Annotated in this window: 40 protein-coding genes, 2 tRNA genes and 1 pseudogene (1 of these 43 cut by a window edge); 22 read left to right on the top strand and 21 right to left on the bottom strand. The window is 59.6% G+C overall.

Annotated features, from left to right (window positions below; translation table 11 throughout):
• The 4 genes and pseudogenes from ABID12_RS10180 to ABID12_RS10165 form a co-directional block, all read left to right on the top strand.
• Positions 1 to 283 (top strand): annotated as a pseudogene (locus ABID12_RS10180) (glycoside hydrolase family protein); the annotation flags it as partial.
• Entirely contained in the window at positions 280 to 690 is a 411-nt protein-coding gene (locus tag ABID12_RS10175; protein WP_354434113.1) for a hypothetical protein, read from the top strand. The pseudogene ABID12_RS10180 and the gene ABID12_RS10175, both read left to right, overlap by 4 nt.
• 40 nt (positions 691 to 730) lie before the next feature.
• Positions 731 to 1,054: a hypothetical protein gene (locus ABID12_RS10170; protein ID WP_354434112.1), complete on the top strand. Its 324-nt coding sequence runs from the start codon at positions 731 to 733 to the stop codon at positions 1,052 to 1,054.
• A gap of 692 nt (positions 1,055 to 1,746) precedes the next feature.
• A tRNA-Cys gene (locus ABID12_RS10165) sits at positions 1,747 to 1,820 on the top strand.
• 114 nt (positions 1,821 to 1,934) lie between these two features.
• Here ABID12_RS10165 and ABID12_RS10160 read toward each other — a convergent pair.
• Entirely contained in the window at positions 1,935 to 2,666 is a 732-nt protein-coding gene (locus tag ABID12_RS10160) for a DUF4396 domain-containing protein (RefSeq protein ID WP_354434111.1), read from the bottom strand.
• A gap of 467 nt (positions 2,667 to 3,133) precedes the next feature.
• On the opposite strand from ABID12_RS10160, the gene ABID12_RS10155 reads away from it, so the two are divergent.
• Positions 3,134 to 4,435 carry a Gfo/Idh/MocA family protein gene (locus ABID12_RS10155; RefSeq protein WP_354434110.1) on the top strand — a complete coding sequence of 434 codons (1,302 nt, stop codon included), beginning with the start codon at positions 3,134 to 3,136 and terminating at the stop codon, positions 4,433 to 4,435.
• A 230-nt stretch (positions 4,436 to 4,665) separates the two neighbouring features.
• Here the strand turns inward: ABID12_RS10155 and ABID12_RS10150 are convergent, their stop codons facing one another.
• The gene (locus ABID12_RS10150) at positions 4,666 to 7,965 is read right to left on the bottom strand and encodes a PAS domain-containing protein (RefSeq protein ID WP_354434109.1); all 3,300 of its coding nucleotides are present in this window, start codon (positions 7,963 to 7,965) and stop codon (positions 4,666 to 4,668) included.
• Between the two features lie 258 nt (positions 7,966 to 8,223).
• Positions 8,224 to 9,210, bottom strand: a complete 987-nt coding sequence (gene murB / locus ABID12_RS10145; protein WP_354434108.1) for a UDP-N-acetylmuramate dehydrogenase — start codon at positions 9,208 to 9,210, stop codon at positions 8,224 to 8,226.
• Between the two features lie 814 nt (positions 9,211 to 10,024).
• Here murB and pflB point away from each other — a divergent pair.
• The 4 genes from pflB to metF all read left to right on the top strand — a co-directional run bounded on the left by pflB (position 10,025) and on the right by metF (position 15,440).
• Positions 10,025 to 12,295, top strand: a complete 2,271-nt coding sequence (pflB, locus tag ABID12_RS10140) for a formate C-acetyltransferase (RefSeq protein ID WP_354434107.1) — start codon at positions 10,025 to 10,027, stop codon at positions 12,293 to 12,295.
• Positions 12,296 to 12,309: 14 nt separating this feature from the next.
• Complete coding sequence (gene pflA / locus ABID12_RS10135) at positions 12,310 to 13,092, top strand: pyruvate formate-lyase-activating protein (RefSeq protein ID WP_106305556.1); 783 nt, start codon at positions 12,310 to 12,312, stop codon at positions 13,090 to 13,092.
• A gap of 419 nt (positions 13,093 to 13,511) precedes the next feature.
• The gene (locus ABID12_RS10130; RefSeq protein WP_106305553.1) at positions 13,512 to 14,516 is read left to right on the top strand and encodes an ArsR/SmtB family transcription factor; all 1,005 of its coding nucleotides are present in this window, start codon (positions 13,512 to 13,514) and stop codon (positions 14,514 to 14,516) included.
• Between the two features lie 3 nt (positions 14,517 to 14,519).
• Positions 14,520 to 15,440, top strand: coding sequence for a methylenetetrahydrofolate reductase [NAD(P)H] (gene metF / locus ABID12_RS10125; RefSeq protein ID WP_354434106.1), 921 nt, complete (start codon positions 14,520 to 14,522; stop codon positions 15,438 to 15,440).
• Between the two features lie 54 nt (positions 15,441 to 15,494).
• Here the strand turns inward: metF and ABID12_RS10120 are convergent, their stop codons facing one another.
• On the bottom strand, positions 15,495 to 17,381 hold the full coding sequence (locus tag ABID12_RS10120) for an ABC-F family ATP-binding cassette domain-containing protein (protein ID WP_354434105.1): 1,887 nt from the start codon (positions 17,379 to 17,381) through the stop codon (positions 15,495 to 15,497).
• Positions 17,382 to 17,630: 249 nt separating this feature from the next.
• Between ABID12_RS10120 and ABID12_RS10115 the strand changes: the two genes are divergently transcribed.
• Entirely contained in the window at positions 17,631 to 18,383 is a 753-nt protein-coding gene (locus ABID12_RS10115; protein WP_354434104.1) for an SDR family NAD(P)-dependent oxidoreductase, read from the top strand.
• A gap of 150 nt (positions 18,384 to 18,533) precedes the next feature.
• Complete coding sequence (locus tag ABID12_RS10110; RefSeq protein WP_354434103.1) at positions 18,534 to 19,595, top strand: MBL fold metallo-hydrolase; 1,062 nt, start codon at positions 18,534 to 18,536, stop codon at positions 19,593 to 19,595.
• Between the two features lie 16 nt (positions 19,596 to 19,611).
• Here the strand turns inward: ABID12_RS10110 and ABID12_RS10105 are convergent, their stop codons facing one another.
• From ABID12_RS10105 to ABID12_RS10095, 3 genes are all read right to left on the bottom strand, one after another.
• Positions 19,612 to 20,124: a DinB family protein gene (locus ABID12_RS10105; RefSeq protein WP_354434102.1), complete on the bottom strand. Its 513-nt coding sequence runs from the start codon at positions 20,122 to 20,124 to the stop codon at positions 19,612 to 19,614.
• A 100-nt stretch (positions 20,125 to 20,224) separates the two neighbouring features.
• Positions 20,225 to 20,578 (bottom strand): ribbon-helix-helix domain-containing protein, encoded by a 354-nt coding sequence (locus ABID12_RS10100; protein WP_354434101.1) that lies wholly within the window; start codon positions 20,576 to 20,578, stop codon positions 20,225 to 20,227.
• Between the two features lie 78 nt (positions 20,579 to 20,656).
• Positions 20,657 to 21,226: a DJ-1/PfpI family protein gene (locus tag ABID12_RS10095; RefSeq protein ID WP_354434100.1), complete on the bottom strand. Its 570-nt coding sequence runs from the start codon at positions 21,224 to 21,226 to the stop codon at positions 20,657 to 20,659.
• A 162-nt stretch (positions 21,227 to 21,388) separates the two neighbouring features.
• Here ABID12_RS10095 and ABID12_RS10090 point away from each other — a divergent pair, with 162 nt between their 5' ends.
• The gene (locus ABID12_RS10090; protein WP_354434099.1) at positions 21,389 to 22,057 is read left to right on the top strand and encodes a glutathione S-transferase family protein; all 669 of its coding nucleotides are present in this window, start codon (positions 21,389 to 21,391) and stop codon (positions 22,055 to 22,057) included.
• Between the two features lie 113 nt (positions 22,058 to 22,170).
• Positions 22,171 to 22,593, top strand: coding sequence for a nucleoside-diphosphate kinase (ndk, locus tag ABID12_RS10085; RefSeq protein ID WP_106305535.1), 423 nt, complete (start codon positions 22,171 to 22,173; stop codon positions 22,591 to 22,593).
• A gap of 232 nt (positions 22,594 to 22,825) precedes the next feature.
• Here the strand turns inward: ndk and ABID12_RS10080 are convergent, their stop codons facing one another.
• The 6 genes from ABID12_RS10080 to ABID12_RS10055 form a co-directional block, all read right to left on the bottom strand.
• Positions 22,826 to 23,536, bottom strand: a complete 711-nt coding sequence (locus ABID12_RS10080) for a DJ-1/PfpI family protein (RefSeq protein WP_106305532.1) — start codon at positions 23,534 to 23,536, stop codon at positions 22,826 to 22,828.
• A 113-nt stretch (positions 23,537 to 23,649) separates the two neighbouring features.
• A complete protein-coding gene (locus tag ABID12_RS10075; RefSeq protein ID WP_354434098.1) occupies positions 23,650 to 24,111 on the bottom strand; it encodes a molybdenum cofactor biosynthesis protein MoaE in 462 nt (153 codons plus the stop codon).
• A 5-nt stretch (positions 24,112 to 24,116) separates the two neighbouring features.
• The gene (moaD, locus tag ABID12_RS10070) at positions 24,117 to 24,371 is read right to left on the bottom strand and encodes a molybdopterin converting factor subunit 1 (RefSeq protein WP_354434097.1); all 255 of its coding nucleotides are present in this window, start codon (positions 24,369 to 24,371) and stop codon (positions 24,117 to 24,119) included.
• Entirely contained in the window at positions 24,368 to 24,964 is a 597-nt protein-coding gene (gene pgsA, locus ABID12_RS10065) for a CDP-diacylglycerol--glycerol-3-phosphate 3-phosphatidyltransferase (protein WP_106305523.1), read from the bottom strand. Before pgsA ends, moaD begins: the two co-directional genes overlap by 4 nt.
• 140 nt (positions 24,965 to 25,104) lie before the next feature.
• Positions 25,105 to 27,129 carry an excinuclease ABC subunit UvrC gene (uvrC, locus tag ABID12_RS10060; RefSeq protein ID WP_354434096.1) on the bottom strand — a complete coding sequence of 675 codons (2,025 nt, stop codon included), beginning with the start codon at positions 27,127 to 27,129 and terminating at the stop codon, positions 25,105 to 25,107.
• The gene (locus ABID12_RS10055) at positions 27,126 to 27,896 is read right to left on the bottom strand and encodes an SDR family oxidoreductase (protein ID WP_354434095.1); all 771 of its coding nucleotides are present in this window, start codon (positions 27,894 to 27,896) and stop codon (positions 27,126 to 27,128) included. Before ABID12_RS10055 ends, uvrC begins: the two co-directional genes overlap by 4 nt.
• Before the next feature lie 339 nt (positions 27,897 to 28,235).
• Here ABID12_RS10055 and ABID12_RS10050 point away from each other — a divergent pair, with 339 nt between their 5' ends.
• The gene (locus tag ABID12_RS10050) at positions 28,236 to 28,871 is read left to right on the top strand and encodes an outer membrane protein (RefSeq protein ID WP_319520092.1); all 636 of its coding nucleotides are present in this window, start codon (positions 28,236 to 28,238) and stop codon (positions 28,869 to 28,871) included.
• A gap of 89 nt (positions 28,872 to 28,960) precedes the next feature.
• Here ABID12_RS10050 and ABID12_RS10045 read toward each other — a convergent pair whose 3' ends face one another.
• On the bottom strand, positions 28,961 to 29,560 hold the full coding sequence (locus ABID12_RS10045) for a glutathione S-transferase family protein (RefSeq protein ID WP_354434094.1): 600 nt from the start codon (positions 29,558 to 29,560) through the stop codon (positions 28,961 to 28,963).
• 16 nt (positions 29,561 to 29,576) lie between these two features.
• Entirely contained in the window at positions 29,577 to 30,440 is an 864-nt protein-coding gene (locus tag ABID12_RS10040; RefSeq protein ID WP_354434093.1) for a 23S rRNA (adenine(2030)-N(6))-methyltransferase RlmJ, read from the bottom strand.
• 104 nt (positions 30,441 to 30,544) lie between these two features.
• Here ABID12_RS10040 and ABID12_RS10035 point away from each other — a divergent pair, with 104 nt between their 5' ends.
• Entirely contained in the window at positions 30,545 to 31,147 is a 603-nt protein-coding gene (locus ABID12_RS10035) for an NUDIX domain-containing protein (protein WP_354434092.1), read from the top strand.
• On the opposite strand, the gene ABID12_RS10030 is transcribed toward ABID12_RS10035, so the two are convergent.
• A complete protein-coding gene (locus ABID12_RS10030; protein WP_319520088.1) occupies positions 31,144 to 31,917 on the bottom strand; it encodes an NAD kinase in 774 nt (257 codons plus the stop codon). The two genes, ABID12_RS10035 and ABID12_RS10030, sit on opposite strands and share 4 nt — an antisense overlap.
• Before the next feature lie 173 nt (positions 31,918 to 32,090).
• Between ABID12_RS10030 and ABID12_RS10025 the strand changes: the two genes are divergently transcribed.
• Together ABID12_RS10025 and tig are read left to right on the top strand one after the other, a co-directional pair.
• Positions 32,091 to 32,166 (top strand) — tRNA-Thr (locus tag ABID12_RS10025).
• 200 nt (positions 32,167 to 32,366) lie between these two features.
• A complete protein-coding gene (gene tig / locus ABID12_RS10020) occupies positions 32,367 to 33,956 on the top strand; it encodes a trigger factor (protein ID WP_354434091.1) in 1,590 nt (529 codons plus the stop codon).
• A gap of 60 nt (positions 33,957 to 34,016) precedes the next feature.
• On the opposite strand, the gene ABID12_RS10015 is transcribed toward tig, so the two are convergent.
• The 5 genes from ABID12_RS10015 to sfsA all read right to left on the bottom strand — a co-directional run bounded on the left by ABID12_RS10015 (position 34,017) and on the right by sfsA (position 38,929).
• The gene (locus tag ABID12_RS10015) at positions 34,017 to 34,895 is read right to left on the bottom strand and encodes an aminoglycoside phosphotransferase family protein (protein WP_354434090.1); all 879 of its coding nucleotides are present in this window, start codon (positions 34,893 to 34,895) and stop codon (positions 34,017 to 34,019) included.
• On the bottom strand, positions 34,896 to 36,308 hold the full coding sequence (gene sthA / locus ABID12_RS10010) for a Si-specific NAD(P)(+) transhydrogenase (protein ID WP_106305494.1): 1,413 nt from the start codon (positions 36,306 to 36,308) through the stop codon (positions 34,896 to 34,898). It abuts the gene before it with no gap.
• 213 nt (positions 36,309 to 36,521) lie between these two features.
• Positions 36,522 to 37,343 (bottom strand): RadC family protein, encoded by an 822-nt coding sequence (gene radC, locus ABID12_RS10005; protein ID WP_354434089.1) that lies wholly within the window; start codon positions 37,341 to 37,343, stop codon positions 36,522 to 36,524.
• Between the two features lie 10 nt (positions 37,344 to 37,353).
• On the bottom strand, positions 37,354 to 38,190 hold the full coding sequence (gene map / locus ABID12_RS10000; protein ID WP_354434088.1) for a type I methionyl aminopeptidase: 837 nt from the start codon (positions 38,188 to 38,190) through the stop codon (positions 37,354 to 37,356).
• A gap of 34 nt (positions 38,191 to 38,224) precedes the next feature.
• The gene (gene sfsA / locus ABID12_RS09995) at positions 38,225 to 38,929 is read right to left on the bottom strand and encodes a DNA/RNA nuclease SfsA (RefSeq protein ID WP_354434087.1); all 705 of its coding nucleotides are present in this window, start codon (positions 38,927 to 38,929) and stop codon (positions 38,225 to 38,227) included.
• A gap of 179 nt (positions 38,930 to 39,108) precedes the next feature.
• On the opposite strand from sfsA, the gene ABID12_RS09990 reads away from it, so the two are divergent.
• From ABID12_RS09990 to recJ, 5 genes are all read left to right on the top strand, one after another.
• Positions 39,109 to 39,306, top strand: a complete 198-nt coding sequence (locus tag ABID12_RS09990; protein ID WP_146132268.1) for a hypothetical protein — start codon at positions 39,109 to 39,111, stop codon at positions 39,304 to 39,306.
• Between the two features lie 206 nt (positions 39,307 to 39,512).
• Positions 39,513 to 40,733, top strand: a complete 1,221-nt coding sequence (locus ABID12_RS09985; protein ID WP_106305486.1) for an LL-diaminopimelate aminotransferase — start codon at positions 39,513 to 39,515, stop codon at positions 40,731 to 40,733.
• 142 nt (positions 40,734 to 40,875) lie between these two features.
• Positions 40,876 to 42,189, top strand: coding sequence for a homoserine dehydrogenase (locus ABID12_RS09980; protein ID WP_319520082.1), 1,314 nt, complete (start codon positions 40,876 to 40,878; stop codon positions 42,187 to 42,189).
• A 1-nt stretch (position 42,190) separates the two neighbouring features.
• Positions 42,191 to 42,508: a hypothetical protein gene (locus tag ABID12_RS09975; protein WP_354434086.1), complete on the top strand. Its 318-nt coding sequence runs from the start codon at positions 42,191 to 42,193 to the stop codon at positions 42,506 to 42,508.
• Positions 42,509 to 42,633: 125 nt separating this feature from the next.
• Positions 42,634 to 43,159, top strand: partial view of a single-stranded-DNA-specific exonuclease RecJ gene (gene recJ, locus ABID12_RS09970; RefSeq protein WP_354434085.1) — the 5' portion only. The gene runs 1,289 nt beyond the window's last position; the window shows 526 of its 1,815 coding nt (coding positions 1-526); its start codon is at positions 42,634 to 42,636; its stop codon lies off the right edge, out of view.

Raw genomic sequence — 43,159 nt, 5'->3', positions numbered from 1 at the left:
TCTGTCTTACCAGATGGCCCACCCGCATCTGGTCAATGACGGCATTATCGGCCCGGCCACCATCGCCCAGCTGCGTCGGGACATGAAGGCGCTGAGGGATGCCGCGCAGAAGTCCGGCGCATCGGCCGCCGCCTCCGGTGCCATCGCATGGGCTTCCGGCCTGCCGGTCGGCTGGATCGTCACCGGTGTCGTCATCATCGCGATTGGCTGGTTTGCCTGGCGTTACCGCGATGTGATCGCACGCCGGATCAACACACTGACGGGCCATGAGGTGGAGGTATGATCCCGACCTTCATCACATGGCTGGTCAAACTTGGCGCGGGCGGCATTGTCGAACGCGCCATCACGCTCATCGACAAGCGGGCGGAACGTGAAAACGACCGTGAGAAGATCCGTGCCGAACTGACGGCGGAATATCTGCGGCAGGTGGTCGAGGAAACCCGCATCATGGCGGATTACAACAAGGCCAAGCTGTCGTTTCCGTGGTTCTGGCTGTTCGCCAGCCTGTTTCTGTTTCCTTTGGCGCTTTGGTGGGCTGCTGTCATCCTCGACAGCGTCTTTAGCTTCCCTTGGTCTGTGGCGGACCTGCCAACGTCCCAGATGCAGACATGGGCGGGCAACATGATCCAGTGGGTTTTCTATGTCGGTTCCGGTGTGGCGGGGCTGAAAGCAGTTGTAGGGCGGCGGTAAAGCCGCCCTTTGAGCAAAATGCGTGCGCAGGGGCGGCGGCATGAACATATGGGAAATGCTGGCGACAGAGAAAGGTCAGCTGGCACTGGCAGGGCTCGCCGGAGCGACGGTCAGTTCGATAATGGAGTGGCGTGGCGCGCTGCCGACGCTGCGCAAGATATTCGTCGGGGCAACGACGGCTTATTTCCTTGGGCCCATCGGCGTGCCGTTGTTCCAGTGGGCCGGCGGGCTTGCCGACATTCCGCTGGAACCTTCGGCCAGTGTCGGCGGTTTCGTCATGGGTATCGGCGGGATGACGATCGTCGAATTCATCGTCAAGGTCTGGCACTTTCGCCTGCGCGAGGTGGAGCATGACAAGGAATGACAAGCGAATTGACAAGCGTTGCGTCAAACGCGCGTGGTCCGAGCAATGGCGCGAGGTGCGGCCGGCGATGTTCTTGCTATGCGCCTGCCTGCTGGTGCTGATATTGGTCTACCAGTGATGACGAAGCCGCTCCGGGAAACCGGGGCGGCTTTTTTTGTCGGTCTCTACCCGTTGCTATTGTCGCCCTCACGCGGATGCATCGACCGTGTGCATTTCGGGATAACGGTCCACTCTCCATGCTTGCCGCAGAATTTGCATTTGGGTTTAAGTTTGGTCACGATCTTGTCGGGTCGGACATGGCTCAAATCCACTGGCACCGAAAGGCGTTGGCATCGCCAGCACGTGGCGGAATAGTCCAGGTGTTCGCGGGCGGCGCCCACCGTGGAATAGTCAAGTTCAGACGGCATTTTACCTCGCATATATTTGGTTCAGTTTGCCGCCGTTGTTCTATTTATGTTCCATTTCGGAATGTCGTCAAGATGCGAATCGCAACGCGCCCATGAATGTCCGAGATACGGGTCGGAAAAACGACAATCATCAATGCCGCAATCAGGCTTCGCCGCCTTTGCAAAGGGAACAATTGGAAAACAGGCGTTCAGAATAAAAAAAGGAGTTCGTTCAGAATAGAACTGTTGCAAACAGGAAAGATAACAGCTAAATGCCCGCCAACGCTTGCTTTCCAGCGAGCTAGGGGCCTCGTGGCGGAGTGGTTACGCAGAGGACTGCAAATCCTTGCACGCCGGTTCGATTCCGGCCGAGGCCTCCATTTCGGCTTATCAGCCTGATAATCATCTGAAATCATTTAATCTTTTTTCTGGCTTGGCGCAGAACTGTTCTGTCTTGGCCGAAGCCGGGATTTTTTTTACCCTTAAAGCGCCGCCTACATCTTTTCCTTGACGCCCTTGGCGATCAGCCACCAGTTCACCGGATAGGATGTTGCAAAGCCGGCCCACATGGCGATTTGCATCATGAACCAGAATTCGACTGTCGGCACTTCCAGTTTCATGCCGAGAAGGTGGCGAAAGAGGTAGAACTGGGCGAACGCCATGAAACCGTACATTCCGACCTGCCAGGCTGTGAGAGACAGAAAATCCGCCTTCACGGCCTGGATGAGGCCCTGATACGGCGACAGGCCGCGCATCGGTTTGATGGTGAAATACTGAAAGATGACACCGAAGGAAAAGGCAAAGACGAAGTCGAGGATCCACACCGCGAACATCTTTTCGGCAAAGATTGTCTGCCAGCCGAACCAGACGGCAACCGCCGGCACGAGAAAGGCCAGCCATTCCGCGACGAGATCGCCGAGTGCGCAGCCGCTGCCGCAATGGGCAACTCCCTTGCCGACCATTACCGCAAACGGCGTTTCGGTCATGTTCGGCGGTTTCTCGTCATTGTGCATCGCCTGGTGATGGGCTTTCCGGGTCGCCAGGCGTCCATAGCGAAAATAGGCCCACAACGCCGCAAATGAGCCGAACAGCGCGACCAGCGGCCAGACCGCGTTCATGATCCACATATGTTGCGGATGCCTGAAGATATCGAAAGCGATAATCAATGCGGCGATTGCGCCGGCGAGAAGCGAAAGGATGGCGAGCAAGTGGAGCCAATCGGGCATGTCTCATCTCCTTGTCTTCCGGAAATCAGCACGGGAAAGCGCCCTGATTTTCAAAACATGTCTCTTGGCCAAGTCATCCGGCGGTTGAATTGTTCCATGTGGTCGGCAGACGGGACTGCTGCTGTGTCCATTCGATGCTGACGTCAACAGCAAGTCCGTGATGCGGAGGCATCTCGTCCGCAGCGTTCAGTCTCGAAAATGACGGCGTGACGCATGCCTGCAGATTGATTCTGATCTGCTAGTCTGGCAGTATCGAAACCTCGGTATCGCGACTTTCCCGACACCCCCGGATCATGCTGACCTTACGGGCTTTTGCATGGATCAATGATGGCATTGGCTTCGGACGGCGTTCGAAGGGATGCTTTTCTTGGGCGGGGCTGCTTGCGAGATCGGATGAGGGAGGCCCCGAAAGGGGCGGGAGCATAACGGCCGGCGCGGACGCGTTTGCCGGGCACAAGGGCAGGATCATGAAATACGCCATCGTTGGAACGGGATCGCGGCACAAGATGTTTCGCAGCGCGGTCGCCGAAACCTATGCCGACCGCAATGCCTTGGTCGGGCTATGCGATATCAACGAAAAGCGGCTGGCGCTTTCGGCCAATGCCGTGCCTGTCACCGGCAACGGAATTGCGACCTATCGCGCGGCGGAATTTCCGCAAATGCTGACCGAGCAGAAGCCGGACACGGTAATCGTTACCGTGCCCGATTACCTGCATCATGACTATATCGTCGATGCCATGCGGGCCGGTTGCGATGTGATGACCGAAAAGCCGATGACCATCGATCTGGAAAAGCTGAAGGCGATCCTCGACGCCCAGAAGCAGACCGGCCGCAAGGTCACCGTCACCTTCAACTACCGTTACACGCCGGCGCGCACGCAATTGAAGGATCTGCTGATGTCGGGCGTGATCGGCGATGTGACCGCCGTCAGCTTCCGCTGGTATCTCGACCGCGTTCATGGCGCCGATTATTTCCGTCGCTGGCATCGCTACAAGAACCAGTCGGGCGGCCTGCTGGTCCACAAATCGACTCATCATTTCGACCTCGTCAACTGGTGGCTCGGGTCTTCGCCGGTCTCGGTGACGGCGCACGGAAGCCGCTCCTTCTATAATGCCGAGACAGCCGAGGAGCTTGGCCTGCATCGACGCGGTCCGCGCTGTTACAGCTGTCCGAGCGCCGGGAATTGCGATTTCCGGCTGGACCTCGAAGCCGATCAGGCATTGCGCGCTCTCTATCTCGATGCGGAAGACGATGACGGCTATCTGCGCGACCGCTGTGTTTTCGACGATGACATTACCATCGAGGACACGATGCAGGTGCAGGCCGTCTATGGCACGGGCGCCAGCCTCAATTATACGCTCTGCGCCTACAGCCCGTGGGAAGGACTTGAGGTCAAGTTTTACGGCACCAAGGGCGAGCTGTCGCACCGCCATGTCGAGGTTCACGGCGTCTTTGGCGGCAAGCGGGACAAATCGGAAGGTTCGGAATCGATGACCACGACGCTGCATCTGGCCGGCCAGCAACCGCAAGACCTCGATGTCTGGGAAGGTGAGGGCGATCACGGCGGCGCCGACCCGGTGATGCTCGGTTATCTTTTCGATCCCGAGAGCGGTGAAGACCGCTACGGGCGGTCATCGTCCCATATCGACGGGGCCTGGTCCATTCTCACGGGGATCGCCGCCAACCGCTCGATTGAAACCGGTGAAACCGTGCATATCGGACAATTTCTCGCCGAGCACGGGATCGACCTGCCGCACAAGAAATGGTGACCGGCTGACCCCTTGGGTCAGCTCAGTTTGTTGACAACTCCTGTGAGCAATCACAGCTGTGCCCCCGCCGTCATTCCGGCCTTGAGCCGGAATCCAGTCAGCGCAAGTCCTTGCGCGCAAAGACTCTTTCTGGAGGCGCATAACAAGCGGCCCTGGATACCGGCTCAAGGCCGGTATGACGAAAGAAACGCAAGACGAGCTTTGTCAGCAGTCTGGGCTGACCCCTTGGGTCAGCTGGCCGAGTCCGTATCGTCTGCAGCGATCTTTCCGAGAAGGTCGCCGAGCGGTTCCGGTTCATGAATGTAGAACCCCTGGGCGAAGTCGACTCCGAATGTCTTCAGCTTCGCGCAGGTTTCTTCATCGCCGACAAACTCGGCAATCGTTTCAAGGCCCAGAACCCGGGCGACCTCGACGAAACATTTGACCGTCGCCTCGTTGAGCGGATCCTTCAGCAACTCACTGACGAACTGACCATCGATCTTGAGATAGTCGAGCGGAAAGTATTTGAGGTAACCGAAGGACGACGAGCCGGCGCCGAAGTCATCAAGCGCGACCGAAATGCCTCGCAGGCGCAGTTCGGTGATGAAGGTCGCCGCTTCGGCCATGTTGGTGATGATCGCGGTCTCGGTAATCTCGATACACAGAGAATGGCAGACGTCTCTGCCGGCCTCGTCCAGCATGTCGAGCGCGGTCTTGTGGAAGCTCCTGTCGCCGAATGACTGGCCGGACAGGTTGATGCAGATGCGGTGGGCGCTGTCTGTCATCCGGGCGGCGGCAACCTGCCTCAGCGCTTCGCCGAGGACCCAGTGATCGATATGGGGCATGAGGTTGAAACGTTCGGCCGCCGGCAGGAAACGGCCGGGCAGGATGACTTCACCATCCTCTCCGATCATGCGCAGAAGAAGCTCGATATGGCGTCCGGTTTCGTTGGCGCCGATCGGCGCGATCGACTGGGCGTAGAGCACAAAGGAGCCCTGCTGCAAAGCCTGTTCAATGCGGGATGCCCAGCGGGTTTCGCCCGACCTGATCTTGAGATTCTCGTCGCTTTCCTCCCAGACATGAACGCGGTTTCGCCCGCTTTCCTTGGCGACATAGCATGAGGTGTCGGCCGCCTGCAGAATCGCCGAAACGCTGGTCGAATGCTGGTTGAACGGCACCAGACCGATACTTGCGCCAACCCTGAAATGCTTGTTGTCGTGGACGAAGCGGAATTCCGCCATGCGGTCGCAGATCTTCTGCGCGACCCGCAGGCCGTCTTCAGGGCTGCAATGTTCCAGAAGTACGGCGAATTCGTCACCGCCGAGCCGGGCCAGCGTATCGCGTTTGCGCAGGCAGTCCTGCATCAGCTGGCTGACCTTCTTGAGCAGCGCATCGCCGACGGTATGCCCACATGTGTCGTTGACGATCTTGAACTGATCGAGATCGATATAAAGGAGCACATTGCGGGTGTCGTCCTTCTGCACCGTCTCGAAGGTGCGCTGCAAGCGACGGTCGAATTCCGACCGGTTGAGAAGGCCGGTCAGCGGGTCGTGGCTGGCGCGATAGGTCATTTCGCGCGACAGGCGTCTTTGCTCGCTGACATCGTGGAACACCAGAACCGCGCCCAGAATTTCGCCGTCGGCACTGAGGATCGGAGCGGCCGAATCCTCGATGCTGTATTCAAGGCTGTGACGCCCGACCAGAAGCGTGTTTTCCGCCAGCCCCACAACCTGCTCCTGTTCCAGACAGGCGGCGATCGGGTCCGGTGCCTTTTCGCGGGTTTCTTCATTGATGATGTAAAAAACGCTGTCCGAGGGCTGGTCTTCCGCATCTTCGACGGTCCAGCCGGTCATCCGCTGGGCAACGGGATTGAGCCAGCGGACCCTGCCTTGCGCATCGGTGGTGATCACGGCGTCACCGATGGAGTTGAGCGTCACCCGCATCAGCTCATGCTGCTCGGCAAGTTCGAGGGTCATCTGGCGGCGCGCGGTGATATCCCAGGCAGCGCCGACGATGCGTTGCGGGGTGTCGTTGTCGTCGTGGACAATGTTGGCAGCGATATGCAGGTGCCTGAGCCCACCGTCCGGCAGAACAACGCGGTATTCCTCGTCGAGATGCTCACCGGTTTCGATGGCATGCTGGACCGCCGCTTCGACCCGCGCGCGGTCTTCCTGATACACGGCCCGATGCCAGACTTCGCCGATGTCTTCGCGCCCCGCTTCGTCGAGGCCGTAGAGGCGATACATCCAGGCATCCCAGTGGGCGACCCTGCGGGCGATCTCCAGCTCCCATATGCCGATCCCGCCGCTGTCGGTGGCAATCGCCATGCGTTCGCTCATCAGCGCCCGTTCTTCCTCGGCGTGTTTGCGGGCGGTGATATCGGTATGGGTGCCGATCATGCGTAACGGGTTGTTGTTCTCATCCCGCTGAACGACCCGGCCCCGGTCGAGTATCCAGATCCAGCGCCCGTCCTTGTGGCGCATGCGGAACTCTTCCTCGAAATAAGGAGCGTCCCCGCGGATATGGGCGACGTCGGCATTCAGGGCTCTTTCGGCATCGTCGGGATGAAGGAATTTCAGCCATTCATCGCCGTCACTGGATATCTCGTCAGGGCGATAGCCGATGAGCGCGCACCAGATGTCGGAATAATGCGTCTTGCCGGTGACAAGATTGGCGTCCCATACTCCGATTCTGCCGTTTTCACTGGCGATCACCATTCGCTCGTTGAGTTTTTCGAGTTCGAGACGCTGAAGCGTCTGTTCGGTCACATCCTGAAATGCGCCGACCAGCCGAACCGGATCTTGCCCGCCGTCGAACTGGGCGGAGCCTGCGGCGCGAACCCAGATCTGCCGGCCGTCGGCGCGTATCAACGGCAGTCGCTCGTCCCAGGGCGTGCCCGTCGATATGCCATTGGCGACGGCTTCCTCGATTTGTGCGCGCGCCTGCGGTGGGTAAAACGAGAGCGCCTTTTCCATTGTCGGGCTGTAGCCGGGTTCGACGCCGTGGATCCGGCAGGTTTCATCCGACCAGAATATCGTCTGGTTAACGAGGTCGACCTCCCATCCGCCGATACCGGCGATCTGTCCGGTACGCTCCAGAAATGTCCTGTTCTTTCTGAGTTCTTCCTCCGCTTCCCTGCGGCTTGTTATGTCTTGAAGCGTTCCGAACATCCATTCGGGGCTGCCGCTGTCCGTCCAGGCCAGAACGCGACCGCGCGCGGCGACCCAGATCCAGTGCCCCGATCTGTGGCGCAGCCGGGCCTCGTAATCATAGCTGTCGGTTTCGCCCCGCAGGTGCATGGCGAGGTTTTCCTCGTGCCCGGCAAGATCGTCCGGATGGATTCGGTCCTGCCATGTCTGCAGGTCTGTCGGTTCGAGGTCTTCCGGCTCATAGCCGATGATATGCGCCCATTCGTGGTTGAGCCGCAGTTCTCCGGTGCCGATGTTCCATTCCCATGTGCCCGACTGCGTTGCCTCGATGATCAGCTCAAGCCGGCGTCGTTCCGCGATGGGACGGTCGTGGATTTCGCTCTCGCCTGCTCCGTGGGGCATTGTTCCTGCTCCGGTTTAGCGGGCATCGGCCGTGGTTGATCAGCCCAGGGCGCCGCTGACATGTCATTATCCCACTGATAATAGGGCGGTTTGACCTCAGAAACGACCCGTTGCGGCGATTGGATTTATGGCAACGGGTGTTCACCCTCCGGTCCTGTGACGTTCAGGTTGATAAAAACATATATTTTTCAATAAATTGTACGTTTCAGGCATATATCGTGAAACGCTAAAAAACTTGGCCTGACCTGCGGGCGACGGTCAGATCTCGATCGGTTCCTGCACGAGATCCACGCTGAAGCGGGTTTTGACGCGCTCGCGCACGAGCGCGGAAAACCGGGAAACGTCGGCACGTGTCGCGCCACCATGGTTGACCAGCACCAGCGCGTGCTTTTCAAACGTGCCCACCGGGCCGAGCCGCTCGCCCTTCAGTCCGCATTGTTCGATCAGCCAGCCGGCGGACAGTTTCACGCTGCCGTCGGCCTGTGGATAGCGCGGTGCGTTCGGAATGGTTTGCGCGTGGGCGAGGTTGACAACGGGATTGTGGAAGAACGAACCGGCATTGCCGAGCACGCGCCAATCGGGCAGCTTGGATTGCCGCAAGGCCAGCACCTGCGCCATGACCTCGTCCGGCCGTGCGTCGGCCTGAAATTTCTCAAGGCCGGCATAGGCGTTTGTCACCTGCCATTGGCGGGGCAGGGCGAGCGTTACCGAGAGGATGATATAACGTCCCGGATCGGCCTTGAACCGGCTTTTGCGATAGCCGAAGCCGCAGGCCTCCCGGTCGAATGTCAGGGTCTTGCGGTTTTGCGTGTCATAGGCTGTGAGCGAAAGAAAGAAGTCTGACAGCTGGACACCGTAGGCGCCGATGTTCTGTACCGGTGCCGCGCCGACCGTGCCGGGAATGCCGGCAAGGTTCTCGAGCCCCGGCATTCCGTTGGCGACAGTCCAGGCAACGAATTCGTGCCAGTTTTCGCCCGCACCGGCGGTAATGATGTTGTCGGTTGCCGACTGCCCTGTGCGTTGCCGCCCGCCGATCCGCATCAGGCCGACAATTCCTTCGACAGATTCGCTGAGAACGACGTTGCTGCCGCCGCCGAGGATGGTGAGCGGCATTGCGCGTGCCGCCGCCTCATCGACCGTGGCCTCCAGTTCGTCCACATTGGTGATGTGTGCAGCGAGCCGGGCAGCGGACTTGAGGCCGAGCGTATTTTCATGCGTCAGGTCGAAGTCGGCAATGAAGTCCATCAGGCAGTCTGTCCGTTCCGTTGGGAGGGGGAAGAGGCGTTTTCTGTCAATAGACACCGGATCGCCCCGGTGCAAGCATCCGTGTTATGGCCGAGGCGCTGCCGGGATGGTTCACACTCTGATTCTCGTCTCGCCGATTCGAGGGGGCTACAGGTCTGTTGCGACCGCTTCGCGACGAACTTTCGGGGGTGTGAACCGGATATTTGACTTGGACCGAAGCCGTCCTATGTGATTCCTTTGAACCGGAATTCAACTGTCGGAGGGCAGAATGACCATGAGATCGTGCTTTCGGGTTGTGAGCGCTGCAACATCACAATCCACGTTGATTGGAAAATCGTGGTTTCCGATGCTTTCGGGCAGGTGATTGACTGATATCAATGCGTCTCGATGGTGCCTGTGTTTATATTGACGGTTTACAATTGTAATGTTGCTTTTGTACTTGAAAAATAAGTAAAAATGTCAATTTTTTGTGGACTTTCTACACCTTTGGTACCATATAGAGGTCGTCAAAACGAAGAGCGTTGACGTTTGGCGTCAACATTCGACGCGATCTTTCGCAGGCTAACGCCCAAGACCAGCGCCAGGCGCCAAAGTCAGCCATCGTAAGCGATGAGAATTCGCTAGAATTGGTGGAATGAGATGTCCCGTAACTGCCTGCCCAAGAATGGCCGTTTTAGTCGGAAAAATTCTGACCGACATTTTGCCGGATAAGTTCGTTCCCCGACCGCAGCGCCCCTTTCAAGCCGGATATCCTCCTCGGCCGTGGCGCTGAAACCCTAGAAATGTTCCTCTTATAATGGCGAGGGCTGAAATCATGGATATGTATGCCAAACACACGAACGTACACGCCGACCCGTGGAGCGGGTTCAGCGAAGGTGCATGGCGCACTGCAATCGACGTTCGCAATTTCATTCAGGAAAACTACACGCCTTATGAGGGCGATGCATCTTTCCTCGCACCGGCCACCGAGCGCACCAAGCAGCTCTGGGACGAACTGAGCGCGCTTCTGCAGCAGGAACGTGACAAGGGCGGCGTCCTCGATGTTTCGGCGGACAAGCCCTCGAGCATCACCGCACACGATGCCGGCTACATCAACAAGGACCTCGAAATCATCGTCGGCCTGCAGACCGATGCGCCGCTGAAGCGCGCAATCATGCCGAATGGCGGTCTGCGCATGGTTGAAGGCAGCCTCAAGACCTATGGTTACGAGGTTCCCGAAAACGTTCATGAGGTATGGACCAAGTACCGCAAGAGCCATAACCAGGGCGTGTTCGACGTTTACAGCCCGGACATTCTGGCCTGCCGCAAGTCGGGCGTGATCACCGGTCTGCCGGACGCCTATGGCCGTGGCCGCATCATCGGCGACTATCGTCGTGTTGCCCTTTACGGCACGGACTTCCTGCGCGCTGAAAAGCAGAAGGAATTCCACGAACTCGACGATGTTGTCTTCAACGACAACAATATGCGTCTGCGCGAGGAAATCTCGGAACAGTTCCGTGCACTCGACGAGCTGCGCGAAATGGCCGAAAAATATGGCGTCGATATTTCGAAGCCGGCCCGCAATGCCCGCGAAGCCGTTCAGGCCGTCTATTTCGGCTATCTGGCTGCCGTGAAGGAGCAGAACGGCGCTGCCATGTCGCTCGGCCGTGTCTCGACCTTCCTCGACATCTATATCCAGCGCGATATCGATGCCGGTTACATCTCGGAAGACGATGCCCAGGAAATGGTCGACGACATGATCATGAAACTGCGTATCGTCCGCTTCCTGCGTACGCCGGAATATGACGAACTGTTCTCGGGCGACCCCGTATGGGTCACCGAAGCAATCGGCGGCATGGGCGAAGACGGCCGGACGCTGGTTTCGAAGAACAGCTTCCGTTTCCTCAACACGCTCTACAATCTCGGCCCCGCGCCGGAACCGAACCTGACGGTTCTGTGGAGCCCGAGCCTGCCGCAGGGCTTCAAGCACTTCTGCGCCAAGGTTTCGGCCGACACCTGCGCCATTCAGTACGAGAACGACGAACTGATGCGTCCGAAATGGGGCGACGACTACGGCATTGCCTGCTGCGTCTCGTCGATGCGGATCGGCAAGCAGATGCAGTTCTTCGGTGCGCGCGCCAACCTCGCAAAGGCTCTGCTTTATGCGATCAACGGCGGTGTTGACGAGAAGAAGCTGAAGGGCAAGAAGGTTGCCGAAGGTCTGGAACCGATCACCGGCGATGTTCTGGAATATGACGAAGTCGTCGAAAAGTTCGGCAAGGCCATGGACTGGCTTGCCAAGACCTACGTCAAGGCTCTGAACGCGATTCACTACATGCACGACAAATATGCGTATGAACGCATCGAAATGGCGCTGCATGACCGTGATATCCTCAGGACAATGGCCTGCGGCATTGCCGGCCTGTCGATCGCAGCGGATGCCCTGTCGGCAATCAAATATGCCAAGGTCGAAGTCATTCGTGACGAAACCGGTCTTGCCGTCGATTACAAGATCACCGGCGAATTCCCGGCATTCGGCAACAATGACGACCGTGTCGACTCGATTGCCGCATGGCTGGTCGAAGAGTTCATGAACAAGGTCAAGGCTCAGCCCTACTTCTATCGTGACTCGATGCCGACCCAGTCGATCCTGACGATCACGTCGAACGTCGTTTACGGCAAGAAGACCGGTAACACCCCGGATGGCCGCCGTGGTGGCGAACCCTTCGCGCCCGGTGCAAACCCGATGAACGGTCGCGACAAGAAGGGCTTTGTGGCTGCAGGCGCATCGCTTGCCAAACTGCCCTATGACGCCGCCCTCGACGGTATCAGCTGGACCGCTTCGGCAACGCCGGGCAGCCTCGGCCACACCGAAGAAGAGCGGATTACCAACCTGTCGAATTGCCTTGACGGCTATACGGCAGCCGGCGGTTTCCACGTCAATGTCAACCTCCTCAACAAGGAGACCCTGCTTGACGCCATGGACCATCCGGAGAAGTATCCGCAGCTGACGATCCGCGTGTCGGGTTATGCGGTCAACTTCATCAAGCTGACGAAAGAACAGCAGCTTGACGTGATCAACCGGACCTTCCACACCGCAATGTAAGGAAGAGAAGAACAATGCATAAGCGCGTTTCCGCCCCAACCAAGCCAACCGGTGTCCATATCGACATCGACCACGGATTTCTCCACTCGGTCGAAACCGGCGCAGCCGTCGACGGTCCGGGAATGCGCTTTGTGTTCTTCATGGCCGGTTGCCAGTTCCGCTGTGTCTATTGTCACAACCCGGATACCTGGAAGCTTCACAACGGCCGCAGGGTCGATGTGGACGACATGCTCAAGGAAATCCGCCCCTATGCGGGTTTCCTCAAATTCGCCGGCGGCGTGACCTTCTCCGGCGGCGAGCCCATGATGCAGGCCGGCTTTGTCGGTAATGTCATGAGCCACATCAAGAAGGAGATGGGCCTCCACGTCGCGCTCGACACGCAGGGCTATCTTCATACCGGTGTGGAGGATGAATGGTTCGACAATGTCGATCTGGTCATGCTCGATATCAAGCATATCGATCCGGACAAATATCACGCGATCACCGCCCAGTATCTTCAGCCGACGCTGGACTTTGCCCAGCGGCTGAAACGGCTGAAGCAGAAAATGTGGATGCGTTATGTTCTGGTCCCGGGTCTCACGGATGATACCGACGATGTGAACAAGATGGCCGATTATGTCGCCTCGCTGGGCGATATCGTCGAGCGTGTCGAGGTGCTGCCGTTCCACCAGATGGGAATTTCCAAATGGGATGCGCTCGGCCGCAAATACACGCTGCGCGACACGCCGACGCCGACCAATGATCAGACCGAGGCCGCCCGCGACATCTTTCGCGCGCGCGGTATGCTCGTGACCTGATGGGCGGGGCGAGGGCAGGTTTACGCCCGCGCCTTGTCACGGTTACGCAGATCCCAGATGTTTGAGGCCGCCTTCGGGCGGTTTCTGTTTTCTGACAAAGCTGCCTCTCCCTCTGGGTCATCCTCGGGCTGGACCCGAGGATCCAGGGCTACACGTTGTATGCTTGCTTGAAACTCTTTCTTATCAAAGGGTTGAGTGGAATGGATGCTCGGATCACGTCCGAGCATGACACCTGTGGGGACGGCTGACGGAGGCAGCAACCCGCACGTCTTCGGGGTTGTCAGCAGCCTGAGGCCGCCTTCGGGCGGTCTTTTTGGTTTTGTGATAGAATTTTGAGGACACGGGGTTTTCTCAGAGGCTTGCACTGCTCTTCTTTTCGATATAAACATATCTTTATATCTTGATGAAGGTGATGCCAAATGACGAAGCTTGATCTGGACGGTCTGGTCGATGTCCTGAAAGCGGTGGGGGAGCCCACGCGCCTCAGGCTCATTGCGCTGCTTGCATCCGGCGACCTGACCGTATCGGACCTCACCGATATTCTCGGCCAGTCGCAGCCGCGCATCTCCCGCCATCTGAAGCTTCTGGGCGAGGCAGGGCTGATCGATCGCTATCAGGAAGGCGCCTGGGCCTATTTTCGCCTGAAGGAAGAGGGCGCGCCGGCGCGGCTTGGTCGCGAGCTTCTGAAAAACGCTGCGGAAACCGATTCGGCGCTCAGCCGCGATGCGGCGCGCCTTGCCGCGGTCAAACAGGCACGCTCGGAAAAGGCGCTCGCCTATTTTGCCGAACATGCCGGTGACTGGGACGAGATGCGCCGCCTGCATATTTCCGAATCGGAAATCGAAGAATGTCTGGTGGCGCTGATCGGTCGCAAACCTGTGGAAAGCGTTCTGGATCTGGGCACCGGCACGGGCCGGATGCTGCTGCTCCTGAAGGACCTTTACCGCCGCGCCGTCGGCGTCGATGCCAGCCGCGACATGCTGGCGGTGGCGCGCGCCAATCTCGATGCCGAAGGGGTGACGAAAGCTGCGGTGCGGCTCGGCGACATCTTGAACCTGCCGCTGGAGAACGAGGACTTCGATCTGGTGATCATTCATCAGGTCCTGCATTTTCTTGAACATCCCGAACGCGCGATTGCGGAAGCCGCGCGCGTAATGCGGCCGGGCGGGCGGCTGGTCGTGATCGACTTTGCGCCGCACGGTCTGGAATATCTGCGGGCCGAACATGCCCATATCAGGCTCGGTTTTTCCCATCAGGCGATGTCGGACTGGATGACGGCTGCGGGACTGGACGTCGAAAAGGTTGTCGATCTGCCGTTTTCCGGCGCCGAGGAGCGGTCCCTGACGGTCACCGTCTGGCTTGGCCGCGACCGCCGTATCCTGATGGCATCGGAAGCCGAAACATATCATGCGAGGAGTGTCTGAATCATGTCTGCCAACAACGAGGCGCGCGGGAACGATCGCGCGATCGGCTTTTCATTCGAGTTTTTTCCGCCCAAGAAACCCGAGGCCGAGGCCAGCTGGTGGCGGTCTGTGCAGGCGCTCTCCGCCTATAGTCCCGAATTCGTGTCGGTGACCTATGGCGCCGGCGCCACCAGCCAGGCCCCGACCTATGCGGCCGTCAAGCGTCTGGTCGACGAGACCGATCTGGTAACGGCTTCGCACCTGACCGTGGTCAAGGCAACGTCGGGGGAGGTGGATGATGTGATCCGCCGGTTCCGCGATGCCGGCATCCGCCGTTTCGTGGCCCTGAGGGGCGATCCGCCGGGCGGCATCGGCACCGCCTACAGTCCGCATCCCGGCGGCTATTCGAATGCCGCGGCCCTCGTTTCCGCGCTGAAGACGATCGGCGACTTCGATATTTCAGTATCCGCCTATCCCGAAAAACACCCGGAAAGCGCCGACCGCACCGGCGATATCGCCATGCTGAAGGCCAAGGCCGACAATGGCGCCGATCGGGCGCTGACGCAGTTCTTCTTCGATAATGATGTGTTCGAAGATTATCTCAACGATGTCCGCCGCGCGGGCATAACGATCCCGGTGGTACCCGGCATCATGCCGATCCAGAACATCAAGCAGCTGAAAAACTTTGCCGCCCGGTGCGGCGCCAATGTGCCGGCCTTTGTCGACAGCCGCTTCGAGGGACTGGACGACGATCTGCCGGGACAGTTCGAGGCCGCCGCCGATCTGGCGGCCGAGCAGGTGCTCGACCTGCAACGGCGCGGCCTTTCGGACTTTCATTTCTACACCATGAACCGCTCGAAGCTGCAGATTGCGGTGCTCGACCGGCTTGGCATCATGCCTGATGACACGCAGATCGGCGCTGCGCCGGAGCGGCTGCGCGCGTGATGTAAAACATGCGCGGATATGGCCATCGGTCCGTAAATCAATGGCGGGCTGCGGTCAGTCCGCCATCCCTTCTTCATATCTGGCGGAAAGCGTCAGCCATTCCTCTTCGACCCTGGCGAGTTCCGCGGCGGCATTGGCGCGCGCCTGGATCATCACCTTGGCCTTTTCGGGGGAGCGCTCGTAAAGCTTGGGATCGGCGAGGTCGGAATCCAGCTTGGCGATGATCTGTTCGATCTTCGCGGTCTTCTTTTCCGCCTTGTCGATTTCCTTCTTCAGCGGAGCAAAGGCCGCGCGGCGATCGGCAGCACTCCGGCGCTGCTCGGATTTCGAGCGCGTGTCGGCGGTGCTTGCTGCATCGCTCTTCTGGGCCTTCCTGCCGCCGGAGACGATCAGCTCGCGATAGTCTTCCAGATCGCCGTCATAGGCCGTTACCGTGCCGTCATGCACCAGCCACAGCCGGTCGACAGTGGCCTCGATCAGGTGCCGGTCATGCGAAATAAGGATCACCGCGCCGGGATAGTCGTTCAGCGCCTGCACAAGCGCATTGCGGCTGTCGATGTCGAGGTGGTTGGTGGGCTCGTCGAGGATCAGCAGGTTGGGCGCATGGAAGGCGGCTAGCCCCATCAGCAACCGCGCCTTTTCGCCGCCGGACAGATCGCGGGCAGGGGTGTCCATCTTCTCCGTTGCCAGGCCCATCTGCGCCACCCGGGCGCGCACTTTCGGTTCCGTTGAATCGGGCATGCGTTTGCGCACATGGGCAACGGCGCTTTCATCGGGCACCAGATCGTCGATCTGGTGCTGGGCGAAGAAACCGGTCGAAAGATGCGGCGCCAGCTTGAGCGCGCCGCTTTCGGGTGCCAGCCGGCCCGAGATGAACTTGGCAAAGGTCGACTTGCCGTTGCCGTTGGCGCCCAGAAGCGCGATCCGGTCGTCATTGTCGATCCTGAGGTTGAGGCCCGTCAGGATCGGCTTGCCCGGGGCATAGCCGACGGACCCGTTTTCGATTGCGATGATCGGTGAGGCGGGCTGTTTTTCCGGCGCGGGAAATGAAAAGCCCTGAACGTGATCCTCGATCACGGCTGCGACCGTGCCCATTTTCTCCAACGCCTTGAGGCGGCTTTGGGCTTGGCGGGCCTTGGAAGCCTTGGCCTTGAAGCGATCGACGAAGCTTTGCAGATGCTTGCGGTGGGCCTCGTTCTTGGCCCGGGCCTTCATCTGCAGCTCATCAGCCTCGGCCTTTTGGCGCTCGAACTGATCGTAGGAGCCGCGATAGAAGGTCAGCTTCTTCTGGTCGAGATGGATGATCGCGCCGGCGGCCGTGTTCAGCAGGTCGCGGTCATGCGAAATGATGATGACGCTGTAGGGATAGCGGCGGATATAGTCTTCCAGCCACAGCGTGCCTTCCAGGTCGAGATAGTTGGTCGGCTCGTCGAGCAGAAGCAGGTCAGGTTCGGAAAACAGCACGGCGGCCAGCGCCACACGCATCCGCCAGCCACCGGAAAAGGACGAGGCCGGACGTCTCTGCGCGGTTTCGTCGAAACCGAGACCGGAGAGAATGCTGGCCGCGCGCGCCTCGGCCGAATGGGCGTCGATATCGACAAGCCGGGTTTGGATTTCGGCAATGCGGTGCGGGTCTGTCGCCGTCTCCGCCTCCGCCAGCAGTGCCGCACGCTCCTTGTCGGCAGCCAGCACGATCTCGATCAGCGGATCTTCCGTGCCCGGCGCTTCCTGCGCCACCTGGCCGATACGGGCCTGTTTGGGCAGCGATACCGTGCCGGTCTCGGAGGAAAGCGCGCCGGTGAGAACCTTGAACAGCGTTGATTTGCCCGCGCCGTTGCGGCCGACAAGCCCCACCTTCATGCCATCGGGAATGGAGACGGAAGCGTGTTCGATGAGCAGGCGTCCGGCGACACGGACGGAAAGATCGGAGATGGTAATCATGACAGCGGTTTTGTCTGAAAGAATGCCGTCTGGCAAGACGGTCCGGCGGAAATGCCGGTTTCGACGCCCCCGCAATCCGCCGGCGCGGGACAGATACGGCCATGACCCCGGCTCAGCCTCCAGGGATGTGTTGTATGGTTGATTTTGGTCAAAATTGTCACCCGCTTTCTCCGTTATGCGTGTTTGATATCGGCGACCGCGAGCCGAAAGGCGAACGGGCATGTCGTGCAATGCATCAAGGAGTTTCCAATGAACAGGGTCGTTATTGTAACCGGCGGTACGAGCGGAATCGGTTTTGAAACCGCCAGAAAATTTGTTCAGGAGGGAGACAAGGTCGTCGTTGCCGGTATCGACAAGCCTGAAACCATCGAAAAGGCGATGGAGGCGCTGGGCGAAATCGGCGACGCACGCTTTGTGGAATGCAATATCGCAAAGCCTGAAGACTGCGAAAGCGCCGTGCGGTTTGCCGTGGAAACCTATGGCCGGGTCGATGTCATGGCCAATGTTGCCGGCGTTGTCGGCAAGCGCGAGCCGTTCACCGAACTCGATATCGCCGACACGCTGAACACGGTTCAGATCAATCTGATGGGCACCATCCACATGGGGCATTATGTCAGCAGGGAAATGGTCAACAACAAGTCCGGGGTGATCATCAATGTCGGCTCGATCTGCGGGGTCATCGCCAACACCGAAAGCATCGGCTACCACGCCAGCAAGGGCGGCGTGCGCACGGTAACACAGGCCATGGCGCGCGAACTTTCGCCCTATGGCGTCAGAGTGGTGTCGGTTGCGCCCGGATGGGTCAAGACCGGGATGATCGACAAGACGATTGAAGAGGTCGGCAGCAAGCTGCACATGAAGGGCAGGATTATCGAACCTGCCGAAATTGCCGGCGCCATCTATCTTTTGTCGCTGCCGGAAGCGAGTGCCATCAATGGCTCGACCGTGATGGCCGATGACGGTTATTCCTCATTCAAGGGCGTCGACGGCTATCAGGCCTGAGACGAAATCGAGTTTGTGTCTTGCTGCAGAGGCGTTTGCGAACGCCTCTGCGGCGGGCGAACCTTTCCAGAATGAAAGATTCTTGCCGCCAAAAAAGCCAATTCCTGCATCAGGGCAATTCTCCGCGCAAAAATTGCAGGAGATGTAATCGTGAAACCTAATGTTGAATATCGAAGGCTGACGCTCTGTCTGGCCGTTTCTCTTGTCGCCGTGCCGCTGGCGCTTGGCCAACCGGCATTTGCCGCTGATGCAGCACCCGTGGCGGCACAGGATCAAGCCGCACGCATCATCCTTCTGGGCACGGCCGGTGGTCCTGTGGCGCTGCCGGATCGCTCCGGCATAGCGACGCTGCTGCAGGTCAATGGCAAGAACTATCTGTTCGATGCCGGCATCGGTGTTTCGCGCCAGCTCGCCAAGGCCGGCATTCCGGCTGAAAATATCGACGATATCTTCATCACCCATCATCACCTTGACCACAATGCCAGCCTGCCGTCGCTTATCGGGCAGGAATGGCTGGAGCGCGGACTGGCCGAGAAGAAAGGAACCGTCGGAATCTACGGCCCGCCCGAAACCAAGGCGCTTGTCGATGACAGCCTGGACTACCTCAAGACATCGGAACGGATATTCAAGGGCGACACGCCGCATATGACGTCTTCAAAAGGCATGTTCGACGGTCATGACATCGACAAGCCCGGCCTTGTCTATCAGGATGAAAACATCAAGGTGACCGCGGTCGAAAACAGCCATTTCGCCAACAAGACGGAAGGACCGGCAGGGCCGGACATTTCCTATTCCTATCGAGTCGACACGCCTTATGGCGACATCGTCTTTACCGGCGATACCGGGCCGAGCGAGGCCGTGGCAAAACTTGCCAAGGGTGCCGATGTGCTCGTCAGCGAGGTCCGTCTGCCCTATATCGCCGCCGACGGCACGCAAACGGCACAGCCGCCTTCGATGGATATCACCGCGGAAAACCTGAAAGACCTGACCGCGCATATGGAAACCGAGCATCTGAGCCCGGACAAGCTGGGCGCAATGGCCAATGAGGCCGGTGTCACCACCGTGATCCTCACCCACTACGCTGGTGGTCCGGCCGACGGATCGGACTATGACTTCGCAAAAGACGTCAGCAAGGTCTTCAACGGTCAGGTGATCGCCGGCCACGACCTGTTCGAATACGACCTGTTCCCGCCGGCCGTGTCGAATTCGTGAACCGCTGGCCGGTGGTTCAGGCGAATTGCCGGCCGTTTTCCGAGCGCAGGAAATAGACCAGGTCAAGCGACAGTGACGGTTGGCCGAGCATGGTCAGCATGCCGTGCACCTGACCGCGGTGATGGGTCTGGTGGTTGAAGAAATGCGCAAGCGTGGTGGCCAGCCGGTCTGTGTAGTTTTCGGGCGGATTGCCGCGTTGATAGGAAAATGTTCCCTGCAGGCTGGTCTGGTTCAGTCCGTCGATCAGGGCGATGATCTTTTCGTCCTCCATGCTCCGGTCATGGCGCAGCGAGGCAAAATCATCGTGCAGGATCGTATCGAGCTTGACCGGTCCCGTCGCCTTGCCGGAAAACCGGGTCATCCACACGCGGTCGGCGTAAAGCACGTGGTTGAGCGTGGCGTGGATGGAGCGGAAGAAGGCCCCGAGATCGCGTTTGCGCTGTTCATCCGAAAGTTCGGCGGCTTCGTCATAGATCAGGCCATTGGCCCAGGCATTATAGGCGGCGAACATACGGTAATGCTGCAGCATGTGGGGGGCTCCTTGCAAAACGGAAATCGCAAGCTGCAATCATAGGGCAGGCGTTAGTGTCTGCCTCATGAATTGTTGCGATGGCGGATATTCATCCGCCTTATGCCACGGCCTTCCGGCGGTCGTTTTCGCGTTCCAGAATGTCGCCAGCATCGATTTTTGCAATCGGCAGTCCGTCCGGCAGTTCGCCGGAAAGCTGAAGCGCCAGGTAGCGTCCGCAACACACCCTGAGAAACGAGGTGAAATTGCCGCTGTCATGACCCGCCTCGTTGGCCTCGTGATAGAGTTTTGTGATCAGCTGTGTCGTGGCAAGCCCGTCGCGCCCGCCGATTTCGGCAAGCACGGTCCAGAAAAAATTCTCCAGCCTGATGCTTGTCACCATGCCGTCAATGCGGATCGAGCGCGTCGTGCTGTCCCACAATGCCGGATCAGCCGCGATAAACAGTCTGCACATTGTCTCCTCCCGTTTCTCCCGGAGGCGAGTATAGCCCGATGACGGTAGAAGCGGTAGCGGCGAACCGGATGTGCTTGCTCACGTATCAAGCAGCGTCATGAACTGCGAAAGCCATGCCGGGTGGGCGGGCCATGCCGGTGCGGTGACCAGATTGCCGTCGGTGACCGCCTCGGTGACGGCGATATCGGCATAGCGGCCGCCGGAAAGTTTCACTTCCGGTGCGCAGGCCGGATAGGCAGAGCAGTGCCGTCCTTTCAAAACATCGGCGGCGGCGAGGATCTGGGCCCCGTGGCAGATCGCGGCCACCGGTTTGTTTTCGGCGAAGAAATGCTTCACCAGAGCGATCACCTGCTCATCGAGCCGCAGATATTCCGGCGCCCGGCCGCCCGGGATCACCAGTGCGTCATAGGCGGCGGGGTCGACAGCGTCGAAATCCGCCGTCAGGGCGAAGCGGTGGCCGGGCTTTTCCGAATAGGTCTGGTCGCCCTCGAAATCGTGGATTGCGGTCGGGACTGTATCGCCGGCCTTCTTGCCCGGGCACACCGCATCGACCGTGTGGCCGACGGCAAGCAGGGTCTGGAACGGCACCATGGTCTCGTAGTCCTCGGTAAAGTCACCGGTGATCATCAGGATTGTCTTCTGAGCCATTGTTTCCTCCTCGAAATGACAGGAGATAAATCTAGCAGCTCTGTTCCCCCTGCTGGTATTATGGACATACTACAGTGATCAGCCTGCGCTTTTGCGTCCCGGGTCGTCTTGAATTTTTCCGCAGTGCAGCACACCTTGAAGTTTAACAGAGGGAGACATTCGATGAGTCGCGTTCTTTATTCGCTCTGCGGCGCCGACAGTTCGGTGCGCTTTTCCCCGCATTGCTGGAAAGTCATTCTGGCGCTGAAGCACAAGGGGCTGGCATTCGAAGAACAGCCCGTGGGCTTTACCGAGATCCCGACGCTCGAGGACGGCTTTTCGAAAACCGTGCCGATCCTGAAGGACGGCGACAAGCTGATCGCCGACAGTTTTGCAATCGCGATCTATCTGGAGCAGACCTATCCGGATCGTCCGTCGCTGTTCAAGGGCGAGGGCGGGCTTGCCATGGCCCGCTTTGTCGAGGCGTGGTCGCAGTCCACGCTGCATCCGGCAGTCACCCGTATCGCGGTAAAACATATTCACGACATGCTGGCGCCGGTGGATCAGGCCTATTTCCGCGAAAGCCGCGAGGCCCGTCTGGGGGCGACGCTGGAAGAGGTGGCGACAGGTCGCGAAGCCGAGATTTCCGGGTTTTCCGAAAAATGCACACCTTTGCGTAATATGCTGAAATTTCAGCCTTTTATCGGTGGAAGTGAACCGCTTTTCTCCGATTATATCGTCTTTGGTGCGTTCCAGTGGGCGGCCTTGACCGGCAATACCGGACTGCTGGATCCGAATGATCCGGTGTCCAACTGGTTCGAGCGCTGCCTCGAATTTTCGGAAAAAGGCTGATATCTCCCGAAAATCCGGCGCATTCGCCCGCCGGACACGCTTCCATTTTGCTTCAAAGACCTCTATAGACCGGCCGAATTTCCCTTAACGAAATTAGCCAGAGGACGAATGATATGGCGATTGAACGCACTTTTTCGATGATCAAGCCCGATGCCACCAAGCGCAACCTGACCGGCGCCATCACCAAGGTTTTCGAGGAAAACGGCCTCAGCGTCGTCGCCTCCAAGCGGGTGTGGATGGCCAAGCGCGATGCCGAAGCCTTTTATGCCGAGCACAAGGAACGCCCGTTCTTTGGCGAACTGGTTGAGTTCATGTGCTCCGGTCCGACCGTTGTCCAGGTTCTCGAAGGCGAAAACGCCGTTCTGAAGAACCGCGAAATCATGGGTGCGACCAACCCGGAAAAGGCCGATGAAGGCACGATCCGCAAGACCTTCGCACTGTCCATGGGCGAAAACTCGGTTCACGGCTCCGACGCCCCGGAAACCGCAGCACGCGAAATCGCTTTCTGGTTCTCCGAAACCGAAATCGTCGGCTGAAGCCGGTTTTGACAAAGCTGCCCCTCACTCCGGGTCATCCTCGGGCTTGACCCGAGGATCCAGGGCTACACGGTGCATGCTTGCTTTAAACCCTTTCTTGTCAAAGGGTTGTGCAGAATGGATGCTCGGATCACGTCCGAGCATGACACCTGTGGTAACGGTTGACGGAGGCAGCAACCCGCATGTCTTCGGGTTTGTCAGCAGTCTGAGCCCGCCCTTGTGGCGGGCTTTTTCATGCGGACTTCTTGCTGTTCAGCCGTTCGGCGGCGCGTTCGCTTGCCGAGCGCCGGCTGGACAGGAACATGTGAAGGCGGGCGCGCACGCTGTCGAGAATTTCCGGCGGCGCGGTGCGCGGCGTACCGCAGTGATAGGGCGGCTCGGGATCATACTCCATCTGCAGCTGGATCTGCTGGGCGGCGGTCTTGTCCATCAGGTTTTCGACCACACGCAGCGCAAAATCGATGCCCGAGGTCACGCCCGCGCCGGTGATGCGGTTGCGATCCGTAACGACACGCTCTTCAACGGGGGTGGCGCCGAACAGTTCGAGCTGGTCGATCGCCGACCAGTGCGACGTGGCGCGATAACCTTGCAGCAGGCCGGCCGCGCCCAGCACCAGCGAGCCGGTGCAGACCGATGTGACCAGCTTGCAGCCCGGGGCAATGCGGCGCAGGAAATTCAGCGTCTCGTCGTCATCCATCAGCGCGATCTGGCCGGGACCGCCGGGAACGCAGATGATGTCGAGCTTCTGGCATTGGCCGAAGGTGGTGTTGGGCAGAATGCGCATACCGCGATCGACGATGACCGGGTCCAGATTCTTCCACAGGAGCTTGATTTCTGTTCCGGGCATCCGGTTCAGCACATCGGCGGGACCGAAAAGGTCAAGCTGTGTCAGACCCGGATACATGATGAAACCGACAGTCAGGGAATCGGAACTGGAAGGCATGTTTTCCTCGTTCAATCTTGGGGCCGCAAAGCCAAATCGATTAGAAACCGGATTAAGAATAAGACGTCGAGATTATTCGGCAAGCGCAAACTTAAGGGCGCATCATGTCCTTTTTATTGCCAGTCTCCGCGGGCGGAAAAATCCGCTGCGCGGGCTTCAACCCAGCCGCTGTCGCCGCCGCCCTTCAGGTGCTCCTTTTTCCAGAAAGGGGCGTCGGTTTTCAGGAAATCCATGACGAAGGATGCGCCCTCGAATGCGGCCTTGCGGTGAGAGGCTGCCGCAATCACCAGAACGATGTTTTCACCGGGGCTGATGCGGCCGTAGCGGTGGATTGCCGTAAGGCACAGAAGATCGAAGCGTTCGATTGCCGCATGTGCAATGCGGCTGATCTCGCTTTCGGCCATGCCGGGATAGTGTTCAAGTTCAAGGGCTTCCAGGCGTCCGTTCTCGTCGCGGCACAAGCCGGTGAAGCTGACAATCGCCCCGATATCGGCCCGGCCTTTGCCAAGGGCGGCCTGCTCAGTGGCAATGTCGAAGTCTTCGGCCTGGATGCGGACATCGGGAGACACGGACATCGCCTTCAGCCTCCCGTCATCGGCGGAAACAGCGCGATCTCGCGCGTGCCGGCGAGCGGGGCGTCATGTTCAGCGTGAACCCGGTCGAGCGCCACGCGAATCACCTCCGGTTGCTGCAGGGCAATTTCATACCCGTCGCCGCGGGTTTTCAGAAAGGCCAGCAGTGCGGAGACATCGTTCACGTCTTCCGGCAGGGCAATTTCTTCCTCGGTAACGCCGATTCGCTCGCGCACCCATGCGAAATAGACAAGTTTGGTCATCGCTCGGCCTCCACCACGTGTTTCAAACCGGCCCGGAAATAATCATAGCCGGTATACATCGTCAAAATGGCCGCGATCCACAAAAGCACGATCCCGGATTGTGTCGTGTAGGGAAAGACCTGATCGCCGGCAGGGCCGGCAAGCAGAAGGCCGATCGCGATCATCTGAAAGGTCGTCTTCCATTTGGCGATCCGCGTCACCGGCACGGAAACCTTGAGCCCCGCCAGATATTCCCTAAGGCCCGACACCAGCACCTCCCGGCACAGGATGATGATAGCGGCCCACAGCGACCACCCGGCAATCGTACGCTCGACATCGGCGGCCAGCAGCAACAGGCAGGTCGAGACCAGAAGCTTGTCGGCGATCGGGTCCAGCATGCGGCCGATATTGGATTGCTGGTTCCAGGCCCGCGCCAGATAGCCATCGAAGAAATCGGTGATCGAGGCAATCAGGAAGATTGTCAGCGCCGCCCAGCGCGCCGTGTCGGAACTGGAAAGCTTGCCCTCCAGAAAGAAGCACAACACGATCAACGGGACAGCAAGAATGCGGCCATAGGTCAGGAGGTTGGGGATGTTGTACGCTTTTGATGCCATGGCTTCATTCCGTGTGCTCGGCCTGCCAGGACCGGCAGTCCGCTCTATGTAGGCGCAAATTGCTTCCATTGCACGGTCAAGGTCAATGCCGGCGGCGATGAAACCTGTGTCATTAAAGGGTTTCGCCGGTTTAGACGGCTCTATTTTGCGCCGCCGTCATGGAAATGATTGTAGATCTGCTGTGCCATCGCCTCCGAAATCCCCTCAACGGCGCTCAGATCGGACAATCCGGCGCGGGATACGGCCTTGGCCGAGCCGAAATGCTGCAGCAGCGCGCGCTTGCGGCCTGGCCCGATGCCGGCGATCTCGTCAAGCGGGTTCTTGACCATCTCCTTCTTGCGCCGGGCGCGGTGTGAGCCGATAGCGAAACGGTGGGCTTCGTCGCGCAGCCGCTGGATGAAATAGAGCACCGGATCGCGCGGCGGCAGCGAGAAGTCGGGTTTGCCCTCCATGAAGAAGCGCTCGCGACCGGCTTCGCGGTCGGCGCCCTTGGCGATGCCGATCGCCGTCACCGCATCCGTGATGCCGAGTTCTTCCAGAATGGCGCGCACGGCCGTCATCTGCCCCTGGCCGCCATCGATCAGGATGACATCCGGCCAGGCGGGGAAGGGGGCGTCGTCGTCCACCTCGGTGGGCTGGCTGCGGTCGGGAATGCCGTGTTCCTTGACGAGGCGGGAGAACCGCCGCGTCATCACTTCGCGCATCATGCCGAAATCGTCGCCCGGCGTGATCTCGGTCGATTTGATGTTGAACTTGCGATATTGCGCCTTCACGAAGCCTTCCGGCCCGGCAACGATCATGCCGCCGACGGCATTGGTGCCCATGATGTGAGAGTTGTCGTAAACCTCGATGCGCCGCGGCGGTGTGGCAAGGCCGAAGGTTTCGGCAAAACCTTCCAGCAGCCGGGACTGGGTCGCGGTTTCGGCGAGCTTGCGGCCATGGGCCTCGCGGGCATTGGCCAGCACGTGATCGACCGCCTCGCGCTTCTCGCCGCGTTTGGGCACGGTGATATGCACCTTGTGGCCCGCCCGTTCGCCCAGCGCCATTTCCAGAAGCGCCTGCTCCTCGATCTCCTCAGACAGGAAGATGGCGCGCGGGATCGGCTTGTCGTCGTAGAACTGGGCCAGAAAGGCATTGAGGATTTCCGCCGCCGAAAGCGAGGGATCGGTCTTCGGGAAATAGGCGCGGTTTCCCCAGTTCTGTCCGGTGCGGTAGAAGAACACCTGAATGCAGCAAAGCCCGCCCTCATTGTGGATGGCGAAGACATCGGCCTCCTCGATCCCCGCCGGATTGACGCCCTGATGGCCAAGCACATGCGAGAGTGCAGACAGCCGGTCGCGGTAGATCGCGGCGCGCTCGAAGTCGAGTTCTTCGGAGGCCTGGTTCATCGCCTCGGCGAGTTCGGCATGCACCTGCCTGCTCTTGCCGGAAAGAAAGGCCTTCGCCTCCTTCACCAGTTCGCCATAGCCTTCTTTTGAAATCTCCCCCGTGCAGGGGCCGGAACAGCGCTTGATCTGGTAGAGCAGACAGGGCCGGGTGCGGCTTTCATAGACACTGTCGGTGCAAGAGCGGATCAGAAAGGCGCGCTGCATGGCGTTGATCGTGCGGCCGACCGCGCCGGCTGAGGCAAACGGGCCGAAATAATCACCCTTGCGGGCACGCGCGCCGCGGTGCTTGAACAGCGCCGGCGCCTCGTGATCGCCGGTGATCAGGATATAGGGGAAGGATTTGTCGTCCCGCAGCAAAACATTAAATCGCGGACGCAACCTTTTGATAAGATTGGCTTCCAGAAGCAACGCCTCGGTCTCCGTCCGCGTGGTGACGAATTCCATATGCGCCGTCTGGGTAATCATCCGCGTGATACGGTTGGAATGACCGCGCCCCTGGGCATAATTGGTCACGCGCTTTTTCAGCGAGCGGGCCTTGCCGACATAAAGCACGTCGCCATTGGCATTGAACATGCGGTAGACGCCGGGACTGTTGGGCAGATGCTTGACGAATTCGCCGATCAGGGCCGCACCCTTCAGCGCATGCTTTTCGGCAGCGGCATCGTTCCAGATGATCGATCCGGCCTCAAGCGTGGCGCCCGTCTGCGTCACCTCCGGCAGGTCGCCGTCGTTTTCGTCGTAGATGATGCCGCCATCGGACGGCGTCTGTCGTGTCATTCGTTGATACCTGTTACATCCGGCGTTTCCCAGGCCAGATGCTGCCCGCCATCGAGCGCAATCATCTGACCCGTGATCGAGGGCGTTTCGAAGAGGTAGCGAATCGTCGAACCGAATTCGCCAAGCTCCGGCCCTCTCCTTAAGATAAGAGCCGCGACCTGGCTTTCAAAATCCGCATCGCTCTGCCGGCTGTTTTTCAGCGTCGGGCCCGGTCCGATGGCATTGACGCGGATGCGCGGGGCGAAAGCCTGCGCCATGGTCTGGGTTGCCGCCCACAGGGTGCTCTTGGAAAGCCCGTATGTGAAGAAATTCGGTACCGGCGCCCAGACCCGCTGGTCGATCATGTTGACGATCAGGCCGTGTTCGCCTTCCGGCAGCTGTCTTGCAAAGCTTTCGGCGAGCATCAGCGGGGCTTTCACATGCAGCGCAAAATGCGCGTCGAACTGCTTCTGATTGAAGCTCTCCGCGCTGTCGGGGCGGAAAAGCGAGGCATTGTTGATCAGCAGGTGCACCGGTCCCATGCTGGCGTTGACCGCGTCGATCAGGCCCTCGGTCTCAGCAGAATCGAGGAGATCGGCAGAGAAGGCTTCGGCCCTGACGCCGTTTTCGCGCAATGCTGTGGCCAGCAGCCGGGCCTCGGAAAGAGAGGTGTGGGCATGAATTGCCACATTGAAGCCGTAATTCGCCAGGTCTTCGGCAATGGCGCGGCCAAGTCTCTTTGCGCCGCCTGTCACAAGCACGGTTCTGTCTGGCGTTTTCTGCTGCATATTCATGTTCCCTCGCTTCGGCCGGAAGTTTATATCGTTTCGGGCCGGTTAGCGCCAAATGGAATTTGGTGGTGTTGCTCGTCGCACTGGATGATTTTCCGAGGGTATGTCCAATTTAAATTAAATATAGATTGTGTGTAAATGGCTTATTAATTATAATAATCTGCATTATATGATTCATAAATACATTTTTAACCATCGATTTTACCTTAATTTTTAGAGTATTGAAATCATTTATCCCTAATTTTATTTTATCTCTCAAGCGAATACGGCAAGGTGACAGTTCCTGGTGAGCGTCCGGCTGCCGGTATCGACTGAAGGAGAGACAAGATGCGGAACATGAACAAGACACTGGCCGCTGCAGCAGCGGTCCTTATGGGCGCCGGCGCGGCTCAGGCCGCCGATGCAATCGTCGCTCAACCTTATGAGCCGAGCCCGGCAACCTATGTGGCTCCGACGCCTGTTCTGGACTGGAGCGGTGTTTACGTCGGTGGCGCGCTCAACTGGGACTGGGGCACTTTCGATGAAGGTGACTTCGATGCAGACGGCTGGGGCGGTACGCTGTTCGGCGGCTACAACATGCAGAACGGTTCGATCGTCTACGGTGTTGAAGGCGACCTCGCCACATCCAACCAGAGCCAGACCGTCACGCCCGGTATCAAGATGGAGCAGGGTTTCAACGGTTCGCTGCGCGGCCGTCTCGGTTACGCCCTGGACCCGGTTCTCGTATACGGTACGGCCGGTCTTGCCGGTTCGAGGCTTGAAGCCAAGCAGGCTGGCGACAAGGACACCCAGATGGGTTGGGGCTGGACCGTCGGCGCCGGTGTTGAAGCCATGGTCACCGAGAATATCTCGGCGCGCGTTGAATACCGCTACACCGATTATGGCGATCAGGACTTCAAGCTGAACGGCAGCAAATACAAGCGCAGCTTTGAAGAAAACACTGTCAAGGTTGGCCTCGGCGTTCACTTCTGATCGCTGATGCTCGCAGGCAATTCGGTAAAACCCGCCATCACGGCGGGTTTTTCTGTTCTTGAAGGGCGGCGCGAACAGCGTCGAACGTTTCAGATATGCGGCTTCAGCGTCCTGAAAGCCGGGAAGGTTTTCTGGAATGCCGCAGGCCAGCGGGTCAGCCGCACGCGATGTTCCTCCCATTCGCCGGGAAACCGTAGCATCAGATATCCAACAAGGCTGGCAAGCGCGAAATGACCGGCATTGAGCCGCTTGTCGAAGCCCGGCAGGTTTTCGTCGAGATAGTCAAGACCGCGACGGGCTTTCGCCCACTGCCGGTCGACCCAGGGCTGATGCCATGTTTCAGGCGTGCGGAAGCGCTTTTCATAGACCACCAGAACGAGGGCGTCGCAAATGCCGTCGCAAAGCGCTTCCATGCGCGCGACAGTCGCCCGCTTTTCAGGATTTTTCGGATAAAGCCGTTTTTCGTCCGAAAGACTGTCGAGATAGTGCATGATCGTGCGACTGTCATAAAGTGTGAGGCCGTCATCGGTGACAAGCGTTGGTATCTTGCCAAGGGGATTGGCGGCCAGCAGCGTTTCCGAAACTGCCGTTATATCCACCGGCACAATATCGACATCGGCGCCGACATGATGCGCCGCCATCACCACTTTTGCGGAAAACGGCGAGGTGGTTGCGTAGAACAGTTTCATCGCCTGCATCCTCCTGTCAGCTGTGAGACCCATCCTCTCTGGCAATCCAGAAACTGCGCTGACTTGCGAAACGGTCCTCGGCCAGACAGGTCCTGAGGAACGGCAGCAGCGTATCGAGCTCCGTCTTCAGCGTATAGGGCGGGTTGACGATGATGAGGCCGGAGCCGGTCAGGCCGTCATTGTCGCGGTCGCTCTTGACCGACAGCTCCGCGCAGAGAATTTTGGGAATACCGAGATCCTTGAGTGCGGCGTGAAATGCGGCCGTCGGCGCCCCTTTCTTGATCGGATACCAGAGACAATATGTGCCGGTGGCGAAGCGGCGATAGGCCTTGGAAAGGCCGTCTGCCAGCCGCTCGAACTCACCGTCCTTTTCAAATGGCGGGTCGACCAGCACGATGCCGCGCCGCTCCTTCGGCGGCAGGTGGGCCGCCAGCGCCAGCCAGCCGTCGAGCTTGGTTGCACGCACGTGGTGGTCGCCGGCAAAGCGCGCCTGCAGCGTCGCGAAGTCGGCTTCATGCAGTTCCATCAGCGACAGCCGGTCCTGCCTGCGCATCAGCATACGGGCCAGTTTCGGCGATCCGGGATAGGTGACGATATCTGAAGTTTCGTTCAGCGACCGCACGGCGTCCAGATAAGGAGCGAGCAGGGCAGCCACATCGTCGGGCATGTCCGAAGCAAGAAGCCGGCCGATGCCGGTGCGCCATTCGCCGGTCTTTTGCGCTTCTTCGCTCGAAAGGTCGTACTGGCCGGTCCCGGCATGGGTGTCGAGAATGCGAAAGGCGGCTTCTTTTCTCTGGAAATAGGTGATCAGCCGCGCAAATACCGCATGTTTCAGCACATCCGCAAAATTTCCGGCATGGTAGATGTGGCGATAGTTCATTGCGGCCCCGCATTGTGTTTGCCGGAGAAGTTATTATGAGTCTCGGGCATGTTTTACAAGCAGGCTCCGAAATGGAGCGCACATATTTCAAAAAGGGATTTTCGATGAGCAGAGAACCGGACGACCGCGTCGCCATTACCGAAAAGAAGACGCTCCACGATGGCTGGAGCCGTTTGGTCGATTATAAATTTACCTACACTTTCGGCGACGGAAAGACGGTGGAGCGCTCATGGGAGGTTTGTGAGCGGCCGGCCGCGTCTTCGGTCCTCGTGTTCGACCGTGACAGCAGAAAATTCGTTCTTGTCAGACAGTTCCGCGTTCCTGTTTACGCCATGGGTGAGGGGAGCGGTTTCTTTCTGGAGGCGGCCGCAGGCCTGATCGATGACGGCGAAACGCCGGAACAGGCCGCTATCCGCGAAGCCCGCGAGGAGACCGGATACGCCGTCGAAACGCTGATCCCGCTGCGCGCCATCATTTCCGCCCCCGGCCTGATGACCGAAAAGGTGCACTGCTATGCTGCGATCGTCGACGAGGCGATGCGTGTCGAAAGCGGCGGCGGCCTTGATGAGGAACACGAGGATATCGAACTCGTCTTCCTCACCTTTGGCGAGGCCATGGGCATGGTGGAAAGCGGCGAAATCTCCGACGCCAAGACCGTCGTGATGCTGCAATGGGCAGCGCTCAATCGTAGTGTCTTCGGCATCTAGTCGGAAAACTGCTCGGCCAGAATGCGCTCCGACCAGGAGCGGTTCGGGTCCGACAGCACCTTGGCGCGGGCGTCGGGGTCCTGCTCGATGCGCACGTGGAGCACGTGCTTGACCTCGGTGTGGTCGGCAAAGGCGTTGACGAGGCGTTTTTCCGGTTCCAGCACCTCGATATCGACAACCGACCGGTTCGGTAAAAGCGCGCCCCGCCAGCGGCGCGGCCGAAACGCGCTGACCGGCGTGATGGCCAGAAGTGGCGCTTCCAGCGGGATGATCGGTCCGTGCACCGAGAGGTTATAGGCCGTGGACCCGGCCGGCGTTGCCACCAGAATGCCGTCGCAGGCCAGTTCCGGCAGCCGGACCCGGTCATCGACCCTGACCTGCAGCTTGGCGGCCTGGTGCGACTGGCGCAGCATCGAGACCTCGTTGATGGCAAGCGCGATCGAGGAGGTGCCGTCGGCATTGCGGGTGGTCATGCGCAATGGCCGCAGCTCGTTCATATCGGCGGCCTGAAGCCGCTCATGCAGGTTTTCGACCGAATATTCGTTCATCAGAAAGCCGACGGACCCGCGATTCATGCCGTAAACCGGGATGTCTGAATTCATGGTTTCGTGCAGCGTTTGCAGCATGAAACCGTCGCCGCCCAGCGCAACGATGAAATCGGCATCCTCGGGCGATACATTGCCGTAGCGCCCGATGAGATCGGCCTTTGCCTTTTTGGCATCGTCGGCATCGGAAGACAGGAAGCACAGTGAAGGCGTTTTCTCGGGCATTACGCATTTCCGTTCGCGGGAAGGGGTATTTCGCCGCGCCAGATCACCCGAGCGGACAGTGTTTTGCAAGCCCCGTGCAGCAAGGTTCTTGGGCGTGAGCGCGAAAATACCGGTCAAATTGTTGATTTTTTCGTTTTACAGTGAGGTCAAATCTGCTACTGGGCATGCCCAATGCCCTTGTAGCTCAGTTGGTAGAGCATCTGATTTGTAATCAGAGGGTCGCGGGTTCGAATCCTGCCGGGGGCACCAAGTCGCTTTCAGGGTAGTCGCTGCCGGCGTTTTGAGAACGTCATTATTCCGGTTGCCTGCCCTGGCGCCATTTTGGAGAAGCCCGGAAAAGCTTGTCAAAATGCCGAGGATATTGCATGAAGTCGCGCCCGGCCGTGCCGGTCTGTTGTGCGCATGAAACCCAACGGCTTGATAAGCCGAGATGAAATGAAGGTATTGATATGCAGGTAACCGAAACGCTCGCCGAAGGGCTGAAGCGCGAAATCAAGATCACAGTTCCTGCGGACGATCTGAAAGCGCGGATGAACGAGCGTCTGGCGGAAGCCAAGGACAAGGTTCGGATCAACGGCTTTCGTCCCGGCAAGGTGCCGCTCGCGCATCTGAAGAAGATGTACGGCAAGTCGATCATGGCCGAGCTGATCAACGAGACGCTGCAGGAAAAGCCGCAGGCCGTCATCACCGAGCGCGGCGAACGCGCCGCCGGTCAGCCGAAGATCGACATGACCGAGGATGAGGACGAGGCAAATCGCGTCCTGAACGGCGAGATCGACTTCGAATTCACCGTCGCCTACGAAATTCTGCCGAAGTTCGAACTGCAGCCGACCGACGGTCTCAAGGTCGAGCGTCCGGTGGTCGAGATCGACGACGAGGAAGTCGAGGTTCAGGTCAAGGCCGTTGCCGAGAACGCCCGTGAATACGAGACCAAGGACGGTGCAGCCGAAAACGGCGACCGCGTCATCATCGATTACGTCGGCAAGATCGACGGCGAAGCTTTCGATGGCGGTACCGACACTGATTCGCAGCTCGTGCTCGGTTCCGACCGTTTCATCCCCGGTTTCGAAGAACAGCTCATCGGCGCCAAGGCCGGCGACGAAAAGCAGGTCAAGGTAACCTTCCCGGCAGAGTATCCGGCTGAAAATCTTGCCGGCAAGGACGCCGTCTTCGATGTGACCGTCAAGGAAGTCGCAAGCGCCGGCGAACTGGAAATCAACGACGAACTGGCCGAAAAGCTGGGTCTGGAATCGGCCGAACGTCTGCGTACGCTGGTGCGTGAGCAGATCGAGGGTCAGTACAACCAGTATACCCGCCAGAAGGTCAAGCGTCAGATCCTCGACCAGCTCGACGAACAGTATTCCTTCGAAGCGCCTGAATCGCTTGTCGATGCCGAGTTCGAGAACATCTGGCGTCAGGTCAATGCTGATCTGGAACGCAGCGGCAAGACCTTCGAGGATGAAGAAACGACCGAGGAAGACGCGCGTGCGGAATACCGCAAGCTCGCCGAACGTCGCGTCCGTCTTGGCCTGGTTCTCTCCGAAATCGGCGAAAACGCCGGCGTCGAGGTTGGCGAAGACGAAATGCAGCGTGCCCTCTACGACCAGATGCGTCAGTATCCGGGTCAGGAGCAGGAAATCCTCAAGTTCTTCCGCGAGACCCCCGGTGCTGCCGCTTCGCTGCGCGCACCGATCTTCGAGGAAAAGGTTGTCGACCACCTTCTGGAGAACATCGACGTCAAGGACGTCACCGTCTCCAAGGAAGAGCTGATGGCCGACGATGACGACGAGGTTGCCGAAGCGACCAAGAAGGCCGAGGAAAAGTCCGCGCCGAAGAAGAAGGCTGCTCCGAAGAAAAAGGCACCTGCCAAGGCCAAGGCCGAGGATAAGGCTGAAGCCGCCGAGGAAGCGCCTGCCGGCGAAGCCGCTGCGGAAAAACCTGCTGCCAAGAAGGCCGCTCCGAAGAAAAAGGCTGCTCCGAAGAAGAAGGCGCCTGCCAAGGCTGCTGCTGAAAAGTCTGAGGACAAGACCGAGGAATAATTTCCTCTTCTTGATTGAATATCAGGGCCGTCCGGTTTGTCGCCGGGCGGCTTTTTTGTTTCAGTGCCGAGGCAGGGCTTGAAGCCGTGAAAGCGCGTGGTTGGCGATTTCGAGCGGAATGTCTGCCAGTCGGTTGTTGTCGCGCATGAACCATACGGCCGAAAGGCCGCACCAGGCGGCAATCCAGACAAGCAGGCGGTGCGGGTCGAGGGCTGCCCGTTTGGCGATCTGCATGAGGCGCCGGTCAAAGATTGCCGGGTCGCGGGCGATGCGCAGCGCCGGGTCTGCGCCATCCGGATTGCAGAAGATATTGGCAAAGTCGAAGGCACGCGCCCCCCACAGGCCCTTGGGGTCGATGGCGAGAAAACCGCGACCTTCGAAATCCAGCACATTGGCGTGGTGAAGGTCGCCGTGCAGCGGCCCCGCGTCATCGTCCGCGCTGGCCAGAAGCGCGCGGGCATGGCTGGCGCATGAGGGCAGGATGCCGCCGAAAGCCGGGGCATTTTCGAAAAGGGCGCCAAAGCGTGTTTCAAGCGGTATCAACGTTGAAGGTGGCGTGTGAGGGCGCTTGCGGTGAAGTGTGGCTGCGACATCGCACAGGATGTCGCAGGCCTCGACGTCGCAGCCGTTCCGGCTCATTTCCATCAACGATCGGCGACCTTCGGCCCGCTCCATCAGAATTGCGCCATCTTCGGCGGCAAGCACCCGTGCCGCCCCTTCGCCGGCCCACCACGAGAGCAGGGCGGCGCCGGTCTTTTCCTCGTCGTCGGAAAACAGCTTCGCCATTGCGGGAACGCCCGCCTGCCGCACGGGTAGAAGCGCGCCGGTCGTCGTCAGGATCGGCTCACCGTCAACCTCAAGCTGCCATCGGGCGAGAACGGCATCGAACGGCGCACCTGCCGGTGTTGAAGGGCCGGCAGGCGGCGTTTCGCTGGTCATCTAATCGTCGGCAGCGCTTTCCAGCATCGCCATCCGGTTGGAGGCGTCGAGGCCGGCGATCTTGTAGGCTTCGGCAAGCGTCGGATAGTTGAACGTGTTTTCGACGAAATACTCGACGGTGCCCTTGAGGTTCAGCACGGCCTGGCCGATGTGGATCAGCTCGGTCGCGCCTTCCCCGACGATATGGATGCCGAGCAGGCGATGGGTCTTCAGCGAGAAGATCATCTTCAGCAGCCCGTTCTGCAGGCCCATGATGTGGCCGCGCGAGGTTTCGCGGAAGAAGGCAACGCCGCATTCGTAAGGGATGCCGCGTTCCTGGATTTCCTCTTCCGTCATGCCGCAGGTCGACATTTCCGGCACGGCATAAATGCCGTAGGGGAAGAATTGCGGCGGCTCCTGCGCTTCCGCGCCGACAGCGTGGCGGGCGGCGATGCGGCCCTGTTCCATCGAGGTGGAGGCCAGCGCCGGGAAGCCGATGACGTCACCGGCGGAATAGATGTGCGGCACTTCGGTCTGGAAGGTGATCGGATCGACCTTCAGCCGGCCGCGATGGTCGGCCTTCAGCCCGACGGCTTCGAGGTTCAGCGTATCGGTCGCGCCTTGGCGGCCGGCGGCAAACAGCACCGATTCGGCCATCAGCACGCGGCCATTGGAAAGCGTGACGCGGGCCTTGCCGTTGGAGGCTTTCTCCACCTTGTCGGCGCCTGCGCCGAACAGCAGTTTCACATTGCGGTCGCGCAGCTGGGCGGCGAAATTGTCGCGGATTTCGCGGTCGATGAAGTCGAGCATGCTGTCGCGCGGCTCGACCACGATCACCTGGGTATCGAGCGCGGAGAAGATCGTGGCATATTCGATGCCGATCACGCCGGCGCCGACGACGATCATAGAGCGCGGGATTTCCTTGATGTTGAGCAGTTCGTCACTGTCCATCACCGTCTGCCCGTCAAACGGCACATCCGGCGGACGATAGGGACGGGTGCCGACGGCGACCAGCACGGCCTCTGCGTGAACGCGCTGGATCTCGCCGCTGTCCTTCTCGATCTCGATGGTATGCGGATCGACGAAATGGGCAAAGCCGCGCACCTGGTCGACCCGGTTGCGTTCGAACTGCCATTCGAGCACGTCGATTTCATAATCGAGCGTCTTGATCAGCCGGGCGCGCAGGTCGTCGGCGGTAATCTTGTGCTTCACCCGGTAGGAACGGCCGTAAAACCCGCGCTCGCGCCAACCGGTGAGGTTGAGGACGGTTTCACGCAGGGTTTTGGAGGGGATGGTGCCGGTGTGGACGGACACCCCGCCCACCTGTGTACCCTTGTCGATGACCAGTGCGGTTTTGCCGAGCTTGGCGGCCTGAACCGCGGCGCGACGGCCGGCGGGACCGCTGCCAATCACGACCAGATCGTAAGAATCCATAAAACTACCCCGATTTGGTTATTAAAATTCCGGATGTGAAAATCCTCAAACGCGATAGACACACACTTAGAGGTTTTGCGCTTGCATGAAAACCGTCCCCCTTGATGTCCCCGGCTGACTGTTCGGTTGCGTGCGCGATTTCGATGTCTAGACGTCCAATGTGATGGTTTCACTAAATACAGCCACAAGCTGTGCCCTATGTCCATCCTGCTGTCATATCAGTTTCAGCCCCTTGAAACTGACATAGCCGTCCCGGCCGATGATGATGTGGTCGTGGACGGTGATGCCGAGCGGTTTGGCGCTGGAAATGATCATATGCGTCATGTCGATATCCGCCCGCGACGGCGACGGATCGCCCGAGGGGTGATTGTGGACGAGAATGATCGCGGTTGCCGAAAGCTCAAGCGCGCGTTTGACCACCTCGCGCGGATAGACCGGCGTGTGATCGACCGTGCCTATGCCCTGGATTTCGTCGGCAATCAGCTTGTTGCGCTTGTCGAGAAACAGGATGCGGAACTGCTCGCGCGTCTCATGCGCCATGGCGGCATTGCAGTAATCGATCACCGATGACCACGATCCCAGAACCTGGCGTTCCTTCAGCGTGTTCTTCAGGCTGCGCTGGGCAAGTGCGGAGATCAGCTTGAGGTCGAAGGCCACGCTTTCGCCGATGCCTGAAACCTCCTGCAAAAGCTCGGGCGGGGCGCCGAATACACCGCCAAGCGAGCCGAACCGGTCGATCAGCGCCTTGGCGACCGGCTTGGTGTCGCGGCGCGGGATCAGGCGGAACAGCAGGAGTTCGAGGATTTCATAATCGGCCAGCGCATTGGCGCCGTTTTCGCGAAAGCGTGCGCGCAGACGGTCGCGGTGACCGTGGACATGGCGTGTGTCCTTCTCGCCCGCGCCGCCCTGACGCTTGCCGCGCAACGGCTGTTCCGGCGGCTGATCGGCGAAGAAGGCACGTTCGTCCGCGCCGTCTTCCCGCATGCCGCCGGGTTGGGGCCTGTCGCTGTGATCTCTGCTGGGCGGCTTGGTCATCGGTGTTGCGTTAGGCGTTGAGGTCCGGCAGGCCGGGCCGGTCATGGCCGCCCGGCGACAGGGTGAAGACCTCGCAGCCATCCTTGGTGACACCGACGCAGTGTTCGTACTGCGCCGAAAGCGAGCGGTCGCGGGTGACCGCCGTCCAGCCGTCGTTGAGAACCTTCACATGCGGTTTTCCGATGTTGAGCATCGGCTCGATGGTGAAGATCATGCCTTCCTTCAGCTCCGGTCCTTCGCCAGCGTGACCATAATGGAGGATGTTCGGCGTGTCGTGGAACAGCCGGCCGACGCCGTGGCCGCAGAAATCGCGCACCACCGAGCAGCGTTCGCCTTCGGCATAGGTCTGGATCGCCTCGCCGATGGCGCCGGTGCGCGCGCCGGGTTTGACCACGGCGATGCCGCGCAGCAGCGATTCATAGGTGACTTCCAGAAGCCTTTCGGCCGCCCGCTTGATTTCACCGACCGGGTACATCCGGCTGGAATCGCCGTGCCAGCCGTCGAGCACATAGGTGACGTCGACATTGACGATGTCGCCTTCCTTCAGCGGCTTGGCATTGGGCATGCCATGGCAGACGACATGGTTGATCGAGGTGCAGCTGGAATATTTGTAACCGCGATAGCCGAGCGTGGCCGGCACGACGCCGTGATCCAGACCGAATTCGAGCACGAACCGGTCAACCGCCTCGGTGGTGACGCCGGGCTTGATGATATCGGCAAGGCCGTCGAGGCAGGCTGCCGTGATCTGGCAGATCTGCCGCATCCTTTCGAACGCCTCCGCATCATAGAGGCGTATCGATCCGTCATTCTTCAGCGGCGCGCTGGCCGCATCAACATAAGTTACCATGAGTTTTCACCGTTTGCGCGTCAGCCGGAGGCGCTTACTTGTCATCGACCGGTACTGTAGCATCTGGCGTGATGCTGTCACAGGTCACTGTGCATTTTATCGCATAGGCTTCAACACCGGCAGCCCGTGCGGCCGTGAATGCCTGTTGGTAGACCGGGTCGAGGTCGCCTGCAATCCGAAAGCGCGCACAATCGTTGCGCTGGATGACATAGACCATGGCGGCGCGGTTTCCCACCGCCACCATGTCTGCAAGTTCTTCCAGATGCCGCGCACCGCGCGCGGTAACCGAATCGGGAAACTCGGCAAGGCCCGGCTCGCGGATGAAGTGGACATTCTTGACCTCGACATAAAGGTCGGGCCGCCCGTCATCGCTCAAAAGCAGGTCGATACGGCTTTGCCGGCCGTACTTCTGTTCACGGCGGATGACCGGATAGCTGGCGAAATCCGCAATCAATCCGGCCCGGATCGCTTCTTCGGCAATCCGGTTGGGAAGACCGGTGTTGACGCCGACGGTCGTTCCTTCGGCCTCGATCATCTCGAAGCGATACGGATATTTGCGTTTGCCGTCGTCGTTTCTGGAAAGCCAGATGCGCGAACCGGGTGTCGTCAGGCCGCGCATCGAGCCGGTGTTGGGGCATGAGCCGGTGATCGGCGTGCCGTTTTCCAGGATGGCATCGAACAGGAAGCGCTTGTAGCGCTTGACGAGGCGGGCGGGATGAAGGGGAGGGTCGAATTTCATGGCTCCGGTTTTAGGCGCTTTGTGAAACGGCGCAACCGGCAAAACGGACAGGACCGCAAAGGCGCATAACGAAGACACGGTTGAAGGGTGCTTGCGCAATCGGGCCAAACCGGGCAGATTTCAGGCCATATCTGAGGTTCCGGCGCCGATGCGCCGGACAGCAACGGGGGTTTTAGGTCTTGAAAGCGTGTCGCGTCGTTCTGTCCATCATGTTTGCCGCTTTTGCAACGATGGGGCTTGCATCCTGCTCAACCACCTGCGGCGAACCCGATGTCTGTGCTCAGCCGACCCCGGCCTATCAGCAGATGAGCGATGATGACATTGCCACGATGAGCGCAAAGATGAACGGGCTGGCCGGGGTTTCCAACCGGCAGTAGCGGGGCGCATCCGGCCGCTCCTGCCGCCCGGCGCGGCGGCTCAGCCGGTTTTGTGGCAATGATGAAACAGACTATTAGCTTTTTTGCCTCAAAATTGACGCAAGCGCAGATGAATCTTGCGTTCGAGGGTGTTTTGGTGCTCTCGTTTCGTTGATCCTGCGAAAGTAACGGGGATCATACCGCTCACAAATTCCAAGAGGAAGAAAATGGAAGAGTTCCACAAGGTCAGGCGACTGCCGCCATACGTTTTCGAACAGGTCAACCGTTTGAAGGCGAACGCGCGAGCGGCGGGCGCCGATATCATCGACCTTGGCATGGGCAACCCCGATCTTCCCACTCCGCAATCCATCGTCGACAAGCTTTGCGAGGTTGTGCAGGACCCGCGCACCCATCGCTATTCGTCGTCCAAGGGCATTCCGGGCCTGCGGCGCGCCCAGGCCAGCTATTATGCCCGCCGTTTCGGCGTCAAGCTCAATCCCGAAACCGAGGTTGTTGCGACACTTGGCTCCAAGGAGGGCTTTGCCAACATGGCGCAGGCAATCACCGCGCCGGGCGATGTTATCCTCTGCCCCAACCCGACCTATCCGATCCACGCCTTCGGTTTTCTGATGGCCGGCGGCGTGATCCGCTCGATGTCGGTCGAGCCCGATGACAGCTTCTTTCCGCCGCTGGAGCGCGCGGTCAAGCACTCGATCCCGAAGCCGCTGGCGCTGGTGATCAACTATCCGTCCAACCCGACGGCACATGTGGCGACGCTTGATTTCTACAAGGAGGTCATCGCCTTTGCGCGCAAGCACGAGATCATCGTGCTGTCCGATCTCGCCTATTCGGAAATCTATTTCGACGATGCGCCGCCGCCCTCGGTTCTGCAGGTGCCGGGCGCCAAGGATGTCGCCGTCGAATTCACCTCCATGTCGAAGACCTTCTCGATGCCCGGTTGGCGTATCGGCTTTGCCGTCGGCAATGAGCGGCTGATTTCGGCGCTGTCGCGGGTAAAATCCTATCTCGATTACGGCGCCTTCACGCCGATCCAGGTAGCTGCGACCCAGGCGCTCAACGGCGATGGCTCGGATATCGAGGAAGTGCGTTCGACCTATCACAAGCGTCGTGACGTGATGGTCGAAAGCTTCGGCAAGGCCGGCTGGAATGTCACGCCGCCGGCGGCAACGATGTTTGCCTGGGCGAAAATTCCCGAACCCTTCCAGTCTCTGGGCTCGCTCGAATTTTCCAAGCTGCTGGTCGAAAAGGCCGATGTCGCCGTTGCGCCCGGTATCGGGTTTGGCGAGCATGGCGATCAGTATGTCCGGATCGCGCTTGTCGAGAACGAGCACCGCATCCGCCAGGCAGCGCGCAATCTCAAGCGCTTCCTCGCATCCTCCGATGCCGTGATGCCCGACAATATCGTCGCACTCAACGCCCATCGTTGAGGGCCAAGGCGGGGCGGGCCTGTGGCGCGCCGCGCCAAAATTCCACGGCCCGATGTTTCATTTCGCGATGAAACGATCTAAATGAGGCGCGGGCGTGCAATTGCGCGCCCGACGTTGAAATCTGGGCCACTAGGAATACCCCATGGCAGATGCCTTGAAAATCGGTGTCGCCGGTCTCGGGACCGTCGGCGCCTCGCTTGTGCGTATCATTCACGACCGGCAGGAGAGCCTTGCGGTTTCCTGCGGGCGCGCCATCGAAATCACGGCTGTTTCGGCCCGTAACCGCGACAAGGATCGCGGGCTCGACCTGTCCGGCGTCACATGGTTCGACGATCCCGTCACAATGGCGAAAACCGCTGATATCGACGTTCTGGTTGAACTGATCGGCGGCGCGGAAGGTGCGGCGCGTGCGGCGGTGGAGGCGGCGCTTGAGCGCGGTCTTCATGTGGTAACGGCCAACAAGGCGCTTCTGGCCGACAGCGGCGTGGAACTGGCGGCAGCAGCCGAAGAAAAGGGCCTGCTGCTGAATTTCGAGGCCGCTGTCGCCGGCGGTATTCCGGTGATCAAGGCGATGCGCGAATCGCTGACCGGCAATACGATTTCGCGCGTCTACGGGATCATGAACGGCACCTGCAACTACATCCTGACCCGGATGGAGAAGGAGGGGCTTTCCTTCGAGGATTGCCTAAAGGAGGCGCAGCGCCTGGGCTATGCCGAGGCCGATCCGACCTTCGATATCGAGGGCAATGATACGGCCCACAAGCTTGCCATCATGACCGCGCTTGCCTTTGGCTGCGAAATTTCCTGCGACGATATCTATCTGGAGGGGATTTCCAACATCACCCAGGAGGATATCCGCGCGGCTTCCGAACTCGGCTATCGCATCAAGTTGCTGGGCGTTGCCCAGCGCACCGAGGGCGGCATAGAGCAGCGGGTGCACCCGACCATGGTGCCACATGACACCGTCATCGCCCAGGTCGACGGCGTGACCAATGCGGTTGCTATCGAATCCGATATTCTCGGTGATCTGCTGATGGTCGGCCCCGGCGCCGGCGGCGACGCCACGGCCTCTGCCGTGCTCGGCGATGTCGCCGATATCGCCAAGTCGCGTCCGGGTACGCAGACGGTCGCCGCACTGGGACGGCCCGCAAAGTCGCTCGAACCATACAGGCGTGCACGCATGCGCAGCCACGAAGGCGGCTATTTCATCCGCCTGCGTGTGGCTGACCGCATCGGCGTGATTGCCGCGATTGCCCGCAGAATGGCCGACAACCAGATCTCACTCGAATCGATTGTCCAGCATTCGACCAATGGCAGCGACGAAGCCCCGACAAAGACCATCATCATGGTCACCCACGCAACCACCGAACTTTCGGTGCGCAACGCCGTGTCGTCAATGGAAAGCGACGGCTACATCGTCGGCAAACCGCAGGTGATTCGCATCGAAAAGCCCTGATATGACGGATTTTGCGGCAGGTTCGTGTGAACGCGCGGGCCTGATTGCAACCGTTCATGGTGGGTTCAGTCGCACCGCCCTAGACGTCTTGCCGGTCTCCGCAACAGGTTCGGAGAACCGGTCGGAAATCAGGGGATGCGGGATGAAGATTGACAGTGTCATCAGAGCTTATGGCGAGCCGGGCAATCGTGCAGACAGCAGGAATGCCGACGAGCGGACGCCGCGTGTTCGTCGCAAAAGCCCGGGGCTCGCGACGGTTGTGCTGTTGGGATTGGCATTCTGGACCGGTTTGGCATTGCTTCTGGTGACGGTGATATGAGGGCAGCCTGTCCTGGTGAACGACTTTGCGGGATGTGTAGCGGGGCGGCGAAACTTAGATCATGACATCGGTGCCCGATTGACGCTAAACAGGGGTGAGGAGACGTCCTTGTAAAGCGAGATCTGATGACGGAAAATCCCGCCAGCCGGAAAGTGAAGCAACGCGCCTTTCTGGGCGTCGAGCATTCTGCGCGCGCCCTGCGCTGGGTGCCGAGACTGGGCGCGGCCAGTGAAAACCGCGCGCTTGCCATGGCGCAGAGCCACGGCATTTCCGAACTGATTGCGCGGGTTCTGGCCGGTCGCGACGTATCCGTCGACGAGGCCGCGGAATTTCTCGAACCGTCCTTGCGGCAGCTGATGCCGGATCCCCACACACTGACCGATTGTGAACAGGCCGCATCGCGTCTGTTGCAGGCTGTCAGGGATGGAGAGAAGGTTGCGATATTCGGGGATTACGATGTTGACGGCGCCTGCTCGTCGGCGCTGCTCTATCGGTTTTTGCGCACGCTCGGCCTCGACGCGGAAATCTATATTCCCGACCGCATTTTTGAAGGCTACGGACCCAATCCGCAGGCAATCGGCGCATTGATCGACGGCGGCGCCGGGCTGATCGTGACGGTGGATTGCGGCTCGACCAGCCACGAATCCCTGG

It is taken from the genome of Martelella mangrovi, from assembly GCF_040545495.1.
Classification (GTDB): domain Bacteria; phylum Pseudomonadota; class Alphaproteobacteria; order Rhizobiales; family Rhizobiaceae; genus Martelella; species Martelella mangrovi.
This window is presented reverse-complemented; position numbering and strand designations above follow the sequence as displayed.

Bases quoted from the DNA above. Each gene is read 5' to 3' on its own strand.
- ABID12_RS10055 (WP_354434095.1), bottom strand. From the start codon at position 27,896: ATGCAGCAGAAAACGCCAGACAGAACCGTGCTTGTGACAGGCGGCGCA.
- tig (WP_354434091.1), top strand. From the start codon at position 32,367: ATGCAGGTAACCGAAACGCTCGCCGAAGGGCTGAAGCGCGAAATCAAG.
- ABID12_RS10150 (WP_354434109.1), bottom strand. From the start codon at position 7,965: ATGCCCCACGGAGCAGGCGAGAGCGAAATCCACGACCGTCCCATCGCG.
- ABID12_RS10035 (WP_354434092.1), top strand. From the start codon at position 30,545: ATGAGCAGAGAACCGGACGACCGCGTCGCCATTACCGAAAAGAAGACG.
- pflB (WP_354434107.1), top strand. From the start codon at position 10,025: ATGGATATGTATGCCAAACACACGAACGTACACGCCGACCCGTGGAGC.
- ABID12_RS10100 (WP_354434101.1), bottom strand. From the start codon at position 20,578: ATGTGCAGACTGTTTATCGCGGCTGATCCGGCATTGTGGGACAGCACG.
- ABID12_RS10120 (WP_354434105.1), bottom strand. From the start codon at position 17,381: ATGATTACCATCTCCGATCTTTCCGTCCGTGTCGCCGGACGCCTGCTC.
- sthA (WP_106305494.1), bottom strand. From the start codon at position 36,308: ATGGATTCTTACGATCTGGTCGTGATTGGCAGCGGTCCCGCCGGCCGT.
- ndk (WP_106305535.1), top strand. From the start codon at position 22,171: ATGGCGATTGAACGCACTTTTTCGATGATCAAGCCCGATGCCACCAAG.
- ABID12_RS09975 (WP_354434086.1), top strand. From the start codon at position 42,191: ATGACGGATTTTGCGGCAGGTTCGTGTGAACGCGCGGGCCTGATTGCA.
- ABID12_RS10170 (WP_354434112.1), top strand. From the start codon at position 731: ATGAACATATGGGAAATGCTGGCGACAGAGAAAGGTCAGCTGGCACTG.
- ABID12_RS10130 (WP_106305553.1), top strand. From the start codon at position 13,512: ATGACGAAGCTTGATCTGGACGGTCTGGTCGATGTCCTGAAAGCGGTG.
- pgsA (WP_106305523.1), bottom strand. From the start codon at position 24,964: ATGGCATCAAAAGCGTACAACATCCCCAACCTCCTGACCTATGGCCGC.
- ABID12_RS10155 (WP_354434110.1), top strand. From the start codon at position 3,134: ATGAAATACGCCATCGTTGGAACGGGATCGCGGCACAAGATGTTTCGC.
- murB (WP_354434108.1), bottom strand. From the start codon at position 9,210: ATGGACTTCATTGCCGACTTCGACCTGACGCATGAAAATACGCTCGGC.
- ABID12_RS10030 (WP_319520088.1), bottom strand. From the start codon at position 31,917: ATGCCCGAGAAAACGCCTTCACTGTGCTTCCTGTCTTCCGATGCCGAC.
- ABID12_RS10090 (WP_354434099.1), top strand. From the start codon at position 21,389: ATGAGTCGCGTTCTTTATTCGCTCTGCGGCGCCGACAGTTCGGTGCGC.
- ABID12_RS09985 (WP_106305486.1), top strand. From the start codon at position 39,513: ATGGAAGAGTTCCACAAGGTCAGGCGACTGCCGCCATACGTTTTCGAA.
- ABID12_RS10045 (WP_354434094.1), bottom strand. From the start codon at position 29,560: ATGAAACTGTTCTACGCAACCACCTCGCCGTTTTCCGCAAAAGTGGTG.
- radC (WP_354434089.1), bottom strand. From the start codon at position 37,343: ATGACCAAGCCGCCCAGCAGAGATCACAGCGACAGGCCCCAACCCGGC.
- ABID12_RS10105 (WP_354434102.1), bottom strand. From the start codon at position 20,124: ATGCTGCAGCATTACCGTATGTTCGCCGCCTATAATGCCTGGGCCAAT.
- ABID12_RS10175 (WP_354434113.1), top strand. From the start codon at position 280: ATGATCCCGACCTTCATCACATGGCTGGTCAAACTTGGCGCGGGCGGC.
- metF (WP_354434106.1), top strand. From the start codon at position 14,520: ATGTCTGCCAACAACGAGGCGCGCGGGAACGATCGCGCGATCGGCTTT.
- ABID12_RS10160 (WP_354434111.1), bottom strand. From the start codon at position 2,666: ATGCCCGATTGGCTCCACTTGCTCGCCATCCTTTCGCTTCTCGCCGGC.
- ABID12_RS10075 (WP_354434098.1), bottom strand. From the start codon at position 24,111: ATGTCCGTGTCTCCCGATGTCCGCATCCAGGCCGAAGACTTCGACATT.
- sfsA (WP_354434087.1), bottom strand. From the start codon at position 38,929: ATGAAATTCGACCCTCCCCTTCATCCCGCCCGCCTCGTCAAGCGCTAC.
- uvrC (WP_354434096.1), bottom strand. From the start codon at position 27,129: ATGACACGACAGACGCCGTCCGATGGCGGCATCATCTACGACGAAAAC.
- ABID12_RS10115 (WP_354434104.1), top strand. From the start codon at position 17,631: ATGAACAGGGTCGTTATTGTAACCGGCGGTACGAGCGGAATCGGTTTT.
- map (WP_354434088.1), bottom strand. From the start codon at position 38,190: ATGGTAACTTATGTTGATGCGGCCAGCGCGCCGCTGAAGAATGACGGA.
- ABID12_RS09980 (WP_319520082.1), top strand. From the start codon at position 40,876: ATGGCAGATGCCTTGAAAATCGGTGTCGCCGGTCTCGGGACCGTCGGC.
- ABID12_RS10095 (WP_354434100.1), bottom strand. From the start codon at position 21,226: ATGGCTCAGAAGACAATCCTGATGATCACCGGTGACTTTACCGAGGAC.
- ABID12_RS10080 (WP_106305532.1), bottom strand. From the start codon at position 23,536: ATGCCTTCCAGTTCCGATTCCCTGACTGTCGGTTTCATCATGTATCCG.
- ABID12_RS10050 (WP_319520092.1), top strand. From the start codon at position 28,236: ATGAACAAGACACTGGCCGCTGCAGCAGCGGTCCTTATGGGCGCCGGC.
- ABID12_RS10040 (WP_354434093.1), bottom strand. From the start codon at position 30,440: ATGAACTATCGCCACATCTACCATGCCGGAAATTTTGCGGATGTGCTG.
- moaD (WP_354434097.1), bottom strand. From the start codon at position 24,371: ATGACCAAACTTGTCTATTTCGCATGGGTGCGCGAGCGAATCGGCGTT.
- pflA (WP_106305556.1), top strand. From the start codon at position 12,310: ATGCATAAGCGCGTTTCCGCCCCAACCAAGCCAACCGGTGTCCATATC.
- ABID12_RS10015 (WP_354434090.1), bottom strand. From the start codon at position 34,895: ATGACCAGCGAAACGCCGCCTGCCGGCCCTTCAACACCGGCAGGTGCG.